This window comes from Sorangium sp. So ce590 (genome assembly GCF_051521365.1).
Taxonomy (GTDB): domain Bacteria; phylum Myxococcota_A; class Polyangia; order Polyangiales; family Polyangiaceae; genus Sorangium.
In genome coordinates, this window is the sequence record NZ_CP150346.1 from 7,039,428 (window position 1) to 7,097,098 (window position 57,671).

At 68.7% G+C, this 57,671-nt stretch carries 47 protein-coding genes and 4 pseudogenes (2 of these 51 cut by a window edge); 27 read left to right on the forward strand and 24 right to left on the reverse strand.

Going from position 1 to position 57,671, the window contains the following annotated elements; all coding sequences use genetic code 11:
* Together WMF28_RS26245 and WMF28_RS26250 are read right to left on the reverse strand one after the other, a co-directional pair.
* Positions 1-474: the beginning of a M12 family metallopeptidase gene (locus tag WMF28_RS26245; protein WP_437596057.1), read on the reverse strand. 1,743 nt of this gene lie to the left of the window's left edge; only the first 474 of its 2,217 coding nucleotides appear in the window; it begins with the start codon at positions 472-474; its stop codon lies off the left edge, out of view.
* Between the two features lie 758 nt (positions 475-1,232).
* Entirely contained in the window at positions 1,233-2,441 is a 1,209-nt protein-coding gene (locus WMF28_RS26250) for a hypothetical protein (RefSeq protein ID WP_437596058.1), read from the reverse strand.
* 84 nt (positions 2,442-2,525) lie between these two features.
* Between WMF28_RS26250 and WMF28_RS26255 the strand changes: the two genes are divergently transcribed.
* The 3 genes and pseudogenes from WMF28_RS26255 to WMF28_RS26265 form a co-directional block, all read left to right on the forward strand.
* A complete protein-coding gene (locus tag WMF28_RS26255) occupies positions 2,526-2,717 on the forward strand; it encodes a hypothetical protein (protein WP_437596059.1) in 192 nt (63 codons plus the stop codon).
* Positions 2,718-2,720: 3 nt separating this feature from the next.
* On the forward strand, positions 2,721-3,110 hold the full coding sequence (locus WMF28_RS26260; protein ID WP_437596060.1) for a transposase: 390 nt from the start codon (positions 2,721-2,723) through the stop codon (positions 3,108-3,110).
* A gap of 155 nt (positions 3,111-3,265) precedes the next feature.
* Positions 3,266-3,379, forward strand: a pseudogene (locus WMF28_RS26265) (glutathione S-transferase family protein); the annotation flags it as partial.
* Between the two features lie 9 nt (positions 3,380-3,388).
* Here WMF28_RS26265 and WMF28_RS26270 read toward each other — a convergent pair.
* On the reverse strand, positions 3,389-4,735 hold the full coding sequence (locus WMF28_RS26270; protein WP_437604314.1) for a DUF1552 domain-containing protein: 1,347 nt from the start codon (positions 4,733-4,735) through the stop codon (positions 3,389-3,391).
* A 449-nt stretch (positions 4,736-5,184) separates the two neighbouring features.
* Here WMF28_RS26270 and WMF28_RS26275 point away from each other — a divergent pair, with 449 nt between their 5' ends.
* The 3 genes and pseudogenes from WMF28_RS26275 (at position 5,185) to WMF28_RS26285 (ending at position 8,550) form a co-directional block, all read left to right on the forward strand.
* Positions 5,185-5,466 (forward strand): hypothetical protein, encoded by a 282-nt coding sequence (locus tag WMF28_RS26275; protein ID WP_437596061.1) that lies wholly within the window; start codon positions 5,185-5,187, stop codon positions 5,464-5,466.
* Between the two features lie 299 nt (positions 5,467-5,765).
* Positions 5,766-6,332 (forward strand): annotated as a pseudogene (locus WMF28_RS26280) (type VI secretion system contractile sheath domain-containing protein); the annotation flags it as partial.
* 103 nt (positions 6,333-6,435) lie between these two features.
* Positions 6,436-8,550, forward strand: coding sequence for a M13 family metallopeptidase (locus WMF28_RS26285; RefSeq protein WP_437596062.1), 2,115 nt, complete (start codon positions 6,436-6,438; stop codon positions 8,548-8,550).
* Positions 8,551-8,689: 139 nt separating this feature from the next.
* Here WMF28_RS26285 and WMF28_RS26290 read toward each other — a convergent pair whose 3' ends face one another.
* The 3 genes from WMF28_RS26290 to WMF28_RS26300 form a co-directional block, all read right to left on the reverse strand.
* Entirely contained in the window at positions 8,690-8,821 is a 132-nt protein-coding gene (locus WMF28_RS26290) for a hypothetical protein (RefSeq protein WP_437596063.1), read from the reverse strand.
* Positions 8,818-10,134, reverse strand: coding sequence for an extracellular catalytic domain type 1 short-chain-length polyhydroxyalkanoate depolymerase (locus WMF28_RS26295; RefSeq protein ID WP_437596064.1), 1,317 nt, complete (start codon positions 10,132-10,134; stop codon positions 8,818-8,820). The genes WMF28_RS26290 and WMF28_RS26295 overlap by 4 nt, the downstream gene beginning before the upstream one ends.
* Before the next feature lie 784 nt (positions 10,135-10,918).
* Positions 10,919-11,284, reverse strand: coding sequence for a hypothetical protein (locus tag WMF28_RS26300; protein WP_437596065.1), 366 nt, complete (start codon positions 11,282-11,284; stop codon positions 10,919-10,921).
* A 97-nt stretch (positions 11,285-11,381) separates the two neighbouring features.
* Between WMF28_RS26300 and WMF28_RS26305 the strand changes: the two genes are divergently transcribed.
* The 3 genes from WMF28_RS26305 to WMF28_RS26315 all read left to right on the forward strand — a co-directional run bounded on the left by WMF28_RS26305 (position 11,382) and on the right by WMF28_RS26315 (position 16,455).
* The gene (locus WMF28_RS26305) at positions 11,382-12,332 is read left to right on the forward strand and encodes a glycoside hydrolase family 43 protein (RefSeq protein ID WP_437596066.1); all 951 of its coding nucleotides are present in this window, start codon (positions 11,382-11,384) and stop codon (positions 12,330-12,332) included.
* Positions 12,333-12,539: 207 nt separating this feature from the next.
* Positions 12,540-14,684, forward strand: a complete 2,145-nt coding sequence (locus WMF28_RS26310) for a family 43 glycosylhydrolase (RefSeq protein WP_437596067.1) — start codon at positions 12,540-12,542, stop codon at positions 14,682-14,684.
* Positions 14,685-14,967: 283 nt separating this feature from the next.
* On the forward strand, positions 14,968-16,455 hold the full coding sequence (locus tag WMF28_RS26315) for a UxaA family hydrolase (protein WP_437596068.1): 1,488 nt from the start codon (positions 14,968-14,970) through the stop codon (positions 16,453-16,455).
* A 128-nt stretch (positions 16,456-16,583) separates the two neighbouring features.
* Here the strand turns inward: WMF28_RS26315 and WMF28_RS26320 are convergent, their stop codons facing one another.
* The 6 genes from WMF28_RS26320 to WMF28_RS26345 form a co-directional block, all read right to left on the reverse strand.
* Positions 16,584-17,861 carry an MFS transporter gene (locus WMF28_RS26320; protein WP_437596069.1) on the reverse strand — a complete coding sequence of 426 codons (1,278 nt, stop codon included), beginning with the start codon at positions 17,859-17,861 and terminating at the stop codon, positions 16,584-16,586.
* Positions 17,862-18,063: 202 nt separating this feature from the next.
* Positions 18,064-19,194 carry a mannitol dehydrogenase family protein gene (locus WMF28_RS26325; RefSeq protein ID WP_437596070.1) on the reverse strand — a complete coding sequence of 377 codons (1,131 nt, stop codon included), beginning with the start codon at positions 19,192-19,194 and terminating at the stop codon, positions 18,064-18,066.
* Between the two features lie 17 nt (positions 19,195-19,211).
* Positions 19,212-19,340 carry a hypothetical protein gene (locus tag WMF28_RS26330; RefSeq protein ID WP_437596071.1) on the reverse strand — a complete coding sequence of 43 codons (129 nt, stop codon included), beginning with the start codon at positions 19,338-19,340 and terminating at the stop codon, positions 19,212-19,214.
* A 38-nt stretch (positions 19,341-19,378) separates the two neighbouring features.
* Positions 19,379-20,392 (reverse strand): zinc-binding alcohol dehydrogenase family protein, encoded by a 1,014-nt coding sequence (locus WMF28_RS26335; protein ID WP_437596072.1) that lies wholly within the window; start codon positions 20,390-20,392, stop codon positions 19,379-19,381.
* A gap of 195 nt (positions 20,393-20,587) precedes the next feature.
* A complete protein-coding gene (locus tag WMF28_RS26340) occupies positions 20,588-21,619 on the reverse strand; it encodes an amidohydrolase family protein (protein ID WP_437596073.1) in 1,032 nt (343 codons plus the stop codon).
* A gap of 495 nt (positions 21,620-22,114) precedes the next feature.
* Positions 22,115-22,306 (reverse strand): hypothetical protein, encoded by a 192-nt coding sequence (locus WMF28_RS26345; protein WP_437596074.1) that lies wholly within the window; start codon positions 22,304-22,306, stop codon positions 22,115-22,117.
* A 270-nt stretch (positions 22,307-22,576) separates the two neighbouring features.
* Between WMF28_RS26345 and WMF28_RS26350 the strand changes: the two genes are divergently transcribed.
* The 4 genes from WMF28_RS26350 to WMF28_RS26365 all read left to right on the forward strand — a co-directional run bounded on the left by WMF28_RS26350 (position 22,577) and on the right by WMF28_RS26365 (position 27,623).
* Positions 22,577-23,665 (forward strand): PfkB family carbohydrate kinase, encoded by a 1,089-nt coding sequence (locus WMF28_RS26350; protein WP_437596075.1) that lies wholly within the window; start codon positions 22,577-22,579, stop codon positions 23,663-23,665.
* A complete protein-coding gene (locus tag WMF28_RS26355; protein ID WP_437596076.1) occupies positions 23,662-24,333 on the forward strand; it encodes a bifunctional 4-hydroxy-2-oxoglutarate aldolase/2-dehydro-3-deoxy-phosphogluconate aldolase in 672 nt (223 codons plus the stop codon). Before WMF28_RS26350 ends, WMF28_RS26355 begins: the two co-directional genes overlap by 4 nt.
* A gap of 866 nt (positions 24,334-25,199) precedes the next feature.
* Positions 25,200-26,264 (forward strand): aldose epimerase family protein, encoded by a 1,065-nt coding sequence (locus WMF28_RS26360; protein ID WP_437596077.1) that lies wholly within the window; start codon positions 25,200-25,202, stop codon positions 26,262-26,264.
* 156 nt (positions 26,265-26,420) lie between these two features.
* The gene (locus WMF28_RS26365; protein ID WP_437596078.1) at positions 26,421-27,623 is read left to right on the forward strand and encodes an alpha/beta hydrolase; all 1,203 of its coding nucleotides are present in this window, start codon (positions 26,421-26,423) and stop codon (positions 27,621-27,623) included.
* A 51-nt stretch (positions 27,624-27,674) separates the two neighbouring features.
* Here the strand turns inward: WMF28_RS26365 and WMF28_RS26370 are convergent, their stop codons facing one another.
* A complete protein-coding gene (locus tag WMF28_RS26370) occupies positions 27,675-27,875 on the reverse strand; it encodes a hypothetical protein (RefSeq protein ID WP_437604387.1) in 201 nt (66 codons plus the stop codon).
* A 46-nt stretch (positions 27,876-27,921) separates the two neighbouring features.
* A pseudogene (locus WMF28_RS26375) lies at positions 27,922-28,464 on the reverse strand (glucuronyl esterase domain-containing protein); the annotation flags it as partial.
* 71 nt (positions 28,465-28,535) lie between these two features.
* On the opposite strand from WMF28_RS26375, the pseudogene WMF28_RS26380 reads away from it, so the two are divergent.
* Positions 28,536-28,874, forward strand: a pseudogene (locus WMF28_RS26380) (transposase); the annotation flags it as partial.
* Between the two features lie 930 nt (positions 28,875-29,804).
* On the opposite strand, the gene WMF28_RS26385 reads toward WMF28_RS26380, so the two are convergent.
* Entirely contained in the window at positions 29,805-31,295 is a 1,491-nt protein-coding gene (locus WMF28_RS26385) for a HEAT repeat domain-containing protein (protein ID WP_437596079.1), read from the reverse strand.
* A 309-nt stretch (positions 31,296-31,604) separates the two neighbouring features.
* Here WMF28_RS26385 and WMF28_RS26390 point away from each other — a divergent pair, with 309 nt between their 5' ends.
* From WMF28_RS26390 to WMF28_RS26415, 6 genes are all read left to right on the forward strand, one after another.
* Entirely contained in the window at positions 31,605-32,099 is a 495-nt protein-coding gene (locus WMF28_RS26390) for a hypothetical protein (protein WP_437596080.1), read from the forward strand.
* 61 nt (positions 32,100-32,160) lie between these two features.
* Positions 32,161-32,706, forward strand: a complete 546-nt coding sequence (locus WMF28_RS26395) for a hypothetical protein (protein WP_437596081.1) — start codon at positions 32,161-32,163, stop codon at positions 32,704-32,706.
* Positions 32,707-32,937, forward strand: a complete 231-nt coding sequence (locus tag WMF28_RS26400; RefSeq protein ID WP_437596082.1) for a hypothetical protein — start codon at positions 32,707-32,709, stop codon at positions 32,935-32,937. It begins immediately after the preceding gene.
* A gap of 183 nt (positions 32,938-33,120) precedes the next feature.
* On the forward strand, positions 33,121-33,915 hold the full coding sequence (locus tag WMF28_RS26405) for a BPTI/Kunitz domain-containing protein (RefSeq protein WP_437596083.1): 795 nt from the start codon (positions 33,121-33,123) through the stop codon (positions 33,913-33,915).
* Between the two features lie 917 nt (positions 33,916-34,832).
* On the forward strand, positions 34,833-36,017 hold the full coding sequence (locus WMF28_RS26410; protein WP_437596084.1) for an alpha/beta hydrolase family esterase: 1,185 nt from the start codon (positions 34,833-34,835) through the stop codon (positions 36,015-36,017).
* Between the two features lie 322 nt (positions 36,018-36,339).
* Positions 36,340-36,777 carry a hypothetical protein gene (locus tag WMF28_RS26415; RefSeq protein WP_437596085.1) on the forward strand — a complete coding sequence of 146 codons (438 nt, stop codon included), beginning with the start codon at positions 36,340-36,342 and terminating at the stop codon, positions 36,775-36,777.
* Between the two features lie 201 nt (positions 36,778-36,978).
* Here the strand turns inward: WMF28_RS26415 and WMF28_RS26420 are convergent, their stop codons facing one another.
* Positions 36,979-37,575 (reverse strand): hypothetical protein, encoded by a 597-nt coding sequence (locus WMF28_RS26420; protein ID WP_437596086.1) that lies wholly within the window; start codon positions 37,573-37,575, stop codon positions 36,979-36,981.
* A gap of 1,185 nt (positions 37,576-38,760) precedes the next feature.
* Between WMF28_RS26420 and WMF28_RS26425 the strand changes: the two genes are divergently transcribed.
* The gene (locus WMF28_RS26425; protein ID WP_437596087.1) at positions 38,761-43,125 is read left to right on the forward strand and encodes a hypothetical protein; all 4,365 of its coding nucleotides are present in this window, start codon (positions 38,761-38,763) and stop codon (positions 43,123-43,125) included.
* An 89-nt stretch (positions 43,126-43,214) separates the two neighbouring features.
* Here the strand turns inward: WMF28_RS26425 and WMF28_RS26430 are convergent, their stop codons facing one another.
* A complete protein-coding gene (locus WMF28_RS26430) occupies positions 43,215-43,847 on the reverse strand; it encodes a peptidoglycan-binding protein (protein ID WP_437596088.1) in 633 nt (210 codons plus the stop codon).
* A 377-nt stretch (positions 43,848-44,224) separates the two neighbouring features.
* Here WMF28_RS26430 and WMF28_RS26435 point away from each other — a divergent pair, with 377 nt between their 5' ends.
* Positions 44,225-44,596 (forward strand): DUF3349 domain-containing protein, encoded by a 372-nt coding sequence (locus WMF28_RS26435; protein WP_437596089.1) that lies wholly within the window; start codon positions 44,225-44,227, stop codon positions 44,594-44,596.
* A gap of 213 nt (positions 44,597-44,809) precedes the next feature.
* Here the strand turns inward: WMF28_RS26435 and WMF28_RS26440 are convergent, their stop codons facing one another.
* Positions 44,810-45,007, reverse strand: coding sequence for a hypothetical protein (locus tag WMF28_RS26440; RefSeq protein WP_437596090.1), 198 nt, complete (start codon positions 45,005-45,007; stop codon positions 44,810-44,812).
* Between the two features lie 248 nt (positions 45,008-45,255).
* Positions 45,256-45,924: a TetR/AcrR family transcriptional regulator gene (locus tag WMF28_RS26445; protein WP_437596091.1), complete on the reverse strand. Its 669-nt coding sequence runs from the start codon at positions 45,922-45,924 to the stop codon at positions 45,256-45,258.
* 74 nt (positions 45,925-45,998) lie between these two features.
* On the opposite strand from WMF28_RS26445, the gene bdcA reads away from it, so the two are divergent.
* A complete protein-coding gene (gene bdcA / locus WMF28_RS26450) occupies positions 45,999-46,709 on the forward strand; it encodes an SDR family oxidoreductase (RefSeq protein ID WP_437596093.1) in 711 nt (236 codons plus the stop codon).
* Between the two features lie 322 nt (positions 46,710-47,031).
* Positions 47,032-47,412 (forward strand): FecR domain-containing protein, encoded by a 381-nt coding sequence (locus WMF28_RS26455; RefSeq protein ID WP_437596094.1) that lies wholly within the window; start codon positions 47,032-47,034, stop codon positions 47,410-47,412.
* A gap of 33 nt (positions 47,413-47,445) precedes the next feature.
* Here WMF28_RS26455 and WMF28_RS26460 read toward each other — a convergent pair whose 3' ends face one another.
* A complete protein-coding gene (locus WMF28_RS26460; protein WP_437596095.1) occupies positions 47,446-48,804 on the reverse strand; it encodes a serpin family protein in 1,359 nt (452 codons plus the stop codon).
* A gap of 357 nt (positions 48,805-49,161) precedes the next feature.
* On the reverse strand, positions 49,162-49,356 hold the full coding sequence (locus WMF28_RS26465) for an Imm8 family immunity protein (RefSeq protein WP_437604315.1): 195 nt from the start codon (positions 49,354-49,356) through the stop codon (positions 49,162-49,164).
* Between the two features lie 651 nt (positions 49,357-50,007).
* On the opposite strand from WMF28_RS26465, the gene WMF28_RS26470 reads away from it, so the two are divergent.
* From WMF28_RS26470 to WMF28_RS26480, 3 genes are all read left to right on the forward strand, one after another.
* Positions 50,008-50,985, forward strand: coding sequence for an ATPase (locus tag WMF28_RS26470; protein ID WP_437596097.1), 978 nt, complete (start codon positions 50,008-50,010; stop codon positions 50,983-50,985).
* Positions 50,986-51,230: 245 nt separating this feature from the next.
* Positions 51,231-52,136: a glycine zipper family protein gene (locus tag WMF28_RS26475; RefSeq protein WP_437596098.1), complete on the forward strand. Its 906-nt coding sequence runs from the start codon at positions 51,231-51,233 to the stop codon at positions 52,134-52,136.
* 157 nt (positions 52,137-52,293) lie between these two features.
* Positions 52,294-54,516, forward strand: coding sequence for a hypothetical protein (locus WMF28_RS26480; RefSeq protein WP_437596099.1), 2,223 nt, complete (start codon positions 52,294-52,296; stop codon positions 54,514-54,516).
* 155 nt (positions 54,517-54,671) lie between these two features.
* Here WMF28_RS26480 and WMF28_RS26485 read toward each other — a convergent pair whose 3' ends face one another.
* The 3 genes in view from WMF28_RS26485 to WMF28_RS26495 are tightly spaced (at most 11 nt apart) and all read right to left on the reverse strand, a layout consistent with a single transcriptional unit that may run on beyond the window.
* Positions 54,672-55,796, reverse strand: coding sequence for a S41 family peptidase (locus tag WMF28_RS26485; RefSeq protein ID WP_437596100.1), 1,125 nt, complete (start codon positions 55,794-55,796; stop codon positions 54,672-54,674).
* 5 nt (positions 55,797-55,801) lie between these two features.
* Positions 55,802-56,389, reverse strand: a complete 588-nt coding sequence (locus tag WMF28_RS26490) for a DUF3540 domain-containing protein (protein WP_437596101.1) — start codon at positions 56,387-56,389, stop codon at positions 55,802-55,804.
* Positions 56,390-56,400: 11 nt separating this feature from the next.
* On the reverse strand, positions 56,401-57,671 hold the 3' portion of the coding sequence (locus WMF28_RS26495) for a pentapeptide repeat-containing protein (protein WP_437596103.1). 475 nt of this gene lie beyond the right edge of the window; only the last 1,271 of its 1,746 coding nucleotides appear in the window; its start codon lies off the right edge, out of view — the gene reads right to left on this strand; it ends in the stop codon at positions 56,401-56,403.

The following is a 57,671-nucleotide window of genomic DNA, read 5'->3' on the forward strand; positions in this document are numbered from 1 at the left end:
CACCGTGGGCGCGTTCGGCGGCGCATTCGGATCGTTCGGATCTTGGTAGAACGTGACGACTTGCGCTCCTCCGTCGTAGCCGATCTCGTCCGACACCCCCCCTGTGCCGTTGAGTCCTAGGGCGATCACGACATGCGGCTGGAATGGCAGGGGTGAGAAGGGGCAGGTGATTTCCGTGAACGTGACGGGCAATCGGCGCGCCATCTCCGCAAGGGTGCTTCTAATACTCGGCTTCCACGCTTCCGGAACAGTCGAATAAAGCCCGGCCGGAGCAAAGCAGTAGACGATGTTGTCGTTCGGCCAGAATCGATCCCCACCAGTACGCGCGAGCGGCGACTCGGCGCTCGCGATCTCTTCGGAGGCATCTTCGTCGATTGCGGCTCCACTCGAGTCATCGATCGCGACGCACGCGGGCAGCATGCATGCGGTGGCGCTGAGGGACAGGGCAGCGAGCGCGCGGCCAAATCTAAACATGGTCATACCTCGTGTTGGGGCGCGATGTTAATGGTGCGTTTCGTCCGTGGAACATTACATTTACGAGCGCGTGGGACATGGCAGCAGGCACCGTGGGTAGCCCATCCGCTCGAGTCGAGCGGCCCGGGATCCCACGAGTGCAGGTGGCCTCTTATCCGTGACGTCGGTCACTCGGCAGGATCGTTCGGGGTGTGCCGGACGAGAGCCGCGCGACCTGCTCGTTGCCATCGTCAGAGCAGGGAACGTGCCATGGCCGCCCCCGCTGGACCGGACCCGCGATCAGCAGCGGAATCGACGGATATACCGACCGATCCAGGCTGCGCGGGGGTTCGGGAGGCCGCTGCCCAGCGTGACAAGCGGCTCATAGAGCGTGACATGTCACGCCCGGCAGCGTGACATGTCACGCCCGGCAGCGTGACATGTCACGCCCGGCCCCCTGGCATCGCAACCTCTGTGCGCTGGACCAGTAGGGTACAGCTATACGGTAGGATGCCTTCCGCTTGGTGCTACGTCGCGGTAATCCCAGGCGTTTCAGGCGTGGAAGACCTGCCTGATCGCATAAGGCCCGTTCTATCAATGAGCTCGTACCGTCGGACTGCACGAGTCAGGAACGGCTCCGAGAATCTTGACTTTGCGGAACGCGTTTGCTTGTCCTATCCGCCAGGGCGGGGGTGGTGGGTCGGGTGGCGGCAGCGATGCCGCCGCTGCCGCCGCTCCCTCCTGCTCCATCGGAGCCCCCAGCGGCCCAACCCTCCGCGCTATTCTGCCCGCGCGCTCTCTTGCTCTTCCTCCTCCAGCTCTTCGAGCAAGGTTTGCATCTCGGCGTCCCGTGCGGGATCCGCCGCGGCCTCGAGCGCGACGCGGAGCTTCGGTGCGGCCGTCGCTTCGGCAGCGACGCGCAGGCGCGCGCGGGTGTCCTCTTCGCCGCGCGACGCGAGCGCGAGCGCCGCGGCCACGCGCACCGGGGGCGGCTGCCCGCCGTCCTCTAGCACGCGGAAGAGCTGCGCGGGATCGATCGGCGCGCGACGGTGATTCACGTTCGCGCCCACGCCGATCGCGCGGAGATGGGCGATCCACTGGGACGTCGGCCGGCTCCCGCGCACGAGCGCGGCCGCCGTGACGCTGCCATCGGCGGAGCGCTCCGATGCGTCGCGGATCCGCTCGATGATCATCGCGATGGTCGACTCCGCCGGGCCCGAGGTCACAGGGACGGAGACGACCTCGCCGGTCACGAGCGCGAGCTCGACGCCGACCATCGTGCCCTTGTTGTAGGCGCGCTCGAACCGCGAAGCGCGCGCGAGACGCGAATACGGGATGAAGCGGCGCTTCCAGTGCCAGGTGAGCAGCACGCCATCGGCGCCGACGTGGAGCTTCGCGGGCCACGCGGCGAGGATGGTCGCGGCGACCATCGCGAGCGGGATGGCGGCGAGCAGCACGGCCGACTGCAAAACGGCCGCGAGGATGCCGCCTGCGATCGTCGTCACGACGAGCAGCGAGAGCAGCACGGCCAGGAGCCTGCAGCCGCCCCTGAAGGTCTCCAGCGAGGAGACGCTGAAGGACGCGACCGATTGCGAGACGTCGAGGCCCATCGCGCGGAGCAGGCGACGCCCATCGGCCTCGTCGGCCATGACGAGGTCGACGTCGCGCCCGAGCCGCGTGGACAGACGCACGCGGGCTTGATCTCCGGTCCGGAGGAGGACCGCTTGCGTGATCGCGGACCGAGCAAGGAAGCGATCGCCCATACGCACGCCGCTCGCGTCGGCCTCGATCGCCGCGGGGACGCGATCGCGCGCGCCGAGCCGCCATGGCCCTGCGCGCCACGCGAGCCAACCGCCGACCGCGGCGAGCAGCGCCATCAATGCGCCGGGCAGATGGAGCACGCCAGCGAGCAAGGTCACGACGGGCGCGATCACCGCGGCGATCGACAAGCGATCGATCCAGCGCGTCCACGGCCGGGGGAGAAGCACCGAGGTTTCCGTCGATGTGAAGCGTTCGCTCATCGTTCTCAACGAGCTTACGCCCGGCGCGGGCTGCGGAAAACACAGCCGCGCATGGCGCGTGCCCGCTCGGTCACGGATATCGATGTCCTCGAGTGCCCAGCTTGCAAGGGGCGGATGAAGCTCGTCGCCCTGGTGACCGAGCCAGGGAACATCACCCGCTTCCTCTCCGCGCTCGGCGAGCCGACCGACGTTCCGGGTCGCTCACCCAACCGTGGGCCGGTCGTCGCCGCCGCGTTCGTGTAGGTGGTGGACGAAGCCAAGCGCTTTCACCACGCCCACCAGCTCGCCTCCTACCTGGGCCTGGTCCCGGCGTCACCGTGCGCGGGCGACCGCGAGGGGTTGGAGACGTTGTGCCGCTATGGCGCGCGCCCGCCGTTCAGCCTGGAGCGCCTCGCTCTGCTGCCCGACGACCGCATCGCAGCTCGGCTTCGGAGGCCGCGGCGCAACGGCGCCACACACCTCGTGCTCGACGTGCGCCCGCGGCGCTGCCCGCGCCACAGGTTCGAGGCAAACGCGCCCGGTCGCGCAGCGCCGACCGACCCGAGGTGCCCCGACAACCGGCGAGTGGGCGGTAGAAGGCGCATTCGACGTCCTGGCCTCCAGGGCGCAGGGTCGTTCTTGCGCGAGCTGGCTTGACTGCCGCATGCGAGCTCGCGCTCGAGTCTCCCCCAGCGCGCCGCGGGGGCCGTCGTTATCAGGGCGGCGGAGCACGTCCACGCTCGTCTGGTGAATCCGACCCCCGCAGACCGTCGGGTAGAGCTGCAGGTGCCCGCAGACCTTCCAGAAGGTAAGTGCCGTGGTTGACTGACGGAGACGCCTCTGCCTTCGAGAGCGGCGCAATCCTGCTTCATCTAGGTAATCGCAGTGGGGCGCTGATCCCCGCCGATCTGCGCAGCCGCAGCGAGGCTAAATGCCTACGTGAGGTTCGTGAGCGGCCCGGTGCAGTGCGCCAGCGAGCCGAACCTGGTCCGGGTGTCGCCGAACAGGTTCAAGATCGAGACGAGCAGGTTGTTGTGCGGGAGGCTCGGGTACCGGACCCAGCGCCCGGTGCGCAGGCCCCCGCCGCCGCCGGCCAGCAGGAACGGCATGTTCGTCTTGCGGTGGGACGCCGGATCCGAGATCTCGGAGCCGAAGAAGACGACGCTCTCGTCGAGCAGCGAGTGCCCGCCCATGTCGACCTTCTCCATCTCCTGCAAGAGATAGAGGTGCTGCTCCGAGTACCAGGTGTAGATGAACTCGCACTCGGCCGGCTTGAAGCCGCCCATTTCCTGGTAGAAATGGTGGTGCTCGGTCAGGTTCAGCCACGGCAACGTGTACTTCGCCTCGGTGTCGCTCCACTGCAGGGTGCCGACAGCGGTGATGTCGCAGGCGAGCGCCATCACCAGCATGTCCGTCATCAGCTTGCCCACCTTGGGGATCGCCGCGTCGGTCGAGCTGTCCACGATCGAGCCGACGTCGTCTGAGTTGAGCCCCGCGCTCGGGTTGTAGTCGGACGTGTCGACCCGCATCGGGTGCCGGCAAGCGGCCGTCGTGACCGGCGTCGTGCTGAGGCTCTGCTCGATCTCGCGGATCTTCGTCAGGTGCTGGTCGATCTTCTGCTTGTCGGCCGCGCCGAGGCGCGCAGAGAGGGCGGCGTAGCGCCGGTCGAGGAAGTCGAGGATCGATCGCTTCCGCGCGAGGCGACGGGCGGCGTCGTCGCTGGCGCCGGGGTCCAGCGTGCCGAAGAGAGCGGTGAAGATCTCCACCGGATCGAGGCGCGGCGGGATGGGGCTGTACGGCGCGGTGTCCTCGAAGTTGGCGATGTTCATCGGCGTCATCAGGCCGTGGGACTTGCCCGTCGCCCAGCGCACCGCGAGCTGGATGCTCGCCTCCGCCGTCCGACCGGCGGAGATCCGGGAGGCGATCACCTGATCGATGGACGGCCCCGTCGCGTAGCCGCCGTTCGACGCGAGCTCTTGCGGCGTGCCCGTGAGCCAGGCGATGATCCCGCTCTGGTGCTGCTCCCCGAGCGCGCTCTTCATGTCGAGGCCGTCGACGACGAGCAGCCGGTCCTGCACCGGCGCGAGCGGCGCCAGGATGGGACCCAGGGTGAAGCTCGTCTCGGTGCCGGTCGGACGCCAGCGGTCGATCAGGGTCCCGCCGGGCGTGTAGACGGCGAGGAAGCGCCGGGCGGGGGCGGGTTGCGCGCGCGCCGGGCGCTCGGTTCCCATGATCTCCAGCCACGGCAGCGCGACGGCAATGGCGCCGGCGCCTCGCAGCATGGCACGTCGGCTCAAGCGGAATTTCGACATGATAACCACTCCTGTCGTCCAGCCGTGTAGTGGAAAGTCCGCGTCGTTGCCAAAGCGATCTCCGACATCCTCGCTCGACAGCGAGAAGGCCGCCCCCCGTCGTGCCGCCGAAGAGGTCGCGCACGGTGTTGTTGTGGTTTCAACGATGGCAGTAGCAGATCGCCATCGGACCGGCTCACCACGAGAGCAAATATTGCCGGAGCGGAGTTTTCTGTCGCAGCGCAAGCCTGCTGCTCGCCGCGACGTGGCGTGCCTCCCAGCATTGCACCCGCTGGACGATGAACCGAATCTCATGAGACCATCGTCTGTCTCACTCCTTTCGGACCAGCCTTGCCTGGCCGCGCTGCATGTCCTACCCCCTACAACTACGCCAATTTGGAGAGCCTGAGCTGGCAGTACAATCGAAAGGAACACGCCCCATGAGCGCTTTGCCCAAAGGCCCCACCAACAGCATCCTGATGAACCTGCAGGGGATCTCCGACCCGAACGGCTACACGCTTCGCATGCGGAAGCGCTACGGCGATCCGATGTCGCTCCCGAAGATGGACGGCAAACCGGTGCTGGCCACCGGCAGCGTGGAGGGTCTGCGCGCCCTGTTCCGTGGGCGCGCAGGCTGCGCGCGACCCGGGGCCTGCGCAGCTTCCTCGATCCGGAGCTCGCCCGCCGCCGCGCCGAGCCCGCCGAGCGCACCGATATCCTGAGTCTGCTCCTGGAAGCCCGCCAGGAGGACGGGACGGCGCTCGACGACCAGCAGATCTTCGAGCAGCTGCACACGCTGCTCTTCGCGGGGCACAGCACGACCAGTAGGGTACAGCTATACGGTAGGATGCCTTCCGCTTGGTGCTACGTCGCGGTAATCCCAGGCGTTTCAGGCGTGGAAGACCTGCCTGATCGCATAAGGCCCGTTCTGTCAATGAGCTCGTGCAGTCGGACTGCACGAGTCAGGAACGGCTCCGAGAATCTTCACTTTGCGGAACGCGTTTGCTTGTCCTATCCGCGCGGCACGGTCGAGGGGCTCACGCTCCACGAGTACGAGGCGCTCGGCGCCATCCAGACGAAGATCCCGACCGAGATCATGCTGACCGAGCGCCGCGAGTTCGAGCTCAGCGAGGAGGGCTTCATCGGGCTCACGTTCCGCAAGGACACGGACAACGCGTGCTTCTTCTCCGCGAACTCGGCGCAAAAGCCCGAGTACTTCGGCCAGAGCGATGAGGGGCGCGCCGCCGAGATCAACTACCGGCTCGGCACACAGCTGCCTTACGTCTTCCTCGTCAGCCGGCTCGCCCACTACCTCAAGGTCATGCAGCGCGAGCAGATCGGCACCTGGAAGGAGCGCGGCGACCTCGAGCGCGAGCTGAACGGCTGGCTCAGCCAGTATGTCGCGGACATGGATGTCGTGTCGCCCGCCGTGCGCTCGCGCAGGCCGCTCCGCAAGGGGCGGACCTCTGTGACCGAGGTCGAGGGGAGCGCGGGCTGGTACCGGGTCCACCTCGAGGTGCGCCCGCACCTCAAGTACATGGGGGCCTATTTCACCCTGAGCCTGATGGGCAAGCTCGACCGGGAGTGAGGCCGGGCCCGCTCCGGGCAGATGCGGGCGCGACAGCGCGGGATCCCACGGCGGGCGGCCATCGGCGAGCCCGCGCAACGGCCGGCCCGTGGTAGAGCGCTGTATGCGCACGCACCGACAGCCTGCCGCTCCCCTCGCGCTCACCGTGGCCCTGTCCGCGCTGGCGGCCTGCGGCCCCGCCGCGAGCCCGCCGCCGGCGCCCCCGCCCCCCGCGGTGAAGGCGCTGATGCCGCCGGCGCCGCAGGGCCTCCCTGTCGTCGAAACGAAGCTCGAGAGCGTCGGGCTCGACGAGGCCGCGCTCGACCGATCGGCGAACCCCTGCGAGGACTTCTACCAGTTCGCGTGCGGCGGATGGCTGGCGAAGACCGAGATCCCGGGGGACGAGTCCTACTGGATGCGGAGCTTCAACGAGATCGAGAAGCGCAACGAGGCGGAGCTCCGGCGCATCCTGGAGGACGCCGCGAGCGCCGGCGACCGGGATCCGGTGACCAAGAAGATCGGCGCCTACTACGGCGCGTGCATGGACGAGCCCGCGGTCGAGGCCGCCGGCGCGAAGCCCGTCGCGGACCTCCTCGCGAAGGCGCGGCGGGTGCGCGACCCGAAGGGCCTCGGGGCGCTCGTCACCGAGCTCCACCGCCGCCGCATCTGGGCGCTGTTCGACGTCGAATCCGCGCAGGACATGAAGGACGCGACGCGCGTCATCGCGCAGCTCGACCAGAGCGGGCTCGGCCTGCCAGACCGCGACTACTACCTCAACGAGGACGACAAATCGAAGGCGCTCCGCAAGACCTACGAGGAGCACGTCGCGCGGATGATGCGGCTCGCCGGGGCGCAGGAGGCGGCGGCGAAGGCGGCGGCGCTCGACGTTTTGCAGATCGAGACCGAGCTCGCGAAGATCTCGAAGACGCGGGTCGAGCGACGGGACCCGGCGGGCCTCTACAACAAGCTCGACCGGGCGGCGCTCGCGAAGGCCGCGCCGGCGTTCTCGTGGGACGCGTATTTCCAGGGGCTCGGCCTCCAGGACGTCAAGGAGGTCAACGTGACCTCCGTCCGGTTCTTCGAGGGGCTCTCCCGGCTGCTCACGTCGGTGAAGCCCGCCGCGTGGCAGAGCTACCTTTCGTGGCACGTGGTGCGCTCCATGGCGCCCGCGCTGCCCAAGGCGTTCGTCGACGAGAGCTTCACGCTGCAGGCCGCGCTCACCGGGCAGAAGGAGGTGCGGCCGCGCTGGAAGCGCTGCGTGGACGCGACCGACAACGCGCTCGGCGAGCTGCTCGCGCAGCCGTTCGTCAAGACGAGCTTCCCCGGCGCGAGCAAGCCTGCGGCCGAGGCGATGGTGCACCAGATCAGCGACGCGTTCGCGCGCAACGTCCGGGCGCTCGACTGGATGGATGAGGGCACGCGGCAGCGCGCGCTCGCCAAGCTCGCCGCGATGGCGTACCTCATCGGATATCCCGACAAGTGGAGGAGCTACGATTTCGAGGTCGATCCGAGGTCGTACGCGAAGAACGCGCTCGCCGCGCGCGCCTTCCACACGCAGTGGGACCTCGGGAAGATCGACAAGCCGCTCGATCGCGACGAGTGGCAGATGAGCCCGCCGACCGTGAACGCCTATTACGACCCGCAGCGCAACCACATGGTCTTCCCGGCTGGCATCCTGCAGCCGCCGTTCTACAGCGTGAGCTCGGCCGCGGCGGTGAACCTCGGCGGCATCGGCATGGTGGTCGGGCACGAGCTCACGCACGGGTTCGACGACGAGGGCTCCCAGTTCGACCAGAAGGGCAACCTGGAGGACTGGTGGTCGAAGGAGGTCGGGGCGGCGTTCAAGGAGAAGACCGCCTGCGTCGAGGCGCAGTACTCGGCCTTCGAGGCGCTGCCGGGGCTGAAGCTGAACGGCAAGCTGACGCTGGGCGAGAACATCGCGGATCTCGGGGGCGTGAAGCTCGCGTTCATGGCGTACCGCGCGATGCGCAAGGGCGCGGCGGAGCAGACGGTCGCGAGCGGCTTCACGGAAGATCAGCAGTTCTTCCTCGCGCACGGGCAGTCCTGGTGCGGCAAGCTGCGCGACGAGGCGCTCCGGCTGATGGTCCAGGTGAACCCGCACTCCCCGCCGCGGTTCCGCGTCAACGGGCCGCTCGCGAACCTCCCGGAGTTCGGCGAGGCCTTCAAGTGCGCGCCGGGCACGCCGATGCGGCCGACCAAGACGTGCGCTGTCTGGTAGCCGCGGGCGGCAGGCTCGGTTAAACGAGCCTCCATGATCCTGATTGGCCAGTACGACTCTCCCTTCGTGCGCCGCGTCGCCCGCGGTGAAGGGCCCCCGGAATCACCGGTCCCACCGTACAGCCACGCTGCTCTGGGCGTCAGTCGTCCCACGCGCAGATGTACGAGGTGTCGATGTTGCCGTCGTCCCAGCTGCCGTCGGCAACCATCTTCACCCAGCGCTCGTTCGCGGGGTTGTCCGGCTGGCCCGGCTGCCAGTGCATGTAGGTCACCGGGCTGCCATTGTCCTCCGACGACGACGGATCAAGGTCGAAAGTGCAACTGCCAGAGCAACCAGGGAAGTCTTGACGGACTCCCCTGAATCGGCCCTGCCGACCGCGCACGACCCAGAATCAGCGCTACCGGCCGGGCCACCAGCCGTGACGGCGCCACCCGTTCCACTGCTCCCGCCGCTTCCGCCTGCGGTGCCGCTTCCGCCTGCGGTGCCGCTCGACCCCGTGCTCCCAGCGGTCCCGCCGCTCGTGCCGCCCTGCCCCTGTCCGCCTCCCCCACCCTCTCCGCCGGTTCCGCCCGCGCCGCCGGTTCCACCCGCGCCGCCGCTTCCGCCCGCCCCACCGCTGCACTCCTCTATCTCGGGATCGACCGGCCCGGTCTTGTCGAGACCCAGAAAGGGGATGACGTACTCAGCGGGGAATAACGCGTCGGATGGGCCGTGATCACCGCCAATCGAGGTGAACGCGTCGAGGACCACGTAGCCGCACTCATTCTCCCAGCGCTGCCGCGTCGCATCGTGATTGCCGAGCCGGACTCCCGTATCGGTCGACGTCGGGCTCGCGCCCACGCCCAGAACATTGGTCCATTGCTTGATGGCCTCCGTGTGGTTCGGGTACCTGATGATAGTGTCCGCGTCGCCGTGGAAAAGCTGCAGCCGCGGGCGATGTCCCGCATACCCGGGGGCCAGCGCACGGGCGATGTCCCCCCATTCTTGCGCGTTGTGGGTCACCGAGCCGCCCGCGCACGCTCCGCTATATCCGCCGCTGTTGCCTGATTCGTTGGCTGCGCGGCACCCGGCCGGCATGCCCGCGAACGCGGCGCCTGCTTTGAAGACGTCCGGGTAGAGGGCAAGCAGGAGCTCGGTCATCATGCCGCCGGACGAATCTCCCGTCGCATAGACGCGATCCGCGTTGCCTCCGTACGTGTCGAGCGCGTACTTCACCATCTGCCTGATGGCGTGACTGTCGCCACCGCCTTCGCGCGTGCGAGTCTTGTCCGAGACGACGTCCCAGCATCTTCCGCTGCTGGGGACGACCATGATGAAGCCATAGTCGTCCGCCGCGTCGACGATGCCCCCGCCCCGCGCCTGACCAAACACTGCACTGGCGGTCCCGCCGCAGTAATGCACCAGAGTCAGAATCGGAGGATTCGGCGCCACGTGGTCCGGGGCATAGACGTACATGCTCACGTCACCAGGCAGACCGCTCACCCCCCAGTCCTTGACCTGCTGCAACGTCGCCGCTCCCGCGGAGGGTACCGACCCCAGCATGGCTGCCAGCAAGGCGCCCCAGGCAGTCCAATTTCGGCTCATGATGGAGTTCTCTCCTGTGTGTGAATTTGCTCTCTCGAACCAAGCAAGGTTGCGACAACATGGCGCCGGCGCTGTCACTGGCGAATCGCCACGCTCACCTCAGGTGACAGAAGGTTCCTTACGCGATCCGCCTTCCTCTTGCTGACGATGGCGAAGCAAAAGGATACCAATCGGGTCGATTGTGAGCGTTCACATCGACAACGTCAATTCCAATCGACCGGCACGCGGTGTCCTCCAGCCCGAGGGAGAAGATGCTGGCGGGACGCCTCTGGAGCGCGGCGTCACGAGGAGCGATCCTCCCTCGTTCGCCCTCTCTCGGCGAGGGTGTTCGCCGAGCTCGTCGTCGAGGGAATCCGGGCGCAAGCTCCGGAGCTCGCCGCGGCGGCCGTGAGCTCGTCGCCGGGCCATTTCGGTTGACGCCGCTGATGTGAGCGCTCACAATTGCTCGCGAACCACCCCTTCGCTTTGTCCAGGACAGGCCGTCGAGCGCGCAGGGCGCTCGTCCTCGGGATCGATCCCGGCACGGCTCCGCTCGCTCGAACCAGCTGTGGACCAGGATGTGATCCCGAGCTCCGGACATCGGACCGGGCGGGCGCCGGCGTCCATCGGCGCAGCAACTACGCGGGAAACAGAGGAGCGAGATGGCACGTTCGGGAAGCAGATCGAGAGCACGATTCCTAGTGGCGCTCTTATGGACCTCCGGGTGCAGCGACCCGGTGACGACGACCGGCGGAGACGCAGGACCCGATGCCGAGCCCCCCGCGTGCTCCGAGGGCACCTGGGATCACGATGGCGATAGCGCGACGAGCTGCGTCGCATGGACAGGCTGCACCGCAGGCACCTTCGCTAGCGCCGAGGGCTCGCCCACGGCGGACCGGCGGTGCACGGCGTGCCCGGAGCACACCTTCAGCGACACGATGAACGCGCCGAGCTGCAGGATGCACACGCCCTGCGCGCCTGGGACGAGGCAGACCGCGCCGGGGACGAGCACCACGCCCGCGCAGTGTGACGGCTGCTCGCCGGGCACGTACTGCGCAGGCGGGACCGCCGCGCCTGTCGATTGCGCGGACGGCACCTGGGACGACGACGCCGATCCCGCAACGACATGCGTCGCGTGGACCGACTGCGTGCCAGGGGAGCTCGTCGGCACGGGGGGAAGCAGCACCACGGACCGCAGCTGCGTCAAGTGTACGAACGGCGACCACACGGCCACGATGAATGCAACCAGCTGCTCCCCGGGTGCCTGGGTGCTGAGCTACTTCGGGCCGCATCAGGACGTGGCGAGCGATTCGCTGCATCTCGCCTACAGCACCGACGGGCTAAACTGGTCGACCCTCGCCAATGGCCAGCCTGCGTACCAGCTCACCGGGATGGGCACGAATCACATCCGCGATCCGTTCCTGTTCCGCAAGAACGATGGAACGTACACCTATATCGCCACGGACTGGACGCTCTCGGAGAACGACTCGAACTACTGGAACCATCCGAGCTCCAAGATCTTCGTGGCGGACTCGACCGATCTCATCACCTTCACGAATCCCCGGTTGATCACGCTCACGAACCTTCCGGGCCCCAGGGCCACCCCGATGCACGCGTGGGCCCCGGAGGCTTACTACGACCCCGATCGCAAGCTCTATGCGATCATCTGGTCCGGGAACGACACCACGGGCGCGAACCGCATCTACGTCAGCTACACCGAGGACTTCGTCACCATCGTCAACCCGACACCCGACGTGCTCTTAGATCCGGGCTACAGCGTCATCGACGCGACGATCACGCAATGGAATGACCGCAACTACCTCTTCTTCAAGGACGAGACGGACAGCAGCGGGAGTGCGCTCACCGGATCGGGCAAGGACATCCAGATCGCGCGCTCCTCGACGCTCGCGCTCGATCCGGCGACGTTCACGCGATGGAGTCCGGACTACATCACGCGCGGGTCGACGCAGAGCAGTAGACGAGCGACGGAGGGGCCGTTTGTCATCAAGGATCCGCGGCAGAGTCGATGGTACCTGTTCGCCGACTACTACCTGAACGGCGGTGTGTTCGGGTGCTGGAGCACGACGGATCTCGACGCGGATCCGGGCTCTTGGACGGAGCTCCCGAGCGCGCAGTACCGCTTTCCGTCCGGCGTGCGCCACGCGAACGCGGTCCGGGTCACGCAGGCGGAGCTCGACGCGATCATCGCCCACTACTGAACATTCTACCGGACCCACTGACGGGTAGAGTTTCCCCTTATCATGCGCGCACCGAGATCTTCCCATCCAGAGTGCACTTCCCTCTCTGCGCCACGGGTTGCGCTCACGGCGGCAGCTTTCGCCTTCGCCGCACTGCTCGTGGTGGTCGGGTGCTCGGATGGGCCCTCGACCGATGCGCCGGACGCGTCGACCAATTCATTGCGGATCATGACGGCGGGCACAGCGCTCAGCACCTCGGAGTCCGGCGGGCGGGTGACCGTGCGCGTGGCGCTCGACGGCGCGCCGAGCGCGCCGATCATGGTGCCGGTCTCGAGCTCGGATGCGACCGAAGGCTTCGTCTCGCCGGCGACCATCTCCTTCACGGTGGAAGATTGGAGCGTCCCTCGAGAGATCACGGTCACGGGGGTGGACGATGCGGAGAGCGATGGGGATCAGATCTTCCGCGTCCGCTTCGGGCCCTCGGTCTCTGCAGACCCAGCGTGCGACGGCCTCGTCGCGGAGTCCGCTGACATCACGAACACGGACGACGACGGTCCAGGGACGGCAGCGATCGTCGTCAGCGACCCGTCGGGGACCCTCGCCGAGCGCGGCGCGCCCGTGACATTCACCGTGCTCCTCGCATCGCAGCCGAGCGCGCCCGTGACGATCGCTCTCAGCGTCAGCGACACGACCGAGGCGACGCTGAGCCATGCGGACCTGACGTTCACGGAGGCGAACTGGAGCACGGCGCAGACCGTGACCTTGAGCAGCGTCGATGACTGGCAGGTTGACGGAGCTCAGCCCGTACGCGTCGTCTTCGACTCACCGGCCAGCGAGGACCCCGAGTATGCGGCCCTCGCCTCCCCCGCTGTTCTCGAGCTCTCCAATCTCGACGACGACGTCGGAGGGGGCTACCAGATTCGCACGACGCACAAGGAGGACGCCCCGCTCTACGTCGCGCACTCCTATTATCACGCGATGATCACCAACCTCGACGACAGGGCAAACAACCAGCTTCCTGCCGACTTCCAGTGGAGAGTGGTGCCCGGCCTGGCGAACCCGGATGATCCGACGCTGGTGTCGTTCGAGCCTGTGAGTTTCGGCGGTCGCTACCTGCACGTCGACAGGATGAATTCGACCCGGTACCCGCTGCAGAATGAGACGTCCAACCGGGCTAGCGGGCTCTGGCAGACCCCACCCGAAGAGAGGAGTCACCTTCTGTGGATCGACGTGTTCACGGATACCACCACGTTCCGGAGGGACGCCACGTTCCGGATCGTGCCCGCGCTGAACGGGGATCCGACGATGGTGTCGCTGCAGTGGTACTCAGATGCGACACGTTATCTCCGGCACCTGAACTACCAGATCTATGCGCACGTGCTCGACGGTACGGCGGTCGAGAACTCGGAGGCGTCGTTCGCGCTCGAACCGCTCGGCTATTTGATCTCGCAGCGCGCCGATCCCCACATCAAGCGGCATACGGACGGTTACTACTACTTCACCGCGAGCGTGCCGACGTACGATCACATCGAGATCAGGCGCGCGACCACGATACGAGGCCTGGCCAGCGCGACCCCGAAGGTCGTCTGGACGAAGCACGCGACCGGCCCGATGGCGGCGCACATCTGGGCGCCCGAGCTACATTTCATCGACGGCAAGTGGTACATCTACTTCGCCGCCGGAAGCTCGACCAACATCTGGGCCATTCGCATGTATGCGCTCGAGAACTCATCGGCCAACCCGATGGATGGCACGTGGATCGAGCGAGGGCAGATCGTGACGGACTCGGACACCTTCGCGCTCGACGCGACGACGTTCGAGCACGACGGCAAGCGCTATCTCGTGTGGGCGCAGGAGGACCCCAGCGTCGTGGGCGACAACAGCAGCTTGTTCATCGCGGCCATGGTGAACCCGTGGACGCTGGCCAGGCCCAACGTGCGGATCGCCAGGCCCGAGCACGCCTGGGAGACGGCGGGGTTCGCGGTCAACGAAGGTGCTGCCGTGCTCGAGCGGAATGGGCGGGTCTTCATCAGCTACTCAGCGAGCGCGACGGACGACCGCTACTGCCTCGGCCTGCTCACGGGGAGCGCGACGGACGACCTGCTGAGCGCAAGCTCGTGGACGAAGAACGAGAATCCAGTGTTCGTCAGCGCAAACGGGCTGTATGGCCCGGGCCACAACTCGTTCACGACCTCGGCGGATGGATCGATCGACGTGCTCGTGTACCACGCGCGGAACTACGAGAAGATCACGGGGGACCCGCTCTACGACCCGAACCGTCACACGCGCGTCCAGCGGCTCGAATGGAACGCAGACGGAACGCCGAACTTCGGCGTACCGCTCCTGAACGGCGCGAATACGATTGGCGACTGACTGTTTCGCGGAGGAATCGAGCACGAGCAGCGAGGTGGGGAGCTCAGCACGAGGCGGTGAATTTCACGATCGCATTCCCGCTCGATCGTGAACGAAGCGTCGTTGTTCTGCGTCGTCCCGCCGTCGACCGTCGCCGCGCGACGCCCCGCGCCGCAAGCTCGGGCGGGGACAGGCGGTCTTCGTGCAGTATCAGCGGCCTGGCCATGGCGGTTCCTCGCGACACCCGTCCTTGCGGCGTCGCGCAGACTTGCCGCGCCAAACGACACCGGTTACCGTCGATGACATGAGCTTGGCAGCCTCCCTGTTGCAGATCGATCCCCGAGATGATGTGGCCGTCGCCGTGCGCGGCATAACCGCCGGTGATTCGGTGGCCGGCGCGATCACCGCCCGCGTCGACATCCCCGCCGGGCACAAGGTGGCGCTGCGCGCGATGGCCGCTGGCGAGCTGGTGCGGAAGTACGGCTGGCCAATCGGACGGGCGACAGTGGACATCCAGCCGGGCGACCACGTGCACACGCACAACCTGGCCACCGCGCTCTCCGGCCTCGACACCTACGCCTACGAGCCCACGAACCCTGAGCCCCTTCCTGCCACCGAGGACCGCACCTTCATGGGCTACCGGCGGAAGAACGGGCGGGTGGGCACCCGCAACGAGATCTGGATCCTGTCGACGGTGGGCTGCGTCTCGCGCACCGCCCAGAAGGTGGCCGCCGAGGCGGACAAACGCTTCAAGGGCCGGGTGGACGGGGTCTACGCCCTTACCCATCCCTTCGGCTGCTCCCAGCTGGGGGGCGATCTCGAGGCCACCCGCCGGATGACCGTGGCCCTGGCCGGCCACCCGAACGCGGGCGGAGCGCTGATCATCGGCCTGGGCTGCGAGAACAACCAGCTCGGCCCGCTCCTCGGGAGCGCCTCGCACCTCGATCCCAATCGCCTGCGGTCGTTCACCGCCCAGACGGCCGAGGACGAGCTCGAGGCGGGCCTCGAGGCCGTCGAGGAACTGGTGAGGATCGTCGAGCAGGACCGCCGCGAGCCCTGCCCCGCCTCGGACCTGGTGATCGGTCTCAAGTGCGGCGGCTCGGACGGCTTCTCGGGGCTGACCGCCAACCCGCTGGTGGGCCGCATCGCTGACAAGGTCTGCGCCGCCGGCGGCTCGGCCATCCTGACCGAGATCCCGGAGATCTTCGGCGCCGAGCGCCTGCTCATGACCCGCGCCGAGAGCGAGGCGGTCTATGAGGACATCGTCGGCGTGGTGAACAACTTCAAGAGCTACTTCATCGCCCACGGCGAGCCGGTGTCGGAGAACCCCTCGCCCGGCAACATCGCCGGCGGCATCACAACGCTGGAGGAGAAGTCCCTGGGCGCGGTGCAGAAGGCCGGCCGCGCCCCGGTGACCGAGGTGGTCCATTACGGCGGGCAGATCCGCGGCACGCCGGGCGTGGCTCTGCTGGAGGCCCCCGGCAACGATGCGGTCTCGTCCACAGCGCTCACAGCCGCCGGCGCGACGGTCATCCTCTTCACCACCGGCCGGGGCACGCCCCTCGGTTTCCCCGTGCCGACCCTCAAGCTCGCCACCAACTCCAGCCTAGCCCAGCGCAAGCAGCGCTGGATCGACTTCGACGCCGGTCGCATCGCTTCGGGCGAATCCATGGACGCGGCCGCCGACGCCCTGATGGACCTGGTGTTGGCCACCGCCTCGGGCCGTCCAACCCGCGCCGAGGAGAACGGCGAGCGCGAGATCGCACTTTGGAAGCGGGGCGTCACCCTTTGAGCCGAAAGCGCCTGTCGGAGGCCAGGCTCGGCCTCGCTCCGCCGCACGTCGAACGGCCCGCCTAGCCTCCTCCGGTCACCGAGCCGGATGGACGACCTCATGCTGCGCTATTGGGCGAAAATTCTCTGTCAAACTCCGGGCTGGGGGACCTCGCGGCGATCGGCGCCGACCTGGAGCGGCTCGATCTTGCCGACGATGACGAGGTAGCTGAACGCGCCGAGCAGGCAAAAGCCGCCCGCCACGACGAGCGGGATCGTGAACGATCCCTTGGTCAGCGAGAGCATCACGCCGGTGAACGTCGTGATGACGATGCCGGCCAGATTCGACGCAAAGTTCTGGATGCCGCTGATCGAAGCCACATGGCGCGGCGTGGGCGCGACGTCGCCGGGAAGGGACCAGACGCTGGCGCCAGCGAACGCAAGACTCGCGTAGGAGATGCCGAAGAAGGCGAGCATCAGATAGATGTTGGAGGTCATTGCCGACAACGTGATCGCCGACGACACCAGCATGCCGCCGACCATGCAGGTCTTGCGTGCCGCGGTGAGGCTCCAGCCACGGCGATAGAGCGCGTCGGAGACGAAGCCGCCGATCCAGCCGCCCGGAATCGCCATCAGCGCGGGGATCATGCCGAGCGTGCCGAGCGACTTGAGCGAAAAGCCGCGCGTTTGCACGAGGTAGCTCGGGAACCACGTGATGAAGAAGTAGTTGGTGAAGTTGAGGCAGAAGAAGCCGAGCATCATGCCCCAGAGCGTGCGATGGCGGAAAAGCGACGCCCACGTCACGTTGTTTTGCGCGTCCTCGGCGGGCGCTGCGTGGACGACGTCCTGCTCGCCCGTCATGTCGCCATGTGCGGGGCTGCGGTAGATGACGACCCAGCCGAGGATCCACACCGCGCCGAACAGGCCCGTGATGATGAAGGCCGTCTTCCATCCGAGCGTGTCGACGATGAGCGCGACCAGGGGAATCGACAGCGCCGAGCCGACGCGCGCACCGCTGTCGAAGATGCCCGTCGCGAGCGCGCGCTCGCGCGGCTTGAACCATTGGCTCACAAGCTTGGCGCAGGCCGGGTAGGCGCCGGCTTCGCCTACGCCGAGCAGCAATCGGCAGCCGAACATGGCCGCGACGCTCGACGCGCCGGCGGTCGCCGCGGTGAAGAGCGACCACCAGCCGACGGCGATCGGCAGCGCGATGCGTGCGCCCACACGGTCGACGAACCAGCCGAACGGCATCTGCATGAGCGCGTAGGTCCAGAAGAAGCCGCTCATGATAAACCCCATCTGGGCGGGGCCGATGCCGAGCTCCTTCTCGATCTGGGGCGCCGCGACCGCCAGATTGGCGCGATCGATGTAGTTGATGGCGACGGCGAGAAAGCACAGAAGAAGCACGACCCAACGCATCTTTCTCATCTGCATGTCTCCTTTGATACGGCATCTGTTCGTGCGATCGGCAGCTCTCGCGCGCTGCCCGTCGAGCGGCGCTGCCTTGCGGTACGTCGCGCGGGCGGTGCAACGGCGACCGCATCGGGTTGTCTTGGTTATCGGCGCGGCGATCGCGGCGGCTCGCGCGGCCCGTCGATTGAGCGAAGCCGCCTGTGGCAGCCTCGCATGCTCATGCGGGCACGGCCGCGCGGAGCGCCGCGTGCAGCCGGGGCTGCTCGAGGTTCAGGCCGAGCTCGTGCGCGAGCTCGATCACGGGCCCGAAGCGGCGTCGCTTCTTCTCGCCATGGTTGCGCGCGATATCGGAGAGCCGGTGATCGAGGAATGGGTTCTGGAAGCGCTGGCGCACCTCGTCGAGGTAGGCCCGCGCGGCAGCACCCTTGCCGAGCGCATCGAAGACGGGCACCACCTCGTCGCGCCAGAGCGCCTCGAGATCGGCGCGCAAGGCCGGATCGCGCATCGCGTGCAGCGTGTTCTCGTCCGCGGGGCGCCCGCCGAGCTGCCAGCGCTCGGCGAGGTAGGTGTGCCCGAGGTTCAGCAACAGCAGCTTCAAGCGTTCGTAATGGAGCAGGTCGTCCGTCACGATCATCGCTTCATGCTGGCACGGCAGCACCATCCCCTCGCGCCGCTCGATCGCCCAGAGCGCGTAGGGCTCGGCGATCGCGCCGACGGGGCGGATCGGCTCGGAGACGATCCGGTCGACGAGCGAATTCACCCAGATGCACGTGTGCTCGATGTAGCGCAGGAAGGCGGCATCGGCGTCCCATTGGCGCGCGACGCCGGCGACGAGCGCACGCAGCGTGTCACCGTTGTTCGAGACGAGCTCGCAAGGCAGCAGCGTGAGCGGCGCGGCGCCCGCCTCGAAGCGTGCGCGCAGCAGTACGACGAGCTTCGCGGCGAACCCGCGCGGCACGCCCGCGCCGGGCGCGAGCAATGTCGCTGTGTCCTCGGGCGAGCAGACGTATCCGCTGTCGCTCGTGTTCGAGATCACGACGCGCGCATCCTTCGCGAAGCGCTCGCGCACGAGCGGCCAATCGGTGTTCGCGTCGAGCGCCTCCGTGATCGAGCCGCATTCGATCGTCGTGTCGACGACCTCTTCGCGGCACAGCCCGCGGATCCGCACGGGGTGACGCCCGCGCGCGCGCAGCGCATCGACGCGCGCGCGGCTCTCGGGGTTCGACGTGGTCTGCACCACGGTGACCGTCCCGAGCGCGCTGCCGGCGAGAAGCGCCTCCGAGATGAAAAGGTCCGCGTGGGCCTGCAGGAACCGGCTCGTGCCGAACTGAAGAATCGGATTGCCCATGTCAGTGCTCCGGCGGCTCAGCGGGCGCGCACCCACGCGAGGCTCGTGTCCGCGAGGCTCCCGGTCGCGCTCGGCAACACGGTCGACTCGGGGTCGTGCTTTGAGAGCAGGTTCTTCATCTGCAGAAGCTGGTTGATCGTCTTCATCCGAAATCCCTTCAGTGAAGGCGCCGAATCGCGCACGCTCATGACATGCCCACCATGATCTTGGACGTTCGACCGGGGTGGGCAGCCCAGTCGGCGAGCGCCTCGGGCACGCCTTCGATGGGGATCGATTTCGAGATCAGGATGTTCGGATCGAACGTGCGTCGCTCGAAGAAGGCGATCACGTCCGAGAACTCGTTCAGGCAGTTGCGCGAGCCGAGGATGTCGAGCTCCTTCATCACGAACAGCCTGGTCTCGTAGCTCACCGGCTCTTTGCCGTACCCGATGTACACGACTCGACCGCAAAATTTCACCCACTCCACCGCGTTGCGGTAAGTCGCGGTCGCGCCCACGGCTTCGATCACGACATCCGGCCCGTCGCCGTTCGTCAGGTCCATCACGCGCTCACGTGCATCGGCGTTCCCGAGCACCGCCTCCCGCGCGCCGAGCGCCCTGGCGAGCGCGAACTTTTCGTCCTGCGTGTCGAGCGCGATCACGCGCGCGCCGCGGCTCACCGCGCCGGCGATGGCCCCGAGCCCCACGCCGCCGCAGCCCATCACCAGCACGGTCTCCCCGGCCTCGACGCGCCCTCGCGCCGCCGCGTGAAAGCCTACCGAGAACGGCTCGACGAGCGCGAGCTCCGTGAGGCTCAACTCCCGTGACGTGAAGAGCTTCTGGTACGGCACGGCCACGAGCTCGGTCAGCGCGCCGTCGCGCTGTACGCCCATGGTCTTGTTGTCGCGGCAGGCGTTGCGCCGTCCCGCGCGGCACGAGGGACACCCGCCGCACGCCGTGTACGGCGTGAACGTGACGTCGGTACCGACGCGCCAGTCCGCCTCGACGCCCGAGCCGAGCTCCACGATCGTGCCGGCCACCTCGTGCCCCAGCACCCGAGGGTACGTCACCATCGGGTTCTTGCCCAAGAACGTGTTCAAGTCGGAGCCGCACAAACCGACCCGTTGCACGCGGATCAACACCTCATCGTGCGCCGGTTTGGGCTCGCGGATCTGGCTCACCTGTGCAACCGACGGACCCGTGATCGTCAGGGCTTTCATGATGTCATTGCCTCACTGAGCGACTTCGTTCACTCGCGGCTTTCACGGCGCGCTCCGCAGCCGGGGCCGCTTCGTTCTGCTAAAGAACAGAGCGCCATGTCGAATGGCCGAAGCCGAAGCGACGTGGCGTTGCTCTACGATCCGTGAGCGGGGCGGCAGGCGCCGCCTTCGCCGTGGCGCTCGGAACGCCGCTGTTCAGGGGTGACGCGCGTAGAATTTTTGCGCATTCTTGTACATGACCTTGTCACGTGCTTCCTGACCAAACTCCTTGAGGTAGAGCTCGGCGATCTCGATTTCCGAAGCGAGACTGCCACCCATGTCGACCACGGGCCAGTTGCTGCCCCAGATCAGCCGGTCTTCGCCGAAGGCCTTCATCAGCACGTCGAAGTGCGCCTTGTACGACGCGAGGTCGGTCGGCGCCTTCCAGGGATCGTCCTCGGTGGCGGCCGGGTTGTACATGTCGAAGAACGACGAGAACTTGATGTAGATGTTCGGGTGCCTGGCCAGCCGCTGCATCGCATCGACCCAAGCCGGATCCGGCGTCGGCCCCTTCGCGCCCGCCAGGTGATCGATGATGATACGGAGCTTGGGCACCGCGGTTGCGAGCGCCTCGACCTTGTCCTTCGGGTTCAGGGTGCCGCGGCTGATGATGTCGAGGGTCATGCCCTTGGCCGCGAGCTCCTCCAGCGAGGCGAGTTGCTTGGCGTCGAGCGCCAGCTTCGGGCTCCAGAGGAAGCCGCGAATGCCGACCACGCGCGGGTCCGCGACGAGGCGCGCCAGATCGGCGCTGAAGCTCGGCGAGCCGATCTCGAGCTGCGCGACGAGGAACTTGAAGAAGTCGTTGCCCTTCGTCGCCTCGAGGACCTTGAAGTTGTCGTCGACGACGGGGCTGGCTTCGACGATGCCGGTGCCGATGATGCCATTCTGCTTCGCGATGGCTTCATACTCCGGGGGCAACACGTCGCGGTAAATCGGCTTCTGCTTGGCTTCCGGCCAAACGACGCCGCCCGGACGCGTGACCTGGTAGAGATGGATGTGCGTGTCGAGGATCGGACCACGCTGCTCCGCCGGCACGGCCAGCGGGGCCGCCGCTTTGCTCGCGTCGCCCGCCGTCTCGGGTGGCGTCGCGGTGGTCGCGGAAGACGACGCACACGCCGCGAGCGGCGAGAGCGTCATCATCAGGCACAACTTGGCGAAAGTCGCCGGAATACTCGTGAGTATTTTCATGGTGGAGTCTTTTTGGAGTCGGTGCCGAACGCGATCCCGATAGCGGAGGTGTCGCTGCGCATGACGACCCCCTTATGGCAAAGCAGAATAAGGAGGCCTCAATGTGAACGTTCACATGAGCGATGTCAACACCAATCCGCCCCTGAGGCCAAGCTCGGACTCGGGTGACGGGCAAGTCTCCTCCGGAGCGCCGCGGCAAGAGTGGCGGGCACCGGGCCGCGGTTATGTTCGATGTAGATTCCAATTTCCAATCCGCTTGCCCCCGGTTAAGGGCCTATCCCAGTAGGGAGCATCTGGGATCACCGCTGTCGCGGGCGAGCTGGACGATTCGGTCCCGGTCGTCGCCGTCGACCAACACGACGGCGCGGCGGCGGCGACCCGCCATCTCCTCGACCTTGGGTCATGGGCGCCGTGGCCGGCCGCCGCTGCGCGCCCATCGGGATCGAGGATGGCCTCGCGCCGATCCTTTTTCGTTGACACTCGCAATGTGAACGTTCACAATTTGTCTTGGGGTTTCTCTTCGCGCTCCCCTGAGCAGGCCATCATGCGCGGCGGCTCTTCATCCCTGGGATCGGGATCGATCACCAACCCTGGAGAAGCGACGCTGGAGAACTGTTCGATAATTTTTCCAGCATAGTCGCAGCGCAGCGCCGCACGCTGCCGGCTCGCTTGCCACGCGCACGGCATGGGGCATCGGAGACTGTGTTGAAAGCCTTGTCAAACAGCCCGCTAGTTCAATAACTCATCCATGCATCGAAGGGGCGGCGTTCACTCCACAGCCTGCGGGGCAGAGCTCGGTCGCCTCGACATCCTCGTGAGCAACGCGGGGCGGATCCGCAGGTCGTCAGCCGCCCAGCACTCGGACGAGGACGGCGCTGTGCGCAGAGGCAACCAAGTACATCCACGGCCACGCGCTGGTCGTCGACGGCGGCTGGATGAGCCGTTGAGGAGAAGAAGATGCAGATTCGCAGTGCAAAAGGTTGCCAGTGGGACCAGGTGAGCCTCGGCGAGGTGATGCTGCGCCTCGACCCGGGTGAGCGCCGCGTCCACGCGGCGCGGACGTTCGACGTCGGGGAGGGCGGGGGAGAGTACAACGTGGCGCGGGGGCTCCGGCGCTGCTTCGGGCTCCGCACCGCCATCGTCACGGCGCTCGCGGACAACGCCGTCGGGCGCCTCATCGAGGACCTGATGCTCCAGGGCGGGGTCGACACGTCCTTCCTGCGCTGGGTCGACTACGACGGCGTGGGCCGGGACGTGCGCAACGGCCTCAACTTCACCGAGCGCGGCTTCGGGCCCCGCGCCGCCGCCGGGTGCTCGGACCGCGGCCACAGCGCGGCGTCCAAGCTCAGGCCCGGCGACGTGCCGTGGAAGACGATCTTCGGCGAGCGCGGCGCGCGCTGGTTCCACACCGGCGGCATCTTCTGCGCTCTCTCGGAGACCACGGCCGGCGTGGCGCACGAGGCCATGGAGGTTGCGCGCGCGCATGACGTGCGGATCTCCTACGACCTCAACTACCGGCCCTCGCTGTGGAAGAACTTCGGCGGCCAGCGGCGGGCGCGCGAGGTCAATCGCGCCCTCATGCCGTACGTCGACTGCGTGTTCGGCAACGAGGAGGACTTCGTCGCGGGCCTCGGCTTCGAGGTGTCCGGCGTGGACAGCAGCTACAGCCAGCTCGACACGAGCGGCTTCCGCCGGATGATCTCCGAGGTCGTCGCGGCGTACCCCAACATCTCGGTCGTCGCCACGAGCCTCCGGTCGGCCAGGACCGCCAGCGTGAACGGCTGGGGTGGCATCCTGTACTACGAGGGCGAGTTCCACGAGGTCCCGCAGCGAGACATCGAGATCCTGGACCGCGTGGGCGGCGGCGACTCGTTCGCTTCGGGGATCATCTATGGCCTCTTGACCGAGCAGAGCCCGCAGTGGGCGCTCGAGTGCGGCGTCGCGCACGGCGCGCTGGCGATGTCGACCCCGGGCGACACCTCGATGGCGTCGCTCGCCGAGGTGCGGAGGGCCATGAGCGGAGCCGGCGCGAGGATCGAGCGATGAGCAGGGAGCAAGTCGTCCGCCGCATCGAGGAGATCGGCATCGTCCCCGTCGTGCGCGCGCCGAGCGGAGAGCTCGCCGTGCGGGCCGCTCGCGCGCTGTGCGCGGGCGGCATCGAGGTCGTCGAGATCACGATGACCGTCCCCGACGCCCTGTCCGCCATGCGCGAGATCGCCTCGCGGATGGGGGACCACGTCCTCGTCGGCGCGGGCACCGTGCTCACCGCGGACGCGGCCCGCCGGTGCATCGAGGCCGGCGCCGAGTTCATCGTGAGCCCGGGGCTCGACCTGGAGGTCATCCGCGCGGCGCACGATCTCGGGAAGGCGGTCTTCCCGGGGGCGCTCACGCCGACCGAGGTGATCACCGCGTGGAACGCCGGCGCCGACACGGTGAAGCTGTTCCCGTGCTCCGCGATGGGGGGCGCGAAGTACCTGCGCGCCCTGCGCGCGCCGCTCCCGGAGGTGAAGATGATGCCGACCGGCGGGGTCAACCTGACGACAGCCAGGGATTTCATCGAGGCCGGCGCCGTGGCGCTCGGGGTCGGCGGCGAGCTCGTGGACGCCGCGGCGCTCGCGGCGGGCAAGGACGAGGTCCTCACGGAGCGCGCGCGCGAGTTCATGTCCGTGGTCAGCGCCGCGCGTGCAGAGCTCGAGAACAGCGCGCGGGCGTAGAGAACAGCTCCGGCGGGCGGTGCTCGGCGGGGCAAACGCAGCACCCGCCGGCGGTGCTGCAGCCCCTCCACGTGGCCGTCTAGCTCCTCCGTCGACGCCCTGATGCACGGATGCCGCACCCTTCGCGCCGCCTGCGACGAGGATCGGGACATCAACCGGGCACTACGCAGGCTCAGAGCACCTGACGATACCCCGCTGACACCGTGGCACCGCTCGCGTGCCCGCTCGCTCGAGTGATCCTCGGGTAGCGGCGCGGTGGTCGAGGAAGACGACGCGCACGCCGCGAGCGGCGAGAGCGCCATCATCAGGCACAGCTTGGAGTCGGATGGCTGGCAAGTCTCCTCCGGAGCGGCGCGTCAAGAGGGCGGGCGCAGGGCCACGGTATTGTTCGATGTGGATTCCAATTTCGGGATCGGGGCTCGCCTTGCGCCGGTTCATTTGAGTTGACACGAACAATGTGAACGCTCACAATTTCGTCTCAGGGTGTCCTGCCGGTTTGTCCCGGGTAGCCGTCGTGCGCACCGGACTCTTGGTCCTTGGTATCGGGATCGATCTCTGCACCGATTCTGCTCGGGTGTCGTGAACGCAAGCCATGGCGAGATCGCGGGGGCTCGCCCGCGCTGCGCGCGCTCAGGCGGGGCCGATCCAGGTGAGACAATCCAGGCGGAGGGAACAGCATGGCGATAGGTAGGACGAGTTCGTGGTTCGGATTGACGATGACGGCGTGCCTCGCCGGCGCATGCGGCGGCGCGCAGACCGTCGACACGCCCCCTGCGGCAGCGCCGCCTGCGCCGACGGCGGCCCCCGCGACGGGCGCCTCTCCAGCGGCCCCGGCCGCCAGATCCGAGCTACCTGGTGGTGAAGCAGTGAACGCAAAGCCCGCTCCCGTCTCCAAGTCGCCCTTCGGCAACGCCGATGGCAAAGAGGTGATCCTCTACACGCTCACGAACGCGAACGGCCTGGTCGCGAAGGTGATGACCTACGGCGCGACGGTGACCGAGCTCCACGTCCCCGACAAGACAGGGAAGATGGGCGACATCGTCCTCGGCCACGACAACCTCGACGGGTACCTGAAGAGCAGCCCGTACTTCGGGGCGACGGTCGGCCGCGTGGCCAATCGCATCAAGAACGCGCAGTTCCAGCTCGATGGCAAGACCTACAAGCTCTCCGCGAACAACGGCGCCCACACGCTGCACGGCGGCAAGAAAGGCTGGGACAAGGTCGTCTGGGACGCGGAAGCGACCGAGACGCCGGACGGCCCGTCCATCAAGCTCACGTACGTATCGAAGGACGGGGAAGAAGGATACCCCGGCACGGTCAACGCGACCGCGACCTACACGCTCACCAACAAGAACGAGCTCAGGGTCGAGATGTCGGCCACGACCGACAAGACCACGATCGTCAACATGGCCCACCACGGCTACTGGAACCTGGGAGGGCACGGCTCGGGCTCCGTCGCCGACCAGGAGCTGATGCTGCACGCCGACAGCTACACCCCGCCGGACGCCACCGACATCCCCTCGGGCCAGATCAAGCCGGTGAAGGGGACGCCGCTCGATTTCACCGCCGCCAAGCCGATCGGCAGGGACCTGAAAGCCGTGGGCGGCAAGCCGGTCGGATACGACCACAACCTCGTCATCAGCGGCGACCCGCACAAGCTCCGCGAGGCGGCTCGGGTCAAGGATCCGAAGACCGGTCGGGTGCTGACGATCGAGGCCGATCAGCCGGGGATCCAGTTCTATACCGGCAACTACCTCGACGGGTCGATCAAGGGCAAGGGCGGCGCGGTCTACGACCAGTACAGCGGCTTGTGCCTCGAGCCGCAGAAGTTCCCGAACTCGATCAACGTCCCGGCCTGGAAGAACGAGGTCATCCTCAAGCCAGGCCAGCGCTACGCGCAGACGGTCGTCTTCCGGTTCACCACCGAGTAGCTCGTCGACGGTCACCCGCGCTGCCTCGCCGCGCCTGCGCGCTCACGCGAACGTCACGATCGGCTTCACGTCCGCCGACCGGCGCGCGAGCGCCACGGCCCGACGTCCGTGCCGCACACGCCGATGGCGGGCGGCAACCCAATCCCAGGAGGATTCATGACCCGCTCGATCCCATGCAGTATCTCGCTCCTTGTCGCGCTTGCAATCGCTGCTTGCGGGTCCGACAACGACGCCGCCGACGGCTCGGGCGGCAGCGGAGGAAGAGGAAGCAGCAGCGCTTCGAACAGCAACAGCAGCAGCAGCTCTTCGGACAGCAGCAGCTCTTCGAGCAGCAGCGGCAGCACCTCGGGCGCGGGCGGCACAGACGACCCGAACCCGAGCGGCGGGGGAGGACAGGGCGGGACGGTCGATCCGGTCGGCACCGAAGGCGACGGCGATTTCGAGATCGGGCCTGACTACCAGGACGCCCCGGAGATCAAGAGGGTCGACGGCGTTCCCCAGGGGCGGACGTTCACGTTTTCCCTGTCGTCGCGGGAGAGCGAAATCTTCACCGGCCACGATCCGACTTTGAACGACAACGCCAAGGGGGATTTCAACCGCCGCGTGGAGGTCGCGATCCCCGCGACGTACGTCGACGGCGTGGAGGCGCCGTTCATGGTCGTCCAGGACGCGCGCGACAGGAACGAGATCATCAACACGATCAACAACCTCGTCGCGGACCCGAACAACCGTTTCCCGAGCGTCATCGCCATCTTCGCCGCGAGCGGAGGGGGCGACTCGTACGGCAGCGAGCGGGGGCTCGAATACGATACCATGTCGGACGCCTATCCGAGGTTCGTCGATACGGAGCTCCTCGAGGCGGTCAAGAACGACCAAGCCGTCCACGCCGCGTACCCCAACCTGAAGTTCACGAGCAACCCGGACGGCCGCGCCACGTACGGATGCAGCTCGGGCGGGGCGGCGGCGCTGACCATGGGCTGGTTCGGCCACGACACCTACCGCAAGATCGTCACCTACTCCGGCACGTTCGTCGACCAGCAGAACCCCCGCGCGCCCACCGAGGCCGAGTACCCCGACGGCGCCTGGGAGTACACGGAGGGGCTCATCCGGGAGAACCCGCCCAAGCCGTTGCGCGTCTTCCTGCAGGTCGGCGAGAACGACCTCGGCAGCACCAGGGATGAAGCCAGCCACCACAACTGGGTGATGGCGAACCAGCGCGTGGCGGAGATCCTCAAGGAGAAGGGGTATCATTACCGCTTCGTCTACGCGAAGGGCGCCGCCCACTGCGACGGGAGAGTGATCAGGCAGACGCTCCCCGACACGCTGCGCTGGATGTGGCGGGGCTATCCGGTCGATTGACGGTACGAACCGGTGGCCTGGGTAACGGTTCAGACCGGCAGCCTTGGCTACCTAGGGAGTGTCCTTGCGCGGCGGGATGACGTCGAAGCGCCGGGTCCCCGGCTTCCCCAGGAGGACCTGATCGGCAAAGTCGAAGATGGCGTTCCAGTCCTCCTCGGTGGCGCCGTGCCCGCCGGGCCGGAAGTTCAGCCCCACATGCTCGGGGACGCCGAGGAAGTCGTACACCGGTTGAGCACCGAGGTACGACTGCACGGCCGCGTAGGCCCTTCCGTACTGATCTGTACTGATCTTTGAGCGAGTTGCACATGATGAAGAGCCGCGGCGCGGTGAGGGCGGGCAACCAGTGTTGGTCCGAGGGAAGGCGCTCCGTCCGGTTCCTGAACTCCGGAAGCAGCGGCCCGAACCAATAGGTGTTCTGATCGACGATCTCGGTGATGCCTTGCCCGAGCCCGCCGCCCATCTCGGCGCCGGAGAACCGGAAGGCCATGCCCCCCGCCACCGGGGCCGTGAGCGCGATGCGCTCGTCGAGGGCGCCCGCGAGCAGGACCGCCTGGCCCAGGCGCGACGTGCCCGTGATCATGATCTTGTCCCGATCCACGGCTGGATCGGTCATCAGATAGTCGACAGCGCGGGAGATGCCCCAGGCCCACGCGGAGATGTCCCTCCAGTCGTGGTCCGGGTACGCCGGAAAGAACGCGGTCGACGCGTAGTCGCGGGAGTCCGCGCCGAGCTCCTGGTAGCTGGTGCTACGTCGCGGTAATCCCAGGCGTTTCAGGCGTGGAAGACCTGCCTGATCGCAGAAGGCCCGTTCTGTCAATGAGCTCGTACCGTCGGACTGCACGAGTCAGGAACGGCTCCGAGAATCTTGACTTTGCGGAACGCGTTTGCTTGTCCTATCCGCCCAACCCCGCTGCCTTCGCTGCGCTGCTCGACGCGCTCTACCGCAAGCCCTGGGTGGTCTACGCCAAGCCGCCCTTCGCTGGGCCCGAGCAGGTCTTTGCCTACCTCGGTCGCTATACCCACCGCGTCGGGCTGTCCAATCACCGGCTGCGGTCGATGGATGAGCGCGGCGTGTGCTTCCGGACCCGCGGAGACAAGACCGTGACGCTCTCCGCGGAGGAGTTTCTGCGTCGCTTCCTGCTGCACGTGCTGCCTCATCGCTTCGTGAAGATCCGACACTTCGGCCTGATGGCTGCGTGTCACGCCACCACCACGCTCGAGGTGGCACGCACGAGGATCCTGGCGGCGCCAGACGCAGCGCAGCGCGCTGTCGGGGGAGATGAGCACCGGGAAGGTAGCTCTCACGAGCGCGAGCCCTCTGCGCGCCACGTCGTCAAGGTCGACTGGTGCACGCTGCTCACCGCGCTCACGGGGATCGACCTGTTCATCTGTCCTCGCTGCGGCCAGGCTGCGATGGCTCGCCGCCCGCTGCCGTCGTGCGTCGTCGCCTCTTCCGCTGCTCCTCCGGACACGTCATGAGCATCGCTGGCCTGGGCAAGAGCAACAACACCACCTCCGTCGCGTGGCGGTCAGGCATCGATCCGCCTTCTGCGCCGTCCATGTCGGTGGCGTGCGTGCTGCTGGGCCTCCGTCGGCACCGCGCTCTGTCTCGGCACGTCTGCGCCCGACGTCGTGGCGGCGGGATGCACCACCCGTGCAAGCCCCGCCGCACCCGCCCTCTGCTGCCTTCTCGGGCAGGATCCCCATAGACCTCGCGACCGCCTCGCCCGGCCGCGAACCGGCCCGGTCCAACGCCCTTGGGGCGAAGGCCGCCACCGAAGTGCTCTCCTGACGGTTGGCGGATGCGGCCCGACAAGGCGATGAATCAGACGGGCTTTGCCCGCTGAGTATCGCCAGGGCGTTGGGCCGGCAGAGCGCGGGGACGCAGGCACAATCCCGACACAGGCGGCAGCGCATCGAAGGGTCCGGCAACGGGGCGGCGAGACAGACGGAAACTATGAAAATCGCGGCTGTTTCCGGCGTTCGCTCGTGGTCGAGCGGTTCTTCTGGCGGGATCTCTGACGCACGGAACCAGGTCGAGGCCTGACGCGCCGTCGCTCTCCTCGCCTGCGCGGGGAGCACAGGGCGATGCATTCCGTCTGACCGAGTACGCGCAGGGCGCTTATAGCTCAGCTCCCCGCCGGCGGAGACCTCCGGAGGCCGCGCCGCGGTCGCCGCGCTTCAATGCAGCGCGCGGCGATCGATCGCCTCGATGGCCATCCGGGCCGTGTCGCACACGCGGTCAACGTTGCTGCGGGTGCCGGTCGCGGTGCGCTCGAACGGCTTGGTCTCATCCTCGAGCAGCCGCTCGAGCGCCGGCCGCACCCGCGCGTCGCCGACGTCGCCCAGCATGCGCGCGGCGTCCTGGCGCACGAACGGATCGGCGTGCCTCGTCAGCTCGGTCAGCACCTCGAAGCCCGCGGCGCGGTCCTGCCGGACGAGCGCCCGGCAGGCGCTCATCCGGTGGGAGCGCTCCTCGCCGAGCGCGAACGCCCGCAGCCGCTCCACGAGCGCCGGCGCGTCCACGTGGACGAGCACCTGCAGGCCGTACATCGCCACGCTCGGCTCGGCGTGATCGAGCATCGCCGTCGCGGCGGCGACGAACGCCGCGGCCTCCGACGGCGGCACGCCCCGGCTCGCCATGCCCGCGAGGCGCCAGCCCGCGTCCGTCGCCACGCCCTTGCGCGGGTCGCGGGCGCGCGGCGCGAGGTCGGCCAGCATGATCACCTTCGCCTCGTCCAGGGCGCGGAGGGCCGCCGACGCGATCGAGCCGTCGGCGTCGTCGAGCAGGGCGCGGGCATCGGCGGCCCAGCGCGCGGGATCGCCCTTGCTCACGACCTTCAGCGCCGCCCGGCGCGGCCCCGGCTCCGGATCGCGCAGGAACCGCCGCGCCCGCGCCCCCGCGCCGTCGTCGAATTTGCCGAGCACCTGGAGCGCCTGCTGCCGGACGCCCGCCTCGGGGTGATCGAGCCGCGCGATCACCAGCTCGAGCGTGTCCCCGCCCAGCCGCGGCAGCTGGCACATCGCCGCCAGCGCCGCCGCCACGCGCTCGCCCCGGCGCAGCGCGCCGGCCAGCTCGGGCTCGAAGCCCGGCATGCCGGTGCCGAACCAGTGGAACTCGTACCCGGCGAGGAGCTCGTCGAGCCAGCGCTCGTACCAGTCGAGGAAGCCCTCGTTCTCGGGGAAATACGGGCGCCCGCCGTCGAGGTCGACGTACACCACCCGGCCGCGCGCCGGCCCGGTGACCACGAGCTGGCTGAAGTAGCTGCAGCCCTGCATGCCGAGGCTCAGCGTGCCCCGCAGCGCGCGGTCCATCGCCTCGTCCTCGCCGGGCAGGAGCACATCGAGCCAGTCCTCCCCGGGCGGCAGCGTGTCGGGGTGCAGCGGGCACGCGGTGTCGAGGTCGTCGATCGCCTCGTACCGCGCCTCGTCGCACCGCGCGAGCGTCAGGAGCCCGTAGAACGGCCCTGCCCCGCCGTGCCCCACGTGCAGGAGGAACGCGCGGTAGTCCTCGGGCAGCCGCGCCCGCCGCGCGGCCTCGAACGCCGCCACCTCGGCCTCGGTGGCCGGCGGCTTCAGCTCGAAGCGATGAGCGTCGCTGCCAAAACACGAGAGGCCCCGCTCCCGGACCGCGGTCAGCTTGGTGACTATCCCATCGAGGCGCTCGCGCACGGCCTCACGCTAGCACCCGCGAGCGCCGCCGCCCGCCCGCCGGATCACGGCGCCGGGCGCTCGACGGGGGCGGGCGTGGCGCCAGAAGGGCGCCGCGAGGCACGCGCGCCCGCCGCCTGCGGCTGCGCTGGCGGACGTGTCCCCGCGATCTCTGGTAGGCTCGCTGGCCGTCGAGCCGCGCCGGCCTCCCGAGCGGAGCGCAGGGCCTCCTGCGGATCGCGAAGGAGCCCGGCGCCATCGTCGTCCGCGATCCGCGGGACGTGATGGGTCCGCGCGACCGCCGCGGGTCGGACTTCATCGCTGCAGCCGATGTCCTCTTCGTCTCTTTCTTTCACCGCGCTCGCCGCGCTCGCGCTCGCCGCGACGGCGGCCGAGGCGCGCGCCAGCGCCGCGGAGGGCGCGGCGAACGCGGGCGGCGTCGAGCTCGACTGGATCGCGCCCGGGGAATGCGCGGATCGAGGGCGCGTGCTGGCCGAGATCGAGCAGCGCCTCGGGCGGTCGTCCGAGGCGAACGGCGAGCCGCCGCTCAAGGCGCGCGCCGTGGTGTCCCGGAACGAGCGCGGGTCGTGGGACCTCCGCCTCACGACGGCGCTCGGCGAGACGACACGGTCGCGCGAGCTCCACGGCGAGACCTGCGCCGAGCTCGCGGACGCGGCGGCGCTGATCATCGCGCTCGCGATCGATCCCGACGCAGCGAGCCGCGGCACCCCGACGGCGGAGCCGGACACCGGCGCGGCGCCAGGCGACATCTCCGGCGCGGGCCGCGTCCGCGCCTCATGCGCGTTCCGAGAAAATCTCGACTGACAGAGACGGATGTTCCTCGCGTCGGTCATGTAGCGATGGATCGCAAGAGACAGGAGGAACCATGAATCGTTCGACCCGCGTCGCGCTCGCGTTGCTCTTCGCGGCTGCCTCGCTCGGGAACACCGGCTGTCAGCCGCAGGATCTGCCCATCGGCGGCGATGAGGCCAGCTCGGGCGGCGGTGAGGCCAGCTCGGGCGGCGAGGGATCCGACGCGGCCGCGCTGCTCGTCGCGCACTGGGAGGGATACGTCGAGAACGTCGAGTTCCGCTCGGGATCGGACGCGGTGCAGCTCGACATCGATACGGTGGAGCGTTCGGCGATCCAGGGGACGGTGCGCTTCGGGGCGGGGCCATCGATGCCCCCGCCCACGGATCCGGACGTGGGTTATCCCCCGAACCCCGGGATAGAGGTTGGTTACGCGCTCGGCCTGCGCTACGATGGCTTCGATTTCACGCTACTGGGCGCGCACCTCAGCGAGAGCCGGCTGCGTTTCTCGATCGCACCCACAGAGCTCTGGAAGGGCTGGTGCGAGCTCCAGACGCCGCGCCTTGTGGTCACCCGGGGCGGCCGAGAGCGCACCTATTTCTGCGAGTCCGACCAGGGCTAGTTGCAAGGCAGCGACGGCTGCTTCCTGGCCGATCAGCCCGTCGACTGTGCCTATATCGATCTGTGCATAAAGGATGTTTGCCATTGTGGCGAGTCCGGGTGCACAGTGGACGCGGAGCTCGCGGAGGAACGGGTCGACTTCGATCTTGAATTCGATCAACAGGAGGCGAACGGCAGCATCGCGATCGAGAGCGCCATTTTTTACAACGTCCGGCTGACGCGCGACCCCTGACGGCGATCGGCTCAGGGACCGGCCGCCTCGACGACGCCGTCATGGTGTGCCGCGCCGTCTGGCACACCGAGGCCCCTCGCCCGCGCGATCCGGGCCGAGATCGGCGGGCGCATCGACCGGACGCCCGGGCATGCTCGTTGCAACTCGCCCGGCATGCCTCGGCACTTATCCCTGGGTCTTGGCTTGCTTAGCTCCCTTCTGCTCGCCGCAGGCTGCTCCGGGAAGGTGGACCCCGCAGGCTCGGGCGGCGGGGACCCGGGCGGAGGCGGTTCGTCTGCGGAGACCGGCGGCGGTGGCGGCGGCGGGCAATTGCCCGTCCGGTGCCTGCTGCCGGCGGATCCGGGTCGGTGTGACGCGGCGTTCCCGAAATACTGGTACGACCCGGCCGCCGGCGCGTGCAGGGAGTTCACCTACGGCGGCTGCGAGGGCAACGAGAACCGCTTCGATTCCCTCGCGGCGTGCGAGGAGGCCTGTCGGGGCGAGCTGCCCGACATAGGCGTCTGCAACGCGCCGAGCGATTGCGTCCTGGTGTCGCGGGGCTGCTGCGGCGCCTGTGACACGGCCGTCGCCGAGAACTTCAGGGCCATCAACCGCGCCGGGACGAAGCTCAACGAGATCATCCAGGGGTGCGGGGGCGTCGCGTGCGGCGCGTGCCCGGAGGTCACCGAGGCGGAGCGCACGACCCAGTACTTCACCGCCACGTGCGAGGCGGGGCGCTGCGTCGTCCTCGACGTGCGCGCGTCGCCGCTGACAGCGTGCGCGGTCGACTCGGACTGCGTCCTGCGCGACGGCCTCGGCTGCTGCGAGGGGTGCGACGGGACAGGCATCGTCGCCCTCAACCGGAGCGCGGGGCTCGATGCCCTGGTCTGTCCCGCCGGCATGGGCGCGTGCCCTCCGTGCGCGCCCGCGTTCCCGGACGGGATGACGGCGGTCTGCTCGTCGGGCAGGTGTCAGCCGCAGATGTCCCCGACACCTTGAACGACGCGGGACGACGAGGAACGACCAGCGCTCCCGGCGTGTGTGGTCAGGCGCTGTCTCGTGAATCGTGGATAAGGCACTTTCCTGCGCCCACCTGGGCGCCTTTCCAGTCTGGGCGCGTCATCGCCGCGCTGCGCCGATTCCGGTGAAGAGCTCCGGCGCATTGGGCGGGACCGACGGAACCGACGGAACCGACCGCTCCACCGTCGCCTCGCATTGACGCTGAGCGCCTGGCCCCGATAGCCATGTTCCATGGAGCGCTCGTAGATTCTTCTTTCTTCGACCTCATTCACGAAGGAGCTCAGCAGGGTACAGCTATACGGTAGGATGCCTTCCGCTTGGTGCTACGTCGCGGTAATCCCAGGCGTTTCAGGCGTGGAAGACCTGCCTGATCGCAGAAGGCCCGTTCTGTCAATGAGCTCGTGCAGTCGGACTGCACGAGTCAGGAACGGCTCCGAGAATCTTGACTTTGCGGAACGCGTTTGCTTGTCCTATCCGCACAGCTGATGGACCTGGTGGAAGACTTCGCCGAGCCTGGGGTCTCGGTGGTCGCCGCGTGCGCCGCGCTGGGAGTGAGCCGTGCGACGTTGTACCGAGGTACGAGCCCGCCGCGGCCACCGGCGATACGAGAGCGCGTGCCGAGTTAGGATTCTCGTGACCGCTGTCTCATCCGCGTTGACAAATTCCACCTCCGTCGACCGAACGAGAATTCGCCGACGTACTTTGGGTTTCGCAGCATCTCGCGAATGGCGAAGTGCATCCAGCCCGCGCCAGCTCGGCGTCGCCCACGAGCGCCCACGTGCTCACCCGCGGATCGGACCGAGGGAGCGAACAGCGAAGGAATAAATTTATAGACCGTGACTCCGGTACTTACAAGCGGTAGGTAAACCCGTACGTCCCCTTTATGGAGAGGCCTAATGAACCGCGCTTCCCTCGTCGTCATTCTCAACTCGTTCGCGTGTGCCTCGGCGCTCGTCGGTTGCTCGTCCGATTCGAGCGACACGCAGGGCTCTGGAGGTAGCGCTCCCAATGGTTCCGCAGGCACCGGTGCCGTGGCCACGGGCGGCTCGGCCACGGGCGGCTCGGCCACGGGCGGCTCGGACACGGGCGGCTCGGACACGGGCGGCTCGGACACGGGCGGCTCGGGCACGGGCGGCTCGGGCACGGGCGGCTCGGACACGGGCGGGGCTGCTGGCTCAGGTGGTAGCGGAGCCGGCGGGGCCGGGTCCGGTGGTGGCGCTGGTGGAGGCTCGGACACGGGTACGTTGTCCGCCGGGTGCGGCAAAACGCCGACCATTGACGCCAGCATGTACAATAACGGCAACCCGATCTCGATTACGGCGGCGAATCGGCAACGTCGATACATCCTGAGCGTGCCGGCCAACTACGACAATAAGAAGCCGTACAGATTGGTCATCGCTTGGCATCAGCTCGATGGAAACGACAAGCAGATGTATCAGCAGAACTACTACTGGCTGAAGGACATCGCCGACGCCGCCAGCAGTACGATCTTCGTGGCTCCCAATGGGGAGAAGAACGGAACGCCGTGCACCGGGACTGGCAACGGGGAAAGCGGCTGCGGGTGGCCCGACTCAAGCGGCTCGAACGTGGCACTCGCGGACGCCGTGGTAGAGCAGGTCGAGCAAAATTTCTGTATCGACAAGAGCAAGATCTTCGCAAACGGCTGGAGTTACGGCGGCAGCATGTCCTACCGGACGGCTTGCTCGCGTCCACTCGATGGAACCGGCACTTGGGGTGTCCGCGCCGTCGCCATCTACAACGGAGCGGCGCAGCTCAGTGCCGGCAACTGCAAGCCGAGCGAAGCGGTCGCCTTCTACGCATCCCATGGCACCAACGACAACGTCCTTCAGTACGGTGGCGGTGTCTCGATGGCGCAGACGTACGCCGGGCTGAACGGTTGCACCTGGAAGGAGCCGACAAGGGCCACCGGAAACCACGTGTGCACCAACTTCATGGGCTGCACGACGGGTTATCCGGTCGAGTTCTGCTCCTTCGTGGGACCGCACACGCCTGATCCGCCGCGAGAGGGTGGTCAACGTTGGCAACCGCAAGAGGTTTGGAAGTTCTTCAGTCAGTTCTAGGCTGCCAAGAGTCGAGCCTAAAACCTCTTGAAAGGTCGGATCGAGTGTGAGCTACAGTGCTTTGTGGAAGCCAAGTTTGCCGACGTGCCCGACGCTCTGTGGCGTCGGATCGAGCCGCTGATACGAGCGGAGCCGCCGAAGCCAGTAGGGTACAGCTATACGGTAGGATGCCTTCCGCTTGGTGCTACGTCGCGGTAATCCCAGGCGTTTCAGGCGTGGAAGACCTGCCTGATCGCATAAGGCCCGTTCTGTCAATGAGCTCGTGCAGTCGGACTGCACGAGTCAGGAACGGCTCCGAGAATCTTGACTTTGCGGAACGCGTTTGCTTGTCCTATCCGCCCGGCCGAACGCGCTCTTCGTCGTCGCGTCCGTGCAAGCGCTCCCCGAGGAGCTCACCGGGCTCGCCCACACCCTCACCGTCAATTTCCCCTGGGCCTCGCTGCTCTCGGCGCTCGTGCTGCCCGAGGCGCCGGTGATCGAGGCGCTGCGCCGGCTCGTCCGACCGGGCGGGGAGCTCATCGCGCTGCTCAACCAGAGCGTCTTCGACGACCGGCCCTACGCGGCGCGGCTCGGGCTCCCCGAGCTCTCGGACGCGTGGGTCGACGACACGCTGCGCCCCGCCTACCGCGCGGCGGGCTTCGAGATCCGGGCGAACGAGCTCGTCGAGGGGGACATGCCGCACCAGACGAGCTGGGGACAGCACCTCACGCTCGCGTCGGGCCGGAGGACGCGCCTGCTCACGGCCGAGGCGATAGGCTGAGCTCGGCGGTCGACCAGGCCAGAACGGCGGGAACACATCGGCGAGCGCCTGCGAGATCGGCCAGCGCGGCCCGTCGGGACCGGGCTGCAGCCCCGACGATTCGTCGCATGGATTCCAGGGCAGGCGGGAGCGCGCGGGCGTCTCGGGCCGGCAGAGGCGAGGGGCGCCTTCGGACGGCTCGGCTGACGCCGGCGCCCATGGTCACTGCGGTGCTGCGATCGTGATCGAGGGATCGAACCAGTAGTTACCGATGTATTCCCCGCCGATCGCGCAATAAAACTCGAGACCGTACTGGAGCGTTCCCGGCGTGGCGAGCGCCGGAACAAGGATGTACGGGTTGCGCTTCACGGGCGAAGTCAGGCTCGCGTCATGGCGGGTGACCAGGTACTGGTAGCCATTCTCCTGCGCCCACTGCGAGTTCGGCCCGACGACATAGTCATAACCATACGAACTGACGCGGGTGTCCCGGAAGCTGACGTCTCCGATGATCGCATCCCCGCCGGTGAGGTCACCGAGGGTGATCGGATCGGTCTTCCAGGTCATCGCGACGAAGCCCACCGGGGCGCACGCCACGCCGACGTTGGAGTTCGCGTCCTGGACGGAGATGAGGACCTCCTCGTTGAAGTACACAGTCACGGGAGTGTCCCCGCCCTGGTTGGTGTAGGTAGTGGGATCGTTCCCTCTCCCGTACTTGAGAGGAGGGTGCGACCCCGGATAAGTCTTGGGACTGCCAAACTGCCCTCCAGGATTCTGCTTGATAGAATTGCTATCGATCAGAAAAATGATGTGCATTGTCATGTTGTTCTCTCCTATCCTTGGGCGTTGACCGCGCAGACCTGGTACGCAGGCGCGGCAGCGGCGCTCCCCTCGGTCCGGTAGCAGCACCTGCGCGCCTCGCTTCGTTGGCGCGGCGTCACAGCAAGCGACGTAACTGCAAGCGACGTGCCACTTGAGCCGGCACTTCGGGCCCCCAGCGCAAGGGCGCTTCCTCCCCCAAAACCCCCCACAGGCGTCTGGTCGTCCGATCTTCCGGGCACGCCTCGCCCCCCTCGCGGCGCCGGCCTCGCCTCCTGTCGAGAAGCGCCGCTTCATTTCGGGACGCAAGGCTTCATCGCCCCCGCGCGGGTCCCGCTCGACGCGCCCGCCGCAGGTCCGCCTGGATCTCCGCCGGCGCTCCAACGGTCGGATCGGTCCGAGATCGCCCCGAAGCCTCACCGAGCCGTCCAATGGCGGCTGGCATCGCCATTGCAACATTCGCATCAAGGTGGTTGCCCTCGGCCAGGACCCGGACCTCGGCAATCCGAACCCGAAACGTCAACTCCTCCCAATGCAGGAAGCGCAGCGATTCATGACAAGATTCTCTCGAATACTCAGGGCGGCGGCGGCCATCCCCTTCCAGTAGGGTACAGCTATACGGTAGGATGCCTTCCGCTTGGTGCTACGTCGCGGTAATCCCAGACGTTTCAGGCGTGGAAGACCTGCCCCATCGCATAAGGCCCGTTCTGTCAATGAGCTCGTACCGTCGGACTGCACGAGTCAGGAACGGCTCCGAGAATCTTCACTTTGCGGAACGCGCTTGCTTGTCCTATCCGCACGACTTCGGCCGCTTCGACCTGGCCGAGGAGCCCTGGCCGGCGGATTGAGCCGCCGGGCCGCGGTGTCGTAACGAGTCATGCGTGATCGTCACGGGTGACTCGAGGCCGTCTTCGCGAGCGCCACGAACGTGCGCTTGTCGTCGTGCAGGTTGTTCCAGACGAGGTCGGCCCGGTGATCGCCGTCCACGTCGGCGAGGTGGACCGTGTCCGGGAGCCAGTATCCCTCGGGCTGTTGCCACGCGGCGAGCCCCCGTGTCCAACAAGGCGCGACACCGCCCCGAACAATCCGCGAGATCCCGCCGCAAAGATGCTTGTCTCGAAGGCTGTGAGCCGGTGCGAAACAGGCTGTTCGACGTGAAATCGGCTATGCAGGCAGCCCGCGCGCGAGGTGGGCAATCCGCTTCGTGGAGAGCAACATCGGGTCCATTCCGCGGTTCACCGCCTGGACGGAGCCGAGGCCCCGCGCGCCGGGGGCGACAGCGACAGTCCACTGGAACCGGCCGGCGCTTGTCTGGTAAGAGTGCGGGCCATGGCGACTCGCCGCGATCCGAACGACGATGGAGAGGTGGTCCCGCAGCCGGGGCCGTGGCCGGTGCCCGAGCCATCGCCCTCCCCCGAGCCTTCGCCCAAGCTCTTCCCCGAGCCGCCGCGCAAGAGCGTACCGGCGCCGCCGCCGGAGCGCTTCCCCGAGCCGGCGGCGGAGATCCCGCCCAAACCATTGCGCAAGAACGTCCCGGAGCCGCCGCCGGCGAAGGACACGTTCTCCGATCTGGCGCTGGTCGCCCAGCCACGCGCGGTGCCGCGCGGCGAGCGCATCCACGTGCTCGACGCGATCGGGCCGACGGTCTACGCCTTCGTGAGCAACATCGAAGGGGCCGAGGGCCAGCCGTGGGAGGTCAAGTTCGAGTGTGTCGACGCTCGCTGGATGGATGCCTCGTGGCAAAAGCTGATGTCCACGGCGGCGGGAGCGCGGCTGTTCCGGCTGTTCGACGGCAAGCCGTTCGAGATGGTCTATCCCAAGCTCGGCCTCTCGGACCTGCGTCATCTGTACCTGGTTTATGCCTGGTTCCTCGGCGCTTCCATTGACTCGCCGGTGCTCCAGGGAGCGGCCCCGGTGTCGTTCTTCACGGTCATCCTCCCGCCCGACGATCGCCTCGTCCGTCCCGTCATCAAACACTGCGCCTGGTACGAGCTGAGGCTCGAGGGCGGGGCCCGGGCGGACGAGGCTTATGCCGGCGACTTCGTCGAGTGGGGCGCGACTCCGGACGAGGACGTGCGCAGCGTGCGCCGGGTGGTGACGGCGGCGTTCCGGCGCGTGCCCGCCTCCGGGCGGCGCATCCCGTACGAGACGGAAGGGATGGAGCGAGGCGCGTTCGGGCCGTCGGTGATCCAGGGCGGGCTCAAGGCGCTGCACTTCCCTCAGATCGACCCGCTGCCGGCCGGAGCGGACGCCAACCTGCTCGACGACGACGACGCGCCGCCGCCCGCGCCGCCGGCCCAGGCGCCGCACGCCGCACCCGCCGCGGCGCCGCGAAGGCCTCGGGCGGTTGCGCCCAGCGTGACGGCCCTGGCGCGGCGAGCCGGACGCTGGTTCGCGGGCGCCACCGCGCTGGTGAAAGGCACGCTGCACGACGTGGTGCAAGACGTCGTCGGCGACCTCACGGCGACGCTGAGCCCGCAGCCGGCCTTCGCGCTGCCAGGGGGCTTCGCGCTGCCAGGCCGCGTCGCGCTGCCAGGTCGCCTCGTTCCGCCGGATCTCGGGGCCAGGCCAGAACCCCTCGCCTACACCGGGAGCCCGCTCAACATCGCGCCGTGGGCCGGGCTGCCGACGATCGCGGGAGCCGGCATCGGGGCCGCCGGGAGTCGGCCGGTGCTGAACCCGATGGCCCGGCTCCTGCCGAACCACGCGCACCAACCTTTCCTCGGCACGCTCAACATCGGCCAGGGCCACTGCACGATGTTCGTCAATCACGACAATCACGTGATTGCCTATTTCGACTTCGGCTATGCGACCGACTTCACCGTGGGCACGGCGCCGGCCGCGCCGACCTCGCCGTGTCTCTGCCGCCGTCCGTTGATCATCCTCTCGCACTGGGACAGCGACCACTGGGCGATGGTGCGGCGCGAGCACCACGCCTTGACGCTGCGCTGGCTCGCCCCGCAGCAGCACATGGGGACAGCCTCGCTCCACGTGATCGCCCGCGTGTTGCAGGCGGGCGGACAGTTCAACCTGTGGCTCGCAGGCGGCGGCGGGGCCGGCTCGCACATGCGCTTTCCGTGGGGCTTCGTCGAGCGCGCCAACGGGCCGACCCCGCTCGACGAGGACAGCCGCAACGACAGCGGGCTGGTCGCCTGGGTGTGTGTGAAGGATCAGATCGGCGGGGCCGAAGCGCCGGCCAACAACGCCGCCGCCGCGGTCCCCGCCGCGGCGGCGAACGTCGCCGCGGCGGCGCCGGCCGCGGCCGCGGGCATCGTCAACTTTCCCAACGTCGCGGGCATCCCCGCCGGCTGGCCGGCCCACCTCGGGCTCGGCGCGGCGATCGGCGCGGCACCGGCGTCTCAGGTCGCGCAGACCTCGGCGACGGCCGCGTACGCGTCGGCGGTGGCCGCGGCGATGGCGGCTCCGGTCCCGGCGATCGCCGCCGCCTGTCAGGCCGTCGCGCAGGCGGTCGCCACCAGCGGAGGCACCGCGCTCGCCGCCGCCGCCGTGGCCCGCAACGTCGCCAACTCGGCGGTGGTCGCGCTCGCCGCGGCGATCGTCGCGGCCGGCGCCGCGCCGCCCGCGAACCATGCGGCGTGGGTGGCCGCGGTCAACGCGCAGCGCGTCGCCGTGGCGAACGAGACCCTGCCGCTGATCGAAGCCGCGGTGAACGCCGTCGTGGCCGCGAACGGGCTGGTCGGGCACGCCGCCCACCGCGCCATTGCCAACGCCGCCGCCGACGTGTTGAGCGGCGCTGCCGCGCCGGGCCTCGGCGACGTCGCCGCGGTGACCCACATCGGCGCGACGCCCCCCGTCATCGTGGCTGCCGACAGCCCCGCCGCGCGCACCCGGAAGCGACGCAACGCCGTCAAGGACATGCTGTTCGGCATCGTCAACAGCGCGGTCAACAACCCTCCCGCGCTCGCTCTCCCGCCGCCCCATCCAGCGATCCCGACCGTGGTCGGCAACCCGGCGCCGTTCACCACACAAGAGCGCTACGTGTTGCTGACGGGCGACGCCAACTACTCGCGCATGCCGACGCAGACGCTGCTCGCCGCCGGCACGCAGACGCCCATCGTCGTCGGCCTGCTCGCCACCCACCACGGCTCGAACCGCGTCGACGGCTCGCAGATCGAGTCGTACTCCATCCCGTGGGCCGGCACGAGCGCCGAGGTCGCCGTCGCCCGCGTCGCACAGACGGTCGCCGCCCGCCCCGGCACCGTCATCGAGATGGCAGTCGCGGCCGCGACACGCTGGGGCAGCGTCGGAACCGCCGCGGCGATCGACGCAGCCGCCGTGGCCGCGGCGAACGGCGCGACCCCGGTGGCGAACGGCGCCACCGCGGCCGTCATCGGCGCGCTCGCCGCCGTCGCCGCCGACGCCAACGCAGCGGCGATCGTCGCCGCTGTAAGCGCTGCGACGCCGCCCGCGGTCCGCTACGCCGCCGCGGCCGTGTGCCTCGTGGAGCGCGTCCGGCTCAACGACTACGCCGCCGCTTTCCCGGCAATCGTCGCCAACGAGCCGGCGGCGGTGGCGTCCGCGGCCGTGGCCGGCTGCACCGCGCAGATCCTCGGCGCTGCCGCCGCCGATCACGCCAACATCATCAACGCGGCCGTGGCCGCCGCGCTCGCGCTCGGGGCGATGGAGCCCAACGCGATCTCGCCGTACGACCTCGGCCGCTACTGTCTCCTGGCTGCGCGTCACGTCTACCCGATGCCACTCGCACCCGTCGTCGGGCTCGTGGCCCTCAGTCAAGCCGCGGAAGCGCACGTCGCCGCCGCGGGCGCGATGGCTCCGTTGATCGGGGGCCAGGTCGTCCAGGCGATGCACCCAGGCGCCCTCTACGCAACGCCGGTCGCCGGTGCGTTGTTCGGTTTGCAGCCGCGCTTCGTCGGGGTCTCTGCCCTCCTCGATTGCCTCTACGCGCGCCGCGCCGCCGCCGTGGTCGCGACCGCCGCGGCCATCCCCGCCGTCGTCGGGGCCTTTCCCCAGACCAACGCCGTCGCCTCGATCGCCGACTGGGCCGCGGTGCTCGGTGCCGAGGCGGGCGCCGCGGCGGCGCTCAACGTCGAGCAACTGGGCATCCGCGCCGCCACGAGCTCGGGTTACCTGGCCGATCCGGTCTACCCCGCGGTGGCGGGAACGGCGGGAGGGCGCATTGCCTACTCTTACGGTCTGAACGGGACCGGACACTGCCACCCGGCCGCACCGGGACCGATGGGCCACCCGCATCCAATCGCGATCGCCAAGTACCGGTCACGCGGCTGGAGAGAGCGGCGCAACACCGTCAACACCGCCGCCAGCCTGCAGCCGGACGCCAGCCCGCACGGCCACATCGCGCTCGGCTGGGAGAACATCGCCGCGGTCGCGCCCGTGCTCGCCGTGGCCCCCGTCGTCGCCGTGCCGGCCCTTGGAATCGTCGGCGTGGCAGGGGTTGCGGCCGTGCCCGGGATCGCGGCCTACGAGGGCCCGCTGCGGCCGGGCGCGGCCCTCGCCGGACACATCCAGTGGAACTGCGCGAACTGCGCCAGGGCCTTCAACTTCGTGGTGTGAGAGGCCGCCCGCCGGGCGGAGCTTCATGCGCCAGGCCGGGCTCGGAGCGCCCCCGAAATCGGACCGACCAATCAGGCAGATGCGCGCTCTCAGGCGCCGTGCACCGTGACGAGGGCTCGTCGCGTTGTTTCGTCGACCACGCCGGTCGGCTCGAGCTCCTGCGCCCGCTGGAACTCCCGCACCGCGGCGATCACCGGCGCCGCCCCTTCAGGCGCGGCTTCCGCCTCGTGCGGCAAGTACCCGAGGCTCACCAGGCGAGCCCGCACGCCCTTCTCCTCGCTCACCGGTGCGAGGTGCCCGAGGGCCAGCTCGTAGCGCTCGGCCTCGCCGATCGCGAGCGTGCCGCGGCGCGCGCCGGGCGGGATCCACGCCTTGACCCGGCCGTCGCTCCCGGTCCGCCCCTCGTGGGCGATGCCGTCGATGGTCAGCACGTAGGCGAGGTCGGCGCGCGGCGCGTTCTCGGCGCGCAGCTCGATGTTGAGCTTCTCGGGCACCCCGCGGCGGCGGAACACGTGCCGCTGCGCCGTCACACACGCCGCCGCGCCCAGGCGCTTGTCCGGGATCTCGACCACGTCGCCCGGGAGCAGCACATTGGGATTGCCGCGAGCCCGGCGCAGCTCGGAGTTCGCGGCGAGCTTCCACAGCGTATCGGGAAAGAAGCCGCGCTCGAAAGCAATGCTGGCGATGCACTCGCCCGGCTCGACCGTATGCTTCTCCGCCATCGAGCGCACGATAGTCGGAGACGCCTTCACTTGGAAGCGCGAACGCCGCCGCCGGGGCCCCCCTCCGCCGCCGGCTCGCGCCGCCAATGACCGAGCACCATGCTCGCTCCGGCGAACCGGCGATGTCCCGGCGACCGCTGGCCGGCGCCCCGTGCAATCGCGGCGCGAGCTCAGTAGGGTGCAGCTATACGGTAGGATGCCTTCCGCTTGGTGCTACGTCGCGGTAATCCCAGGCGTTTCAGGCGTGGAAGACCTGCCTGGTCGCATAAGGTTCGTTCTGTCAATGAGCTCGTACCGTCGGACTGCACGAGTCAGGAACGGCTCCGAGAATCTTGACTTTGCGGAACGCGCTTGCTTGTCCTATCCGCAAAAATTTTGTGAAGGGTGCCAAGGCCCGGGGCGTGGTATTCCCCGCCTTTATTCATCGTCCCATTTCGCTGCGTGAAAAACAGGAGGAAGCCATCATGACCGTGCCCGATCATTTGCGTGATACGTTCGCGCTCCTCTTGCGTGCGTTTCCGGACGGAGTTGCCGAGGATGAGTACATGCCGTTACTCGCAGTCTTGGCACGATACCTGTGCGATGAGAATGTCGTCATTGTCGCCGCGGAGCTCACGGGAAAGAATCGCGGGATCGTGCTGAACGATGTGTACGCAGCGCAGGAACATTCTGAAACCATCGATGTGGACCGAGTCGTTCGGCGTCTAGAGACGGTCGGGTTCAGGGAGTGGCTGAGTAAGGAAGAGTAGAGGTTAGGAGGCGCCCTCGCCCCCATCACCTGTGCTGGCTCCAGAAGATGAATCGAACTCAGGTGACTGCTGTCCCCCTCCGTGCCAGAGTGTGAGGGAGCCTGCGCCGGCGTTCGCACCAGTGGTCTTTACCGAGTAGAGAATCCGCACCGTGCGCCAACACGCCACGTGAAGACGCCGAAGCCGGTGGGGTTGGGGAGATGACAAATCCCCTCATTTTGTGGCCGATTCCAGCGAAAAATTGAACATGAAGGCGGGAAGGCGGGAAGATTTCCCAGAGACTTTGCTTCCCGTCTTCCCGTCTTCATGTGAATTCCCCAAAAATTTGAGGGGATTCCTCAGGTTGGGGAGCCGATCGCCCAGGCCCTGCACCTTCGATAATCCGGTGTTGTTGGTGTTGAGCTTCGCCATCGAGCGATGACCATGCGCCAGGTGAGCAGGCCGCAGATAGGGATGGCGTAGGCCCGGAGCGGATAATGGAGCGGTTCGCAGCGGCGGCTCTCGTTGCAAAGACCACCGTTTCGCCACGTCGCTCGATCCTCCTTCGAGCCCTCGAAAACTCCGAGATTCCGGCCCCTCGATCAGGCCAGTTCCGGCGACGATTGTGGAACAGCCGGGATGGCTCGATGGTGGGTGGTCGGGTGGACGCCGATGGCGCCTTACTTCCCTGCCCTGGCGATTGCGCCGCTCCGCGGCCGGGATTGTCCCTGGCCCCGCGCTGACGCCGTGCCTTTCGCTGGCGCTTCGAGCGCGTGCGCGACCGCTTCGCCGGCGAGCGTGGCCACGGCCGCGAGGCGCTCCGCGCCCACACCCTGTCGCGCCCGCGCGGAGAGGCCCGCCATGGTCGTGCTGACAAGATCGGTCACGCAATCGGCTTGCGCAGGATGGCGTTGCGACACGTACTGGTGGATTGCCTCCTCGGCAGCGCGCTGATACGCCGCTGCCGCACAGCGCGCCTCCGGATCGTCACAGCCCAAGCCTTCCAGCACCATGCAGCCGCGTGCGTCAGGGTCCGCGGCATAGCGCTGTGCGGCATCCATCAGGACGGCCTGAAGCGAATCGGCGACCGGGCGATCCTCGCGCAGCAGCGTGTCCAGCGGCACCCCGTGCTCGCGCGAGTACTGCGCCAGCACCTGCCCGTAGAACGCCGCCTTGCTGCCGTAGGCCGCGTAGAAGCTGGGCGGATTGATCCCGAGCGCCCCAGTCACCGCAGCAATGCTGACCGCGTCGTAGCCCTGTACGTGGAACAGCCGCTGGGCCGTGGACACCGCCGCCTCGGCATCGAAACACCGTGGCCGGCCACGCGGGCGACCTATTTTTGTAGTCATCGCTAAATTTTCCTTGACGGCGTCACTTGGCGACTGTAGCATGCGCTACATAAATCCACAACAGGAGCGGTTCCATGATGTTCAAGCAGAAGCGGGCATTGGTTCTCGGCGGCAGCCGCGGCATCGGTGCGGCCATCGTCCGTCGGCTCGCCGCCGAGGGCGCGCAGGTCAGCTTCACCTATGCCGGATCGGAGGCCGCGGCGCGCCAGGTGGCCAACGAGACCGGCAGCTTGGCGGTGCAGGCCGACAGCGCCGAGCGCGACGTGGTGATCGCCACCGTCCGCGAACACGGGCCACTGGACGTACTGGTGGTCAATGCCGGCATCGGCGTGTTCGGTGATGCCCTAGAACTCGATCCCGATGACGTCGACCGGCTGTTCGCGATCAACATCCACGCCCCCTACCACGCCTCGGTGGAAGCGGCCCGGCAGATGCCGGAGGGCGGTCGCATCGTCATCATCGGCTCGGTCAACGGCGATCGCATGCCCATTCCCGGCATGGCCGCCTATGCGCTGAGCAAGTCGGCCCTGCAGGGCCTCGCACGCGGGCTTGCGCGCGACTTCGGTCCGCGCGGCATCACCATCAACGTGGTCCAGCCGGGCCCGATCGATACCGACGCCAATCCCGCCGACGGCCCCATGAAGGACCTGATGCACAGCTTTATGGCCATCAAGCGCCACGGCCGCCCGGAAGAGGTCGCCGCCATGGTGGCCTGGCTCGCCGGACCGGAAGCCGGCTTCGTGACCGGCGCCATGCACACCATCGACGGTGCGTTAGGGGCTTGAGTGGGAGCTGAGGCAAGGCCGGCCGGTCAGCCGGCCTTGCGGACGAGAGAACTGCCCGACAGACCGGCGCCGAAGGATGCTGCACAAGCCTTTGACAGCTCTACGTGAGCAACACGAACGCGCATCGTGCTCCCGCCATTCTCAGTAGGGTACAGCTATACGGTAGGATGCCTTCCGCTTGGTGCTACGTCGCGGTAATCCCAGGCGTTTCAGGCGTGGAAGACCTGCCTGATCGCATAGGGCCCGTTCTGTCAATGAGCTCGTACCGTCGGACTGCACGAGTCAGGAACGGCTCCGAGAATCTTCACTTTGCGGAACGCGTTTGCTTGTCCTATCCGCCGCGGCGGCGGGCGAGGAGGGCCGGCTCCGCTTCACGGACGGCACGACGGTCGCGCTCGCGCCGGGCAGCGCGCTGCGCGTGGCGGAGGTCGACGCGGCCGGAGCGCGCATGCTGCTCGAGGACGGCCGCGCGTCGCTGCGCGTCGTCCCGCGGCCGAGGGCGCGCTGGTCGGTCGAGGCGGGGCCGTTCGCCGTGCTGGTGACCGGCACGGAGTTCGACGTGGCCTGGACGCACGGCGACGGCACGCTGCGCGTCGACCTGCGCGAGGGGAGCGTGACGGTGCGCGGGCCGCTCGCGCCCGACGGGCTGCCGCTCCGCGCCGGGGCTGCGCGGGAGCGCGCCGGGAAGCTCATCGGAGGCTAGCGCGTCGGCGCCCGCCCCGAGGGCCCAAGGAGCTCAGCGCGCCGTCGGGTCGTTGACGCGCCCCGCGAAGAGGAGCGCCCCCGTCGGCCCATCGCTGATGAAGAAGAAGAACGGGCGGTCCAGGACGATCGCCGCGGGCTCGTGGAAGATGCCCACGCCCGCCGAGGCGAGGACGACCGCCGTCGCCGCCGCCGCCTCCGTCCCGGCCTCGTCGACCCCGATGAATGCCTGGTGAATGACGTCATCGATGTAGATCCCCCGGTTCCCGGTGATGCCCGAGAAGTCGGCGCCGGGGTCGAACGCGATCTCCATGCCGAGCTCGCTGAGCGGCTGCTCGAGAAGGGGGGACGAGCGGAACGAGAACTTCGGCATGGTGATGTCGACCGACCGCTCCTGCATCGAGGCGATGATCTCCTCGAGCGCCGCACCGTCGAGCGACTCCAGGAACGCGTCCGCCGTCCCCTCGGCAGGCAGCACGAGGAACATCGAGACGGGGGTCCCCGCATAAGGGATCTCCACCGCTTCCCAACCGTCGCCGGCGCCGTAGCGCGTCTCCTGCGTGCCGCGCATCATCGGGACGGTGACGCTCGTGGCGTCGCCGCGCCGGAACGTCCCGGGCTTGGTGGCGCGCTCCTCGAACGGCGTGCGCCACGCGGCGTCGAAGTAGATCGCGTTGACGAGCACGTACTCCGTCCCGCCCATGGGCACGCTGGCCAGCAGATTCGATATCTTGCCCTCCGTGTGATGGCTCACCCACTTGTTGATGAGGTCCGCCCCCTCCTCCGCGGAGTCGAAGTTCGCGAGCCGCACGTGCGCCCCATAGTGCTCGCCGAGCACCTTCAAGAACGGCGGCTCGATCCTGAAGCTCTGCGACCAGATCGCGTTGGCCGTGTGGAGCCGGAAGCCGCCTCCCTCCGTTCCGCCGGAGTCCCTGGCGCGCTTCCGGAGCTCGAGGTCCACGGCGTTGAACGCCGGGTGCAGCCGCGCCTGGGGCAGCTCGAACCGCATCGCCTCGGCCATCGCCTCTTCCGTCGTGGTCCGCGCGCCCGCGTAGGTCATCGCGAGCGCTGTCGAGATGCTGAAGGGCGAGTAGACGAGGTTATGGTCCGAGCTCTGGAGCGCGCGCCCGAGATCGAGCGCGAAGCTCGCGTTGTTGCGCGCGAGCGACGCCAGATCCTCCGCCGGGACGCTCGGGTTCTCGACCCGCGGAGCGTCCGAGGGCACAACGCAGCCAGGCTTCGCCTCGAAGCACTCGATCCAGCCCCCGGTCGAGCCGCCCCCTCCCGCCCCGCCGCCGGCCGAGCCGCCCCCTCCCGGTCCCCCGCCCTGCTCCGAGCCGCACCCAACCAGAACCGCCATGAACGCGGCGATCAAGCCCATCGTCGTTCGCATGACGCCGGGACAAAGCAAGCTGCGCGCCCGGAGGACGCTGCGCGGGAATGCTGATGAAACAACGATGTCTTGGCCCCAGTGGTGTGCCACGCGCCGCGAGGGAGTCGGACACAGATTGTGCCATGATGTACCGCCGGCCGCGTGGCCGGTGGTCGACACGCAGCTATGCGCGCGCGTGGCACCGGCGGCTTCCCCTTCCTCCGTCGCGCCCGCGGCGATGTGATGGAGGACAGGGTCGACGTCTACGAGCTGAAGTGATCCGCGGAGGCAGAAGGAGCCGCGCGGCAGGGCGGTCCGGGCGGCACGTTCGGCAAGCGCATCGGAGGCCAGCGCGTCGTCGCCCGGGCTCGTCTCGCGTCACGGCTCCCGGTAGCCCTCGTACTCCCAGGCGAAGTAACGCCGGAGGTTCTCGACGCAGGCGGGCCAGGTCTCGGCCTCGCAGGACGCGACGGTCTTCTCGAGCCAGCGCCAGAGATCGTCGAAGTCGTACCGGCGCATCACGAGCAGCGGGCGGGTGGCGAGGATTCCGTCGCGCGACTCCAGCCGGTCCAGCCCCGCGGCTCCCGGTCAGAAGTGTTACCAGGGCTCCGCTCGTACACCCTCCTGCGCAGCCTCGCCGCCCCTCCTACGCAGCTCCGCCGCCCTCCCACGCAGCCCCGCCGCCCCTCCCACGCAGCCCCGCCGCCCCTCCTGCGCAGCCTCGCCGCCCCTCCTGCGCAGCCTCGCCGCCCCTCCTGCGCAGCTCCGCCACCCTCCTGTGCGCCCCATTCGGTGAACTACGCTACGTTCGCGCGGCTCCTGCGCAGCCTCGTCACCCCTCCTGCGCACCCGTTTGTGTGTCCTACGCAACAGATCGTTCCCTCCTGTGCAGCCTCGCCACCCCTCCTGCGCAGCTCCGCACCCCTCCTGCGCAGCCCAGCACCCCTCCTGCGCACACATTTCCGTGTCCTGCGCAACACTTTCCCCCTCCTGCGCATCCCCGCCAGCGCCGTGGCCCGCTGCTCGCCGCACGGCGCCGGGCACGCCGCCCCGCTCGACTCCGCGGCACACCGCCGCTCTCAACCCTCAAGCCCGGTACGCCACGCGCGACGTGACGGAAACGTGCTTTCCACTGGCCCATGCCCTGAGTCGCCAATACCTTCGCCAATCCTCCGCCCCTCATTCCGAGGGGCGCCGGCCCCGACAAGGAGGCGTATCTCTACCATGGCAACGAAGGTATCCACCACCACGTCCACCACGTCATCCGCGACCAGCAGGGCTTCAAGGAAGCACGCTTCGCGCGACGCGCAGGGCGCGCCTCGCTCCTCCGCCAGAGCAGCAGCGTACGCGCTCGGCGCCGCCCGGGAGGCCGAGCTCCTCCAAGAGGCCGAGTCGCTCGGCGAGAACACCCTTATTTTTCCCGGCAAGCTCGCCCGGCGCGTCATCTGGGCGAGCCGCATCCAGCTCGCCGCCGAGCGCGACGCGGCGGATCTCGTCCGCACCCCCTTCCCCGAGGACGACCCGCCGCTCACCCTCGAGGAGATCCACGGGCTCCGCGACAAGATCGAGCTCCTGCGCGTCACGCAATCGCGCTGGCAAGCTGCGCATCAGCGCCAGGAGCAGGCCGCCGCGACCTTCGCGAAGCCGGCCGCCGAGGCCGCCCTGCACCGACAAACGCTCCTCCGCTTCTTCGACCTCCGCTTCAAGAAGAGCGCCGAGGGGCAAAAGCGGCTCATGGCGATCCGCGCGGGCAGCGGCGACGCGGATCTGGTCCAGGACGTCTCCGACCTCCTCTTGCTCTGCTCCGAGCACGCCGAGGCCGTCGACAAGGCCCCTCGAGGCGAGGCCGCCGCCGTGGCCCGCCTCCGCGAGCTGTCACCGCTGCTCGCGCGCATGCTCGCCGACAAGACGCTCTCGCCCGAGGCGCTGCGCTCGCGCAAGCTCCGCGACGCCGCGTACACGCTCGTCGTGATCGCCGAGCGAAGGCTGCGCGCCGCCGCGGAGTACTGGTATGCCGGCACTGACAAGATGAAGGCCTATGCGCCTTTCCCCGTCTCCCGTGGCGCCGCGTCCACCGGAGGAGAAGAGGAAGGCGAGACCGCCGCGGAGGACGAGGGCGCGGAGGACGAGGGCGAAACGGAAGACGAAGCGCCGGAAGACGTCGCCCCGGCCGAGGAGGAAGACGAGCAAGGATCGCCCTGAACCGCCGCCGCGGCCAGGCCGCGCCGCGCGCTCGCGCCCTGGCGCTCTGTCCGCAGGCCGATCGGCCCCGGATCGGCGCGCCGCTCCACGGACGCCTGCCGGGACATGTCAAGTCTTTTCGGCGGCATGCCGGACGGCCGAATTTGGCCCCGCTCCTCCCCTCCCTGTGATCCAATCGGGGCGCCGGTCGCGGGCGCCGCATCGCGCCTCGTTCCCCCGCGCCTGCACCCTGCTCGCGTCTGCCCATGGCCGAGGTGCTCGCCGCATCGCTGATGTTCCCTGCCGTGATCTTCACGGTCGTGCTCGCGCTCGCCCTCATCTACTGGCTGTTCGTCCTCGTGGGCGCGCTCGACCTCGACCTGCTCGGCGGCGCCCACGGCGACGCGATGCCCGAGCTCGGCGGGCTCGAGGGCGCCGCCAAGGGCGCGCTCGAGGGCGCCGCCAAGGGCGCGCTCGAGGGCGCCGCCAAGGGCGCGCTCGAAGGCGCCGCCAAGGGCGCGCTCGAGGGCACCGCCAAGGGCGCGGTCGAGGGCGTGGCCGACGCGGCCGACGGCGCGCACGGCCTCGGCTCGGTGCTCGTGGCCCTGGACCTCCACCGCGTGCCCGCGACCGTGACGCTCACGCTGATCGCGGCGTTCGGCTGGTTCACGAGCGCCCTGTCCACGCTGGCCGTCGAGCCGCTCTGGGTCGGCTGGGGGCTGCCGCGCTGGGCGCTCGGCCTCGCGGTGCTCGCGGGGTCGCTCGTCGTCGCCGTGCTGCTCACCTCGCTCGCCGTGCGGCCGCTCGGGCCGCTCTTCGTGACCCGGCACGGCCAGGCGAAGAAGGACCTCGTGGGCCGCGTGTGCGTCATCTCCACCGGGCGCGTCGACGAGCGCTTCGGCCAGGCGGTGATCGACGAAGGCGGCGCGAGCCACATCCTCGACGTCCGGAGCGACACGCCCGGCGCCCTCCGCCGCGGCGACCGCGCGCTGCTCGTGAGCTGGGACCCCGACGGGGAGGTCTTCAGCGTCGAGCCGCTCGATGCCCTGCTCGGCCCGCCCCCTCCCCTCGCCGGGCGGCTTGCGTCCCGCGTGGAAGCGCCCCCGGAGGGCGCCGAGGACGAGCCCACCCCCGCGGTGCGACCCCGGGACGAGCAGCGGCGCGGCGGCTGAACGCCGCTGGCGCGCCGGCGGTTTCGTGTACGCTCTCGCCTGAGGGGGTGTCGTGTGGCCCCCGACCCGGCTCGGAGCGGGCTTGGGCGTTCGACCCTCGCGACGTGAACGCGAGGGTCAGCGCCCTCCCCTCCGCCGAAACGCGAAGGAGCTCCGCGTGCCCAGTTTGACTGTCCCCCTCATTGCCGTCCTCGTCGGTGTCCTCGCCTTCGTCGCCCTCGGGATCCTGGTCATGTACGCCAAGTTCTACCGCCAGGTGGACCAGGGCAAGGCGCTGATCATCAACACCCGAGGCCAGGATCCCATCGTCACCTTCACGGGGACGATGGTCCTGCCGATCATCCACCGCGCCGAGTACATGGATATCTCGGTCAAGACGATCGACATCGATCGGCGCGGCAAGGAGGGCCTCATCTGCAAGGACAACATCCGCGCGGATATCCGGGTCACCTTCTTCGTGCAGGTCAACAAGACCCAGGACGACGTGCGCACGGTCGGGCGGACCATCGGCTGCGTCCGCGCGTCGAACCCGGAGACGCTCGAGCAGCTGTTCGCCGCGAAGTTCTCCGAGGCGCTCAAGACCGTGGGCAAGCGCCTGAACTTCGAGGACCTCTACATGGAGCGGCAGAAGTTCAAGGACGACATCCTCGACGTCATCGGCAAGGACCTGAGCGGGTTCGTGCTCGCCGACGCGGCGATCGACTACCTGGAGCAGACGCCCATCGAGCTGCTCGACAAGCACAACATCATGGATGCCGAGGGCATCCGGAAGATCACCGAGCTCACGGTCACGCAGAACGTGCTGACGAACGATCTCCGCCAGAAGGAGCGGATGGAGATCGGCAGCCAGAACCTGAACTCCGACGAGGCCATCTTCCGCTTCGAGCAGCGCCGGGCCGAGGCCGAGGCGAAGAAGGCGAAGGAGATCGCCGTGTCGCAGGCGCGCGAGCAGAACGAGGCCGCGCGCATCACGAGCGACGAGCGCAAGAAGACGGTGCTCCTCCAGGAGAAGAACGACGAGGAGGCGTTCATCGCCCGCGAGGCGAAGGAGCGCGGCGTCTCGGTCGCCCAGAAGAACAAGGAGCGCGAGATCGCGGTCGAGACCGAGCGCGTCCAGAAGGCGCGCCAGCTCGAGATCGTGAGCCGCGAGCGCGACGTCTCGCTCCAGGAGATCGCCCGCGAGAAGGAGCTCGAGATCCAGCGGAAGGACATCGCCGACGTGGTCCGGGCGCGGATCGCGGTCGAGAAGACGGTGGCCGAGGAGGAGGAGAGGATCAAGGACGTGCGCGCCGTGGCCGAGGCGACGCGCATCAAGGACGTGACGCGCATCAACGCCGAGGCGGAGGCGCAGGAGCAGCTCGTCAAGCACATCAAGGGGGCCGAGGCGAGCGAGGAGGCGGCGAAGTTCCGGGCGCGCGAGAAGCTCCTCACGGCCGACGCCGACCTCGAGGCGAGCGACAAGGCGGCGCGCGCGAAGATCCGCATCGCCGAGGGCGTGCAGGCCGAGTCCGCGGCCGAGGGGCTGGCGCGCATCCGGGTGAAGGAGGCCGACGCGCAGGCGATCGAGAAGCAGGGCTTCGCCGAGGCGCGCGTGGCGCTCGAGAAGATGAACGCCGCCGCCGTCGGCGAGGAGAAGCAGGGCCTCGCGCGGGTGCTCGTGAAGGAGGCGGAGGCGCAGGCGATCGAGAAGCAGGGGCGGGCCGAGGCGCTCGTCACGCGGGAGCGGCTGCTCGCCGAGGCCTCGGGCATCGAGCAGAAGGGGCTCGCGACCGCGAGGACGCGCGAGGCCGAGGCGATCGCCCTCGAGAAGACGGGCCTCGCCGAGGCGACCGCGATCAAGCAGCGGCTCCTGGCCGAGGCGGCCGGCACGGCGGAGAAGGCCGCGGCCATGAAGGCGCTCGACGGGGTCGGGCGCGAGCACGAGGAGTTCCGCCTCCGGCTCGAGAAGGAGCGGGCGGTGGAGCTCGAGGCGCTGCGCATCCGCGCCGAGATCGCGCAGGCGCAGGCCGAGATCCTGCGGGGCGCGTTCGATCAGGCGAAGATCAACATCGTCGGCGGCGACGGGGCGTTCTTCGACCGCTTCGTCAAGGCGATCACCCTCGGCCAGTCGATCGACGGGGTGGTCGATCAGAGCGCCACGGTCCGAGCGTTGGTCGGCGACTACCTGAACGGCAACGCGAGCCTGCCCGAGGACCTGAAGCAGCTCGTCGCGCACCCGTCGCCGAGCGCGAGGTCGTCGGACGGGACGCTGTCGGGGATGCTCACGTCGCTCTTGCCGAGCGCTGACGCCGACGGGAAGAAGAAGATCGAGGCCCTCGCCCAGAAGGCGCGCGAGCTCGGCCTCGACCAGCTCGGACAGCAGCGAACGCCACGAACCTGAGCGGGGTCGGGAGAGGAACCGCCCCGCCAGCCCCGAGCAGGAAGAGCCCCTCGCCGATCCGGCGTGAATCGACCCCGATTTGCCCCAGAGTGATTCACATGAAGGCGGGAAGGCGGGAAGATTATTGATCTTTTCTTCCCGCCTTCATGTTCAAATTAGGCCACCGCCATCTCGTGAGCTCCATCGCGCTCGGCTGGACTCGGGTGATCCTGGAGGGAGTGCGACGGACGGGATTGCCCCGAGCCCAGCGCGCCGATGGCCGCCGCCTTCGCGGCCTCAGGCTCCACAGCGAGGTCGGGGACGACCCCCACCCCGTCGATCGGCTCACCGCCTGGGCGTGCACACCGCCCCACGGTCGCGTGGAGCGCGCCCTCTTCGGTCGAGATCACACGTTGTGCGGTGCCCTTGCCCCACGTGGCCTCGCCCACGACCAGGGCACGGCCGTGGACCTGCAGGCACGCGGCGAAGACCTCCGCCGCCGAGGCCGTCCGCCGGTCCACCAGGAGCGCCAGCGGGAGCGTGCACGGATCGCCGTGGCGGGACCGGTGCACGAGCTCGTCACCGTCCACGTCGACGACACGCACGATCTCCAGGCCCCGATCGAGGAAATCGCCGGCCAGGCGCACGCTGGCGTCCAGGTCACCTCCGGGGCAGCCCCGGAGATCGATCACGAGCGCCAGAATTCCCTCGCCGGTCAGCCGCCGGATCTCGTTGTGGACGAGCGTCGGCAGCGCGCACGAGAAGACGCGGACGCGGAGCACGCCGATCGCGGCAGAGCCCGTCTCCGCCGGCCCCTCCGCGACGATCTCCCCCGGCCCGCACAGCGGCTCCGTCAAGGTCTCCGCGAGCGACGTGAGGGATCCTGCGTCGAGCATCGCCCCGGCCGGCGGGCCGGCGAGGGTGTAGAATACGTTCGTGGCGCTGGGCACCACCACCGCGCCGACACCGTCGTTCATGTTGTTGCCCGTGGTCGGGCAGAGCAGGTTGATCGCGGGGAGGTTGTCGACGTACACGACGGGATTGCCCATCGTGTATTGCCCCGTCCCCTTGACGCTCGGGTGCGCGACGCCCGGGTCGTCGCCAAACGTGACCGGGATCTTCGAGCCCAGGTTGAGCGCGTTGACCATGGAGAGGCGCACGACCGGCGAGAACGGGACGGCCTGCGCGTTGAGCGCGAAGTTGGGATACGGGATCGGCACGACGGCGGGGCCGACCGGCGTGTTGCACACGTCGGGAAAACCGATGTTCATCCCGGCGCCGCGGTTGGAGGCGGTGAGCATCGCCCTTATCCCAGGTGGATCTGCTTGCCGTTGATGGTCACCGTCTCCTCGGTCAGGACGGTGGCGCGCCTGGCGCGGGTGTGCGACTCGTCGTCGACGACCGTGTGCGCCTGCTTGTGGTGCGCGCTGAACAGGCTGGTCACGCGCTGGTAGAGCGAGGCGCACCGCTCCACGATCTCGCCGGCCGTGATCTTCACCTTGTCGACCATCACCTCCAGCCCCTTGCCCGAGATCTCGACGCCGCCGTCGCCCCCGAGGCGCAGCTTCCCGCCCACCGCGCGGACATCGACGTCGCCCGGGAACGCGATCGAGAGGCGGCCGCGCCCGGCGAGGACGCCGATCGCGTAGGTTGCGCCCGGTCCGCCGATGACCAGCAGCACGTCGCCGAGCGACGGCTCGTACGGGAGCGCGAACGCGAAGAACGCGCGCTCGGTGGTGCCGGTCGCGAGCAGCACGGTCGCGCTGTCCGGGCCGAGCGCGGTGACCTCCGCCGGGCCGAGGAACGAGACGGCGCCGCCGGCCGAGGCGAAGATCCCGGCGAGATCCGGACCTGTCTGCGGCGCGCCCATCTGGAGGAAACTGCTGCCCTTCATATCCCTCTCCTTCACTCGTCGTCGAGCCGCTCCGGCATCTGCCAGGACTCGGCCTCGAGCCGCTTGCTGTCCGTGCGCCGCGCGAGCGCCGTGCTCGCGCGGTCCCAGATCGCGCCCTCGTCGAGCACGCAGTGAAGGTTCGCCCGGCCGAGATCGGTCCGCGTGAAATCCGAGCCTCGCAGGTCCGCGTGCGACAGGTCCGCGAAATGCAGCCGCGCGCCGGCGAAGCTCGCGCCCTCGGCCCTGGCCCCGGTCATGATGGACTCGCGGAGATCACAGCCCGAGAGATCGGCGCGCCGGAGCCTCGCCTTCGTGAAGGTCGAGAACCGCAACATGGTGCGGGCGAGGCGCGCGCCCTCGAGATCGGCCTGGCCGAAGAACGCGCCCTTGGCGGCGAGACCCTCGAGGCGCGCGGCGCGCAGATCGGCCTCCATGAAATTGGCCTGCTGGATCACGCAGCCGTCGAGCCGGGCGGCCCCGAGCTTCGCACGGGTGAAATCGCTGCTCGTGAAATCGGCGCCGCGCAGGTCCATGCCCTCGAGGTTGGCGCCGGAGAAGCAACACTGCACCATGGACAGGCCCCGGATCGAGAGCGAGCGAAGGTCCCTGTAGGAGAAGTCCACCCCGTGGAACGTGGCCTTTTCGATGACGGCGCCGTCGAGCGCGGCGCCGTCGAGCACCGTCTGGCGGACGAGCGCGCGCGAGAGGTCGGCGCCCGCGAGGTTCGCCTGAGACAGGAGCACCCGCACGAGGAGCGCGCCGCTCAGGTTGGCGCCCTCGAGGTTGGCGCCGGTCATCATGGTCATCTCCAGGTCCTTGCCGGAGAGATCCACGCCGCGGAGATCCGCGCTGGAGAGGACACAGAACCGCAGCACCGTGCCGGTCAGATCGGCGCCGCGGAGATCACAGCCGGCGAGGATCGTCTTCTCCAGGTGCGCGCCGCGCAGCCGGGCGCCGCGCAGATCGGTGCCGCGGAGCGACGACTCGACCATGCGCACGCCCTCGAGGTCGGCGCCGCGCAGATCGTGGCCCGACAGCTCGGCCCCTTCGAGCTCCCGGCCGCGGAGGTCCGTGCCGGCGAGCGTGGCCTCGTCGAAGACGGCGCGGCTCATCACCCGGGGGAGCCGCGCCTCGCGGAGGTCGGCGCGGAGGAAGATCGCCGTGTTCACCGTCGAGCCGGAGAGATCGGCGCGCGCGAGCACGGCGGACGTGAAGACTGCCTGTTCGATGTGGCAGTCCGTAAGGCGCGCGTCCGTGAGGTTCGCCCGGCTCCATGTCGTGC

Excerpts from the sequence above, each read along its gene's own strand:
- WMF28_RS26475 (WP_437596098.1), top strand. The coding sequence starts at position 51,231 with ATGGCCGAGGTGCTCGCCGCATCGCTGATGTTCCCTGCCGTGATCTTC.
- WMF28_RS26310 (WP_437596067.1), top strand. The coding sequence starts at position 12,540 with ATGACGGCGGGCACAGCGCTCAGCACCTCGGAGTCCGGCGGGCGGGTG.
- WMF28_RS26430 (WP_437596088.1), bottom strand. The coding sequence starts at position 43,847 with ATGGCGGAGAAGCATACGGTCGAGCCGGGCGAGTGCATCGCCAGCATT.
- WMF28_RS26255 (WP_437596059.1), top strand. The coding sequence starts at position 2,526 with ATGGCGCGTGCCCGCTCGGTCACGGATATCGATGTCCTCGAGTGCCCA.
- WMF28_RS26330 (WP_437596071.1), bottom strand. The coding sequence starts at position 19,340 with ATGAAGACGATCAACCAGCTTCTGCAGATGAAGAACCTGCTCTCAAAG.
- WMF28_RS26395 (WP_437596081.1), top strand. The coding sequence starts at position 32,161 with ATGAATCGTTCGACCCGCGTCGCGCTCGCGTTGCTCTTCGCGGCTGCC.
- WMF28_RS26350 (WP_437596075.1), top strand. The coding sequence starts at position 22,577 with ATGCAGATTCGCAGTGCAAAAGGTTGCCAGTGGGACCAGGTGAGCCTC.
- WMF28_RS26490 (WP_437596101.1), bottom strand. The coding sequence starts at position 56,389 with ATGAAGGGCAGCAGTTTCCTCCAGATGGGCGCGCCGCAGACAGGTCCG.
- WMF28_RS26355 (WP_437596076.1), top strand. The coding sequence starts at position 23,662 with ATGAGCAGGGAGCAAGTCGTCCGCCGCATCGAGGAGATCGGCATCGTC.
- WMF28_RS26340 (WP_437596073.1), bottom strand. The coding sequence starts at position 21,619 with ATGAAAATACTCACGAGTATTCCGGCGACTTTCGCCAAGTTGTGCCTG.
- WMF28_RS26390 (WP_437596080.1), top strand. The coding sequence starts at position 31,605 with ATGTCCTCTTCGTCTCTTTCTTTCACCGCGCTCGCCGCGCTCGCGCTC.
- WMF28_RS26345 (WP_437596074.1), bottom strand. The coding sequence starts at position 22,306 with ATGCCGTGCGCGTGGCAAGCGAGCCGGCAGCGTGCGGCGCTGCGCTGC.
- WMF28_RS26315 (WP_437596068.1), top strand. The coding sequence starts at position 14,968 with ATGAGCTTGGCAGCCTCCCTGTTGCAGATCGATCCCCGAGATGATGTG.
- WMF28_RS26275 (WP_437596061.1), top strand. The coding sequence starts at position 5,185 with ATGAGCGCTTTGCCCAAAGGCCCCACCAACAGCATCCTGATGAACCTG.
- WMF28_RS26320 (WP_437596069.1), bottom strand. The coding sequence starts at position 17,861 with ATGAGAAAGATGCGTTGGGTCGTGCTTCTTCTGTGCTTTCTCGCCGTC.
- WMF28_RS26440 (WP_437596090.1), bottom strand. The coding sequence starts at position 45,007 with ATGGCGAAGCTCAACACCAACAACACCGGATTATCGAAGGTGCAGGGC.
- WMF28_RS26285 (WP_437596062.1), top strand. The coding sequence starts at position 6,436 with ATGCGCACGCACCGACAGCCTGCCGCTCCCCTCGCGCTCACCGTGGCC.
- WMF28_RS26420 (WP_437596086.1), bottom strand. The coding sequence starts at position 37,575 with ATGACAATGCACATCATTTTTCTGATCGATAGCAATTCTATCAAGCAG.
- WMF28_RS26460 (WP_437596095.1), bottom strand. The coding sequence starts at position 48,804 with ATGCGAACGACGATGGGCTTGATCGCCGCGTTCATGGCGGTTCTGGTT.
- bdcA (WP_437596093.1), top strand. The coding sequence starts at position 45,999 with ATGATGTTCAAGCAGAAGCGGGCATTGGTTCTCGGCGGCAGCCGCGGC.
- WMF28_RS26270 (WP_437604314.1), bottom strand. The coding sequence starts at position 4,735 with ATGCTGCGAGGCGCCGGCGCCATTGCCGTCGCGCTGCCGTGGCTGGAG.
- WMF28_RS26365 (WP_437596078.1), top strand. The coding sequence starts at position 26,421 with ATGACCCGCTCGATCCCATGCAGTATCTCGCTCCTTGTCGCGCTTGCA.
- WMF28_RS26295 (WP_437596064.1), bottom strand. The coding sequence starts at position 10,134 with ATGAGCCGAAATTGGACTGCCTGGGGCGCCTTGCTGGCAGCCATGCTG.
- WMF28_RS26325 (WP_437596070.1), bottom strand. The coding sequence starts at position 19,194 with ATGGGCAATCCGATTCTTCAGTTCGGCACGAGCCGGTTCCTGCAGGCC.
- WMF28_RS26410 (WP_437596084.1), top strand. The coding sequence starts at position 34,833 with ATGAACCGCGCTTCCCTCGTCGTCATTCTCAACTCGTTCGCGTGTGCC.
- WMF28_RS26485 (WP_437596100.1), bottom strand. The coding sequence starts at position 55,796 with ATGCTCACCGCCTCCAACCGCGGCGCCGGGATGAACATCGGTTTTCCC.
- WMF28_RS26445 (WP_437596091.1), bottom strand. The coding sequence starts at position 45,924 with ATGACTACAAAAATAGGTCGCCCGCGTGGCCGGCCACGGTGTTTCGAT.
- WMF28_RS26470 (WP_437596097.1), top strand. The coding sequence starts at position 50,008 with ATGGCAACGAAGGTATCCACCACCACGTCCACCACGTCATCCGCGACC.
- WMF28_RS26335 (WP_437596072.1), bottom strand. The coding sequence starts at position 20,392 with ATGAAAGCCCTGACGATCACGGGTCCGTCGGTTGCACAGGTGAGCCAG.